This window comes from Streptomyces sp. NPDC046308 (assembly GCF_055588065.1).
Window position 1 is genome coordinate 132,680 of the sequence record NZ_JBVJFB010000008.1, and the last position, 57,671, is coordinate 190,350.

General features: G+C 73.7%; 27 protein-coding genes and 2 pseudogenes (2 of these 29 running past the window's edge). 14 read left to right on the plus strand and 15 right to left on the minus strand.

All coding sequences use genetic code 11. The features are described from left to right. The 7 genes from ACZ6JT_RS28695 to ACZ6JT_RS28725 all read right to left on the minus strand — a co-directional run. On the minus strand, positions 1-860 hold the 5' portion of the coding sequence (locus tag ACZ6JT_RS28695) for an FAD-dependent oxidoreductase (protein WP_469214097.1). The gene continues 730 nt to the left of window position 1, outside the view; the window shows 860 of its 1,590 coding nt (coding positions 1-860); its start codon is at positions 858-860; its stop codon lies beyond the left edge, outside the window. Further along, on the minus strand, positions 857-2,191 hold the full coding sequence (locus tag ACZ6JT_RS28700; RefSeq protein WP_365477219.1) for an LLM class flavin-dependent oxidoreductase: 1,335 nt from the start codon (positions 2,189-2,191) through the stop codon (positions 857-859). Before ACZ6JT_RS28700 ends, ACZ6JT_RS28695 begins: the two co-directional genes overlap by 4 nt. A gap of 120 nt (positions 2,192-2,311) precedes the next feature. Beyond that, positions 2,312-4,009 carry an ABC transporter permease gene (locus ACZ6JT_RS28705; protein ID WP_469214099.1) on the minus strand — a complete coding sequence of 566 codons (1,698 nt, stop codon included), beginning with the start codon at positions 4,007-4,009 and terminating at the stop codon, positions 2,312-2,314. Continuing rightward, the gene (locus ACZ6JT_RS28710) at positions 4,006-4,800 is read right to left on the minus strand and encodes an ABC transporter ATP-binding protein (protein ID WP_469214101.1); all 795 of its coding nucleotides are present in this window, start codon (positions 4,798-4,800) and stop codon (positions 4,006-4,008) included. The genes ACZ6JT_RS28705 and ACZ6JT_RS28710 overlap by 4 nt, the downstream gene beginning before the upstream one ends. Before the next feature lie 8 nt (positions 4,801-4,808). Beyond that, positions 4,809-5,843, minus strand: coding sequence for an ABC transporter substrate-binding protein (locus ACZ6JT_RS28715; RefSeq protein WP_469214103.1), 1,035 nt, complete (start codon positions 5,841-5,843; stop codon positions 4,809-4,811). A gap of 66 nt (positions 5,844-5,909) precedes the next feature. Beyond that, the gene (gene ssuE, locus ACZ6JT_RS28720; protein ID WP_469214105.1) at positions 5,910-6,470 is read right to left on the minus strand and encodes an NADPH-dependent FMN reductase; all 561 of its coding nucleotides are present in this window, start codon (positions 6,468-6,470) and stop codon (positions 5,910-5,912) included. 70 nt (positions 6,471-6,540) lie between these two features. Then, positions 6,541-7,491 (minus strand): TauD/TfdA dioxygenase family protein, encoded by a 951-nt coding sequence (locus tag ACZ6JT_RS28725; RefSeq protein ID WP_469214107.1) that lies wholly within the window; start codon positions 7,489-7,491, stop codon positions 6,541-6,543. 1,577 nt (positions 7,492-9,068) lie between these two features. Between ACZ6JT_RS28725 and ACZ6JT_RS28730 the strand changes: the two genes are divergently transcribed. Further along, the gene (locus ACZ6JT_RS28730; RefSeq protein WP_469214108.1) at positions 9,069-10,196 is read left to right on the plus strand and encodes a DNA polymerase III subunit beta family protein; all 1,128 of its coding nucleotides are present in this window, start codon (positions 9,069-9,071) and stop codon (positions 10,194-10,196) included. 30 nt (positions 10,197-10,226) lie between these two features. Here ACZ6JT_RS28730 and ACZ6JT_RS28735 read toward each other — a convergent pair whose 3' ends face one another. Next, complete coding sequence (locus ACZ6JT_RS28735) at positions 10,227-10,724, minus strand: hypothetical protein (protein WP_469214110.1); 498 nt, start codon at positions 10,722-10,724, stop codon at positions 10,227-10,229. 216 nt (positions 10,725-10,940) lie between these two features. Between ACZ6JT_RS28735 and ACZ6JT_RS28740 the strand changes: the two genes are divergently transcribed. The 4 genes from ACZ6JT_RS28740 to meaB all read left to right on the plus strand — a co-directional run bounded on the left by ACZ6JT_RS28740 (position 10,941) and on the right by meaB (position 16,940). Continuing rightward, the gene (locus ACZ6JT_RS28740; RefSeq protein ID WP_469214112.1) at positions 10,941-11,561 is read left to right on the plus strand and encodes a hypothetical protein; all 621 of its coding nucleotides are present in this window, start codon (positions 10,941-10,943) and stop codon (positions 11,559-11,561) included. Between the two features lie 339 nt (positions 11,562-11,900). Next, positions 11,901-13,766, plus strand: coding sequence for a methylmalonyl-CoA mutase family protein (locus ACZ6JT_RS28745; RefSeq protein WP_469214114.1), 1,866 nt, complete (start codon positions 11,901-11,903; stop codon positions 13,764-13,766). After that, positions 13,763-15,946 carry a methylmalonyl-CoA mutase gene (scpA, locus tag ACZ6JT_RS28750; RefSeq protein WP_469214115.1) on the plus strand — a complete coding sequence of 728 codons (2,184 nt, stop codon included), beginning with the start codon at positions 13,763-13,765 and terminating at the stop codon, positions 15,944-15,946. Before ACZ6JT_RS28745 ends, scpA begins: the two co-directional genes overlap by 4 nt. A 10-nt stretch (positions 15,947-15,956) precedes the next feature. Continuing rightward, positions 15,957-16,940 carry a methylmalonyl Co-A mutase-associated GTPase MeaB gene (gene meaB / locus ACZ6JT_RS28755; RefSeq protein WP_469214117.1) on the plus strand — a complete coding sequence of 328 codons (984 nt, stop codon included), beginning with the start codon at positions 15,957-15,959 and terminating at the stop codon, positions 16,938-16,940. 161 nt (positions 16,941-17,101) lie between these two features. Here meaB and ACZ6JT_RS28760 read toward each other — a convergent pair whose 3' ends face one another. Continuing rightward, positions 17,102-18,103: an asparaginase gene (locus ACZ6JT_RS28760; RefSeq protein WP_365477198.1), complete on the minus strand. Its 1,002-nt coding sequence runs from the start codon at positions 18,101-18,103 to the stop codon at positions 17,102-17,104. A 139-nt stretch (positions 18,104-18,242) separates the two neighbouring features. On the opposite strand from ACZ6JT_RS28760, the gene ACZ6JT_RS28765 reads away from it, so the two are divergent. Next, positions 18,243-18,701, plus strand: coding sequence for an Lrp/AsnC family transcriptional regulator (locus tag ACZ6JT_RS28765; RefSeq protein WP_469214119.1), 459 nt, complete (start codon positions 18,243-18,245; stop codon positions 18,699-18,701). 133 nt (positions 18,702-18,834) lie between these two features. Here the strand turns inward: ACZ6JT_RS28765 and ACZ6JT_RS28770 are convergent, their stop codons facing one another. Beyond that, positions 18,835-21,081: an MMPL family transporter gene (locus ACZ6JT_RS28770; protein ID WP_469214121.1), complete on the minus strand. Its 2,247-nt coding sequence runs from the start codon at positions 21,079-21,081 to the stop codon at positions 18,835-18,837. 419 nt (positions 21,082-21,500) lie between these two features. Beyond that, positions 21,501-22,409, minus strand: a complete 909-nt coding sequence (gene argB, locus ACZ6JT_RS28775; protein ID WP_469214123.1) for an acetylglutamate kinase — start codon at positions 22,407-22,409, stop codon at positions 21,501-21,503. Between the two features lie 418 nt (positions 22,410-22,827). Between argB and ACZ6JT_RS28780 the strand changes: the two genes are divergently transcribed. After that, the gene (locus tag ACZ6JT_RS28780; RefSeq protein ID WP_469214125.1) at positions 22,828-23,064 is read left to right on the plus strand and encodes an MbtH family protein; all 237 of its coding nucleotides are present in this window, start codon (positions 22,828-22,830) and stop codon (positions 23,062-23,064) included. A 110-nt stretch (positions 23,065-23,174) separates the two neighbouring features. Here ACZ6JT_RS28780 and ACZ6JT_RS28785 read toward each other — a convergent pair whose 3' ends face one another. Then, complete coding sequence (locus ACZ6JT_RS28785; RefSeq protein ID WP_469214127.1) at positions 23,175-24,533, minus strand: lysine N(6)-hydroxylase/L-ornithine N(5)-oxygenase family protein; 1,359 nt, start codon at positions 24,531-24,533, stop codon at positions 23,175-23,177. Positions 24,534-24,768: 235 nt separating this feature from the next. Between ACZ6JT_RS28785 and ACZ6JT_RS28790 the strand changes: the two genes are divergently transcribed. Continuing rightward, the gene (locus tag ACZ6JT_RS28790; protein ID WP_469214129.1) at positions 24,769-25,416 is read left to right on the plus strand and encodes an FMN-binding negative transcriptional regulator; all 648 of its coding nucleotides are present in this window, start codon (positions 24,769-24,771) and stop codon (positions 25,414-25,416) included. A gap of 81 nt (positions 25,417-25,497) precedes the next feature. Here ACZ6JT_RS28790 and ACZ6JT_RS28795 read toward each other — a convergent pair whose 3' ends face one another. After that, positions 25,498-26,283 (minus strand): LmbU family transcriptional regulator, encoded by a 786-nt coding sequence (locus ACZ6JT_RS28795; RefSeq protein WP_469214131.1) that lies wholly within the window; start codon positions 26,281-26,283, stop codon positions 25,498-25,500. A gap of 464 nt (positions 26,284-26,747) precedes the next feature. Here ACZ6JT_RS28795 and ACZ6JT_RS28800 point away from each other — a divergent pair, with 464 nt between their 5' ends. The 6 genes and pseudogenes from ACZ6JT_RS28800 (at position 26,748) to ACZ6JT_RS28825 (ending at position 56,089) form a co-directional block, all read left to right on the plus strand. Then, complete coding sequence (locus ACZ6JT_RS28800) at positions 26,748-27,938, plus strand: cytochrome P450 (RefSeq protein ID WP_469214133.1); 1,191 nt, start codon at positions 26,748-26,750, stop codon at positions 27,936-27,938. A 281-nt stretch (positions 27,939-28,219) separates the two neighbouring features. Then, a pseudogene (locus ACZ6JT_RS28805) lies at positions 28,220-30,070 on the plus strand (acyltransferase domain-containing protein); the annotation flags it as partial. A 228-nt stretch (positions 30,071-30,298) separates the two neighbouring features. Beyond that, positions 30,299-46,465: a type I polyketide synthase gene (locus ACZ6JT_RS28810; protein ID WP_469214441.1), complete on the plus strand. Its 16,167-nt coding sequence runs from the start codon at positions 30,299-30,301 to the stop codon at positions 46,463-46,465. A gap of 131 nt (positions 46,466-46,596) precedes the next feature. Then, positions 46,597-53,220, plus strand: a pseudogene (locus ACZ6JT_RS28815) (type I polyketide synthase); the annotation flags it as partial. Then, on the plus strand, positions 53,217-55,295 hold the full coding sequence (locus ACZ6JT_RS28820) for an alpha-hydroxy-acid oxidizing protein (RefSeq protein WP_469214443.1): 2,079 nt from the start codon (positions 53,217-53,219) through the stop codon (positions 55,293-55,295). The pseudogene ACZ6JT_RS28815 and the gene ACZ6JT_RS28820, both read left to right, overlap by 4 nt. Next, positions 55,292-56,089, plus strand: a complete 798-nt coding sequence (locus ACZ6JT_RS28825; RefSeq protein ID WP_469214135.1) for a thioesterase II family protein — start codon at positions 55,292-55,294, stop codon at positions 56,087-56,089. The genes ACZ6JT_RS28820 and ACZ6JT_RS28825 overlap by 4 nt, the downstream gene beginning before the upstream one ends. Before the next feature lie 76 nt (positions 56,090-56,165). Here the strand turns inward: ACZ6JT_RS28825 and ACZ6JT_RS28830 are convergent, their stop codons facing one another. Both ACZ6JT_RS28830 and ACZ6JT_RS28835 read right to left on the minus strand, forming a co-directional pair. Beyond that, a complete protein-coding gene (locus ACZ6JT_RS28830; protein WP_469214137.1) occupies positions 56,166-57,443 on the minus strand; it encodes a cytochrome P450 in 1,278 nt (425 codons plus the stop codon). Between the two features lie 78 nt (positions 57,444-57,521). After that, a protein-coding gene (locus ACZ6JT_RS28835; RefSeq protein ID WP_469214138.1) for a non-ribosomal peptide synthetase crosses the window boundary here: on the minus strand, positions 57,522-57,671 show its final stretch. It continues 3,012 nt past the right edge of the window; the window shows 150 of its 3,162 coding nt (coding positions 3,013-3,162); its start codon lies beyond the right edge, outside the window; it ends in the stop codon at positions 57,522-57,524.

Sequence of the window (57,671 nt, forward strand, 5' to 3'; positions counted from 1 at the left end):
TGGGCCAGGCGCATGGCGGCCCGTGCCTTCTCGTCGGCGCGGTCGAGGCGCGCGTACACGCGGGCGCCCGTGAGGAGTTCGCGGGCGATCGCCGAGCGGCCGCCCTGGCTGGCCGCGCCCTCCAGCACGCTGCCGTCCTCCTGGTAGAAGGTGGCGAAGGAGTAGAAGGCGGTCTTGGTGACCGAGGTGCCCTCGGGGGCGATGCCGTAGGCGTTGGAGAACTCCATGCCGGAGAGCTCCGCCCCGGCCTCGGCGGCGAAGAGCGCGCCGTCGCCGGTGTTCGTGTTGGTGCCGAGCGCCCCGCTGAGGAAGGCGCAGCCGCCGGTGGCGAGGACCACGGCGCCGGCCCGGACCCGGTAGTGCTCCCGGGCCTGGCGGCGGTACCCGGCGGCGCCCGCGACGGCGCCGTCCGCGTCGGTGAGCAGTTCGGTGACCGGGCTGTGGTCGAGGATCTCGACCCCCGCGCGGCGGATCCGGATGCGCATCCGCCGCATGTACTCGGGTCCTTGGAGGCCGTTGCGGAGCGGCCGGCCGTCGGGCCCGGTGGGGAAGGGGTAGCGGCCCTCGGTGGCCAGCTCGTTCATCCGGTCGTACGTCTCGTCGAGTACGCGGGCCATCCAGCGCCGGTCGGCCAGGTAGCCCCCGAGGCCCTCGCGGGAGGCCATGGCCGCCTCGCGGGCGGCCGGCTCGGGCGGCACGTACCAGACGCCGGTGCCGCCGGCGGCCGTGGCGCCGCTCGTCCCGCAGTAGCCCTTGTCCGCGAGGACGACCCGGGCCCCGGCCCGGGCCGCCTTGAGGGCGGCCCAGGTCGCGGCCGGTCCGCCGCCGACGACGAGGACGTCGGTCACGTGATCGGTCATGCGCTCCCCCTGGTGTGGCGGTTGGCCGGCCGGGCCAGGCCGTAGTTCTCGCGGAGGGTGCGGCCGGTGTACTCGGTGCGGAAGAGGCCGCGCCGCTGCAGGATCGGCACGACGTGGTCGACGAAGTCGGTCAGGCCCGTGGGCAGGACGGGCGCCATGATGTTGAAGCCGTCGGCGGCGCCCTGCGTGAACCACTCCTCCAGCTGGTCGGCGATCTGCTCGGGGGTGCCCGCGAAGGTGCGGTGGCCGCGGCCGGCGCCGAGGCGGGCGATCAGCTCGCGCAGGGTGAGGCCGTCACGGCGGGCGAGCTCGGCGACGAGGGTGAAGCGGCTCTTGTTGCCGTTGACGTCCCGCTCCTCGGGCAGGTCGGGCAGCGGGCCGTCGAGGGGCAGGCCGGTCAGGTCCACGTTGAGCATGCCGGAGAGCTGGGCGAGGCCGTACTCCGGCACCTGGAGGTCGGTGAGCTGCTGCTCCAGGGCCTTCGCCTCGGCCTCCGTGGAGCCGATGACCGGGGCGATGCCGGGCAGCACGAGCAGGTCGCCCTCGGTGCGGCCGTACTTGGCGAGGCGGGACTTGAGGTCCTTGTAGAAGGTCTGGCCGTCGGCGAGGGTCTGCTGCGCGGTGAAGACGGCCTCGGCGTACTGGGCGGCGAACTCCTTGCCGTCCTCGGAGGAGCCGGCCTGCACGAGGAGCGGGTGGCCCTGGGGCGAGCGCGGGACGTTGAGCGGTCCGGCGACACCGAAGTACTCGCCCCGGTGGGCGGCGGGGTGGAGCTTGTCGGTGTCGGCGTAGATGCCGGCTTCCTTGTCGAGGACGATCGCGTCGTCCTCCCAGCTGTCCCAGAGCTTGGTGGCGACGTCGAGGAACTCGCGGGCGCGGTCGTAGCGGAGGTTGTGGGCCAGGTGCTCGTCGCGGTTGAAGTTGCGGGCCTCGTCGACGGTGCCGGAGGTGACGATGTTCCAGCCGGCGCGGCCACCGCTGATGTGGTCGAGGGAGGCGAACTTCCGGGCGGTGTTGAAGGGCTCGTTGAAGGTGGTGGAGACGGTCGCGATCAGCCCGATGTGCTCGGTGACGGCCGCGATGGCGGACAGCAGGGTGAGGGGCTCGAAGCCGCCGAGGGCGTTGTAGCGGGCCTTGCCCCAGAGGGCGAGCCCGTCGGCGAAGAAGATGGAGTCGAGCCGTCCGCGCTCGGCGGTGCGGGCCAGTTCCTGGAAGTACCGCAGGTCGGTGACGCGTTCGGGGGTGCTGTCGGGGTGGCGCCAGGCGGCGTCGTGGTGCCCGGCGTTCATGAGGAAGGCGTTGAGGTGGAGGGTCCGGGGGGTGGTGGTCATGACTGTTCCTCGTGGGTCAGGTGGTGCGAAGCGGGGGCCGTCGGTTTCGGCACCGGGCGGCGGTTGGGCGGCGGGCGGTGGCGTCGGGCACCGGGCCGGGACGCGTCGGGCCGGGACGCGTCAGGCCGGGACGCGCCAGGTGCTGAGGCGGCGTTCGATGGTGACGAGCAGCTGGTTGAAGGCCACGCCGATGGCGGAGATGGTGACGATGCCCGCGTACATCTGCGGGATCGCGAAGTTGAACTGCGAGGCGTTGATCAGGTAGCCGAGGCCGGCCTTGGCGCCGATCATCTCGGCGGCGACGAGGACGAGGATGGAGACGGCGCCGGCGAGCCTGATCCCGGTGAAGACCGCCGGTACGGAGGCCGGGAGGATCACCTTCTGGAACAGCCGGGGCGTCGAGAGGTCCATCGACCGGGCGAGCCGGACCAGGGTGGGATCGGCGTTGCGGACGGCGCTGATGGTGTTGAGCAGGACGGGCCAGAGGCAGGCGTAGACGACGATCGACACCTTCGAGGTCTCGCCGATGCCGAGGAGCAGGACGAACACCGGGAGCAGCGCGAGGGCCGCGGTGTTGCGGAAGACCTCCAGCAGCGGCCCGAGGAAGTCGGCGAGCGGCCGGTACCAGCCAATGAGCAGGCCGAGCGGGACGGCGACGGCCACGGCGATGCCGAAGCCGCCGAAGGAGCGGATCAGGCTGGCCTGGGTGTGGTCGGCGAGCTGGCCGTCGCCGGCCAGCTCCCACCAGGCGACGGCCACCTCGCTGATGGGAGGCAGGAAGGTGGCGTCGACCAGGCCGGCGCGCGGGGCGAACTCCCAGAGGGCGACCAGCGCGAGGATCGCGGCGCTCCGCACGGCGACGGCCTTCAGGGCGCGCACGACGGCGAGCGCGGCGGTCCCCGCGCCGGCGGCGTCGATGTCGGCCTTGCGGGCCGGGGCCCCGCCGGGTGCGGGCTCGGCATGCCCGGCCCCGGGCACGGTCTCGGCCGTGCCGCGGGCGGTCCCCGGGTCCGGGACGGCAACGGGACCGCTCCCGCGCCGGGCCGAAGCCTGAGCCTCGACCGTGCCGGCGGCGGACTGCGCCGGGCCGCGGGCAGACCCCGGGCCCGGGACGGCAACGGGACCGCTCCCGCGCCCGGCCGAAGCCTCGGCCGTGCCGGCGGCGAACTCCGCCAGGCCACGGGCAGGCCCCGGGCCCGGGCCGGCCACGGGACCGCTCCCGCGCCGGGCCGAAGCCTGAGCCTCGGCCGTGCCGGCAGCGGACTCCGCCGGGCCACGGGCGTTCCCCGCCTCCGGGACGGCAACGGGACCGCTCCCGCGCCGGGCCGAAGCCTGAGCCTCGACCGTGCCGGCGGCGGACTGCGCCGGGCCGCGGGCAGGCCCCGGGTCCGGGACGGCGACAGGACCGCTCCCGCGCCCGGCCGAAGCCTCGGCCGTGCCGGCGGCGGACTCCGCCAGGCCACGGGCAGACCCCGGGCCCGGGACGGCAACGGGACCGCTCCCGCGCCCGGCCGAAGCCTCGGCCGTGCCGGCGGCGGACTCCGCCGGGCCACGGGCAGGCCCCGGGTCCGGGACGGCGACGGGACCGGTCCCGCGCCGGGCCGGAGCGGCCGGGGCCTTGGGCTCGGAGGCTCCGTCCGCGACGGCGTTCCCCGCCTCCGGGACGGACTCGGCCGGGCTGGAGGCGAGGGCGGACTCGGCCAGGGCGGAGTCCGCCGGGCCGCGGGCGGTCCCCGCGTCCGGGGCGGTCCCCGGGGCCGGGGCGGGACCCGCCGGGGCCGGGGTGGTCAGGGGCGTGGTGTCGGTTCCGGTGGTCATGCGGCTGCCGCCTCCTTCTCCAGTTGCTGGGCGCGGGCCACCTCGTCGTGGAGGAGGTTCCAGATCTCGTGCCGGTAGCGGGCGAACTCCGGGCTGGACCGCAAGGCCTCCCCCAGCAGTCCGTCGCGGTCGCCGAAGGAGACCGGGACGACCTCCTTGACCCGGCCGGGCCGGGAGGTCATGACGGCCACCCGCTGCCCGAGGTAGACCGCCTCCTCGATGCCGTGCGTGATGAAGACGACGGTCTTGCCGGTGCTCTGCCAGATGCGGCGCAGCTCGTCCTGGAGGGACTCGCGGGTCTGCGCGTCGAGCGCGGCGAACGGCTCGTCCATCAGCAGCACGTCCGGGTCGTACGCCAGTGCGCGGGCAATGGCGACGCGCTGGCGCATGCCTCCGGAGAGCTGGTGCGGGTGCCGGTCCTCGAAGCCGGTCAGCCCGACCAGGTCCAGGAACTCCTTCGCCCGGGCCGCGCGTTGGCGGCGCGGCACACCGGTGGCCTCCAGGCCGAACTCGACGTTGCCCTGGGCGGTGCGCCACGGCAGCAGTGCGTACTGCTGGAAGACGATGCCCCGGTCCAGGCCCGGCCCGGTGACCGGCTTGCCGTCGAGCAGGATCCGCCCGGCCGTCGGGGCCGCCAGGCCGCCGAGGAGGTCGAGGAGCGTGGACTTGCCGCAGCCGCTGGGGCCGACGACCACGAGGAACTCCCCGCTGCGGATCTCCAGGTCGATGCCGTCGAGGGCGGTGAAGTCCCCGAAGGTCTTGCGCACTCCCTCGAACACGATCTCCGTCATGGTGGCCGTCACCCCTTTCCGTATGCGTTGAACTCGTTGGTGTAGAGGTCGGACGGCTTGAACTGCCCCTGCTTGATGTCGCCGCGCTCGCCGAGCCAGTCGAGCCACAGCTGGAACTCCTTGTCGGGGATCCGGCCGCCCGTCTCGGCGATCCCGTACGAGCGCCAGTACTGCAGGGCGGTGGTGTCCTCGTTGCGGCCGCGCTTCTTGACGATCTCGGTCATCCGGGCGACGGCCTCCTCGCGCGGGGTGGTGCGGGACCACTCGATGGCCTTGGCCACGCCCGTCACGAAGGTCCGTACGGTGTCCGGGTTCTGCTTGATGAACCGCTCGGTCATGATGTAGGTGCCCGCGCTGAACGGGCCGAGCAGCTCCACGTCGCTGAACAGCGGGCGGATGCCGCCGCCGGCGACGGCCTTGTCGCGCAGGATGCCGGTGAGCACCCCGACCTCGATCTGCTTCGCGCGCAGCGCCTGTTCGGTGTTGACGGGCGGTATCACCAGGGCCTCGACCTTGGCCGCGTCCGCCTTCGAGAGGCCGTTGCGGCTGAGGTACGTGTCGAGCAGCGCCTGGTAGTGGGCGCCCAGGGTGTTCATGCCGACCTTCTTGCCGATCAGGTCCCGGGCGGAGCGGATCGGGCTGTCCTCCAGGACGAAGTAGCCGGCGTAGGAGTACTGGTCCGAGCCGTAGGAGGAGATGACCGCCTTGATCGGCGCCTTGCCGGCGGCGAGCTTGATGACCGCGCCGTTGAAGGCGCTGCCGAAGTGGGTCTGGCCGGTGGCGGCGGACTGGATGTCCTGCGGGCCGCTGATGGTGTTGCCGACCCATTCGAGCGTGACGTCCTCGAAGTAGCCGAGGTCGGCGGCGAGTTCGGGGAGCGTGACCGCACCGACCGAGCCCTGGTACTTCAGGGTCTTGACCTGCGAGCCCGATCCGCCGCCCGTGGCGGTGGCCGTGCCGCAGCTCACCGCGGCCGCCGAGATGCCGAGCAGGGTCAGGAACTGGCGTCGGGAGGTGCGGGTCGAGGTGAATCCTGCGGGCATGACGAGGTCCTTGTCGGTGCGGTTGCGTGGTGGCGTCGGGTTGCCGGGTTGTCGTGTCGTGTCGTGTTACGGAGCGGTGGTGAGCGCGGCGGTGGCGGGCGCGGCGCGCAGGGCCTCGGCGAACTCGTCGACCGCCTGGAAGAGGTCGAGCTCGGCCTCGGGCCGCAGCCGGTCCGGGCCGGAGCCGCGCTCGACGGAGGAGTCGAGGACGAACCGGCCGGCGGTGACGTGCCGGGCGCCGAGGGCGGCGAGCACGGGGCGCAGGGCGTAGTCGATGGTCAGGACGTGGGCGAGGCTGCCCCCGGTGGCCAGCGGGAGGATCGTTTTGCCGGCGAGGCCGTCCTGCGGGAGCAGGTCGAGGAAGGCCTTGAGCAGGCCGGTGTACGAGGCCTTGTAGACCGGGGTCGCGATGACCAGGCCGTCCGCCTCGGCCACGGCTTCGAGCGCCCGGCGGATCTCGGGCTCGCCGCGGCGGGCGGCGAGCAGGTCGGCGGCCGGGAGCTCGCGCACGGACAGGTGCGCGGTCCCGAAGCCGGAGTGGGACAGGCGGCGCAGCACGTGGTCGGCGACGACGGCGGTACGGGAGTGGGCGGAGGGGCTGCCGGTGATGGCGAGCAGGTGGGGCACGGGGGGCTCCTTGGGTGACGTACGGGGAGCGGGCGGGGCGGAGGGTGCGGGTGGTGCGGGTGGTGCGGGGTCAGGCGGTGGTGGAGGCGGTGGTGGAGGCGCCGGACGGGATGCCGAAGGCGGGGTCCGGGACGGTCTCCGGGCTGATCAGGCGGGAGGGCTCGCCGTCGGGACCGACCGGGACGTCGCCGTCGACGGTGACGCGGCGCAGGGTGCGCTCGTGGTCGTCGGAGTCGTCCACGCCGTAGTGCTGGGTGGCGCGGTTGTCCCAGATGGCGACGTCGCCCGCCTGCCACTGCCAGCGGACGGTGTTCTCGGGGCTCTCGATGTGCGACTGGAAGAGGTCCTGCAGGACGCGGGAGTCGCGGCCGGTGAGGCCCTTGATCCGCTGGACGAAGTTGCCGAGCAGCAGGGTGCGTTCGCCGGTCTCGGGGTGGACGCGGACCACCGGGTGCTCGGTGAGGAACTTGGTGGAGGTGAACACCTCGCGGTACTGGGCCAGGGCCTCGGGGAGGGCGTCGGGCTTGAGGGCGGCGTAGTCGTATTCGTTGGAGTGCACGGCGCGCAGGCTGTCGGCGAGGGTGCGGAGCGGTTCGGGGAGGTTGCTGTAGGCGGTGGCGGTGTTGGCCCAGAGGGTGTTGCCGCCGTACGGGGGGATGGTGACGGCGCGGAGGATGGAGAAGGCGGGGTAGGCGGGGACGAAGGTGACGTCGGTGTGCCACTGGTTGGCGCGGGCGCCGTGGTGGGAGTCGATGCCGAGGGCGTAACGGCCGTCCGCCGAGGGGACGGTGGGGTGCGCGACGGGTGCGCCGAGCAGCGCGGCGAAGGCCTCGTGGGAGGCCTCGTCGAGGTGGTCCTGGCCGCGGAAGAAGACGACCTTGTGGGCGAGGAGGGCGGCGCGGATCTCGGCGACGGCGGCGTCGGGCAGGTCGCCGCCGAGCCGTACGCCGCCGATCTCGGCGCCGATGCGGCCGCCGATCTTGGTGACGGTGACGGTGGGGGCGGGAAGGGTGGTGGCCATGGGAGCTCCCTGCTGAGGACTGGCTGCGGGCGGGCTGGTCGCCGCAGCGGCGGAACGATGTGACGTGACGTGACGTGGCGTGACGTGGCATGGCGTGGTGCGGTGCGGGTGGTACGGCTGCGGGCGCCGGCCCCCGAAGGCGCGGAGGCCCCTCGGGAGCCCGGCCGCCCCGCCGTCGGCCCCTCGGCAGGCTCCGGGCGAGCGGCCCCGCATACGGACCCCCGCCCGGCGGACGAACCCGGTAGGGCGAGCCGCCGGGGAGCCGTCCAAGCCGCACCGGCGAGGCACCCCGCCGGTGAAGCCGGACCGCCGGCGAGGCCCGTGGGACACCCCGGCGGGGTGACCGTCCCGGCCGAAGCCCCCTGGCGGGAGAGCCGTCGGGACCTCCGCGGCGAGGCGCACCGCGCCGGGGGTGGTGCCCACGGCGCCCCCCGCACCCCTAAGGCCCAGGCGGGCGGGGAACTCGCCGCGGTCACCCACGCCGGAACGGCACCCCTGAACGAGCACCGTCCCCGCGGGTTCCGGCGGAGCACCCCCACCTGAGCGGCCCCGCCGGAACGGCCGCCCCTGTTCGGGCACCATCCCGGCCGGACAACCCCGGCGCGAGCTCTCCCCCGACGGTCCCGGTGAAGCACCCACACCTGAGCGGCCCCGCCGGAACAGTGGCCCTGGTTCGGGTGCCGTTCGGGTCGGACAACTCCGGGGCGGGGCCCGGTGGGTTCCGGTGAGGTGTCCGCCAGGCGGCGCCGCGCGGGTTGCCCTGCCGGAACGGCGGCCCCTGGGTGGGGACCGTCCCGGTCGGACAACTCCAGTGCGATGGCGCCCCGTTGGGTGCCGGTGAGGCACCCGCCGGAGCCGTCCTGCCGGGAGGGCGGCCCCGGGTCGGGGAACCATCCCGGTGCGGTACCGGTCTGGCGTGGCGGGGTTTCGGTGAACAGCCGTTGGGGGCGTCCCCCGGCCTCGGCCCCTGTCGGGCGCCCCGGTCAGGGGGCCGAGTCGGGGTGGGGCGGCGGTGCGGGGCGTCCCCGGTCAGGGGAGCCGGGTCGGTGAGCCGCCTCGGGAAGGCAGCCCTCGGGCACCGGTCTGGTGACGTGTTCGTCCTGGGACGGCGGTCCTGGTGGACGCCGGCCCGGGAGAGCGCGCCCCGGGACCGGTCCGTCCGGGAGGACGCGTCACGGGGTGGGCCCGTGGGGCGGGGTCCGGGAGGGCGTGCGGGCGGGGGTCAGGCCGTGGGGGCCGGACAGCGGCCCGGACACTCGCCCGGCTCGGTACAGAGACAGAGGCCGGGGGTGTGGAGCCGCGTGGCGAGAAGTTCGGTCGCGGACATGGCTCGGAGACTGTCAGCGCCCCCGCCGCCGGTCAACCCCCTCCCGCGGCTCCCCCGGGTGGCTGGAACGAACCTTTCACCTGACTCCGTACACCTGCTGTGACCTGCGCGTTCCGTCGGGCAGACAGATCATCCACATGACCGTCGGCGGCCGAAAATCCATGGCTGGATTTCACGACCCCGCAACGCCGCCGCCACGGTTGACCCTCGACCTGGTGGAGGGCGCAGAGTTCGGGGTGTGGAGAGCGAGATGCGCAGCATTGGCGAGATGGCCCGGGACAGCGGGCTGAGTGTCGGCACCCTGCGGTTCTACGACGGGGCGGGCGTGCTGGTCCCGGCCTGGGTGGATCCGGTCAGCGGCTACCGCTGGTACGGCCCCGAACAGCTCGAAGAGGCCGGCCTGCTGGCCCGGCTGCGGCGGGCCGGCATGCCGTTGGCGGACATCCGGCTGGTGCTGGCCGGCTGGTCCGGTGCGGACACCGACCTGGTGCGGAAGCTGCTGGAGGCGCACCTGCGCCGTCTCGAACGGGGGCTGTCCGATGCCCGCAGCGCGTTCTCCGCCGTCCGAGCGCTCCTCGATCGCAGGGAGAAAGACCCGATGACCGCACCCCGCGCCGCCGCCACCGCCACCGCCACCGCCACCGGCACCGGCGCCACCGCCACCGTCCGGCCCGCCGTTTCCGCCCGCGAGCTGGCCGCCGCGCTGGACGCGGTCCGCTTCGCCGCCGGCACCGATCCGGAACTGCCGATGCTCGGCGGCGTCCTGTTCGACGTCGAGGGCGACGTGCTCCGCGTCGTGGCCACCGACCGGTACCGGATGGCCGTCGCGCAGGCCGCCACCACCGGCTACGGCGGCCCCCGCGTGCAGGCCATCGTGCCGGCCCCGCTCGCCGACGCGATGCGGGCGCTGCTGACCGGCGACGCCCCGGTCCGGCTGGCCGTGGACGGTGACCGCGTGACCCTGGAGGCGGGTGACCGTCAGACGGCCGGCCGGTGCGTCGACCACGAGTTCCCCGACTACCGTCGCCTCGTCCGCGTGCCGGCGGGGCGCCGCGTCCTTGTCGATGTCGCGGCTTTCCGGGAGGCGGTGGAGACCGGTGCGGTCCGTACGGGTGAGGCGCTCGGGCAGGACGGTGTGACCTGCGACCTCACCGTGCTCAAGGTGACCGCAGACGGTGGGGTGGGCGTCTGCGAGGACGGCGACGACGACCCGGCCCGCGTCGCCGTCAACCGTGACTTCCTGCTGGACGCCCTCGCCGCCGGAGCCCGGGACCAGCTGGTCCTGGAGATCGGCGCCCCCACCGCGCCGCTGGTGATCCGCCGGACCGACTCCGAGGACGACTTTTCGCTGCTGATGCCGGTCCGCCTGGAGGACTGACCCCCGGCCCGCCCGGGGGGGCCAGACACCTCAGGCCCGGGTCCAGGCGCGCAGGAGCGACTCCCGCTCGGCCGGCCCGGGCGTGCCCTCCCCCGCGTGGTCACGGCCCCAGGCCTCAAGGGTCCGGGGGTCCGCCGTTCCCGCGACGAAGCGGTCGAGCAGCTCCTGGGAGAGGGCCGCCTCCCCGGCGCCGTAGCCGGCGACCGCGGCGTGCACCGTCACCTCTTCCGGCCCGTTCTCCGTCTCCAGCCGCAGGGTCATCTCGGGCGGCTCCTCGCCGGTGAAGGCGCCGAGCGCGGCCGAGACCACCGCCCCGAGGAGCTTCGAGGCGCGGCCCGACGGGCCCTCGACGGGCACGTCCTCGACGACCGCGGAACGCAGTCCTTCCCATGTCCACGCAACGTTGCCGTCGGGGTCCACCGCTTCCGGCCCGTCGCCGGTCAGCCGCACGCAGCCGCCGAGGGCGTCGGGCGGAGACCCCACGTACACCCCGTCCGGAGTGATCCAGAACAGTCCGACCATCGCCACAACCGACTCCCGCCACTCGCCCCTCGCACCACGGGCGCCACCGGCCCGCCCCCCAGCCGTACCGCCCGGGCGAAACGGAGCACCGCAGACACGCCCGGGGCGGGCCCGTCCGGATGCCTTCGGACCCGTCGGGACGGACGCTGGAAGGGCGGGCCGGGAATCCACGCGTGATCGTCTGTCCCCGGCGCCGCCACCACGTCGGAGGAAGTGATCTGCATGACCGACCGTTCTCGGACGCACCGCCTCCTGCTGCTCTCCGCCTCGGCCGCCCTGGTGACCGCGGGCTTGCTCCCCGCCGCCCCCGCGCTCGCCGCCCCCACCCCCGCCGCCCCTCCGGCCGCGTACGTCGACGCCGTCACCGCGGCGCCCGCCGTGGAGTGGGTGAAGACCACCGATCCGCCCAGCGGGATCACGGCCGAGCTGCCCGGAAAGGCCAAGGTGCGCAAGGCCTCCGTGCCCACCGCCGGCGGCGAGTCGGTGGAGGCCCGCGGGTACGGACTGGACACCCCAGAGGGCACCGTCGGCTTCACCGTCCACGACGTGCCCGGCGACCAGCTCTCCCTCGACGAGGCCCTCAAGGGCTTCACCTCCATGTACGAGCAACTCGGCGGCGAGCCGCTCACCAGCACCGACGTCAAGAAGACGACGGTCGACGGCCGCCAGGCCATCGACGCACGCCTCACCACCGAGGAGGACGGCGAGCACCTGGTCGGGTGGGTGCGCGTGATCGGCGATGACGACCACCTCGTGCAGGTCCTGACCCTGGGTCCCGAGGCGGACGGGAAGTCCCTGAAGGAGACGCACGACCGGGTCGTCGACAGCCTCCGCATCCCCTGACCAGGGTCCCGGGCCCTGTGACCGTAGCCGGACCGGACCCGGAACCGGCGCTTCTGTCGGAAGTCTTCAATCCGGCGGCCGCCGACGTGAGCGGGCGGGGCGGGCGTCCCAGACGGGAGAGGTCCCCGGCGGAGCGGGGCGCCGCGACGGAGCGCTCGCCCGGCCGTGGAGATCTCCGGCGGGTCGTGGTAACGCGCGCGGGTCCGTCCCTACTCGCCAGTACCCCGGCAACGGTGCTGCTCAGCCCTAGAGTCAAGATCTTTGCCGGATCTCACGAGAGGGCGAGATCACACCGGACGGTATGGTGCGCCCCAAGCGCCCGCCCCTAGCATTCGAGCCATGACGGTCCTGCCTGACGACGGGCTCTCCCTGGCCGCCGAGTTCCCTGACGCGACGCATGAGCAGTGGCAGCGCCTTGTAGAAGGCGTACTGCGCAAGTCGGGCAAGGAAGCCTCCGGCGAGGCCGCAGAAGATGCGTTGTCCACCCCTCTCGAGGACGGGCTCACCACCCGCCCGCTGTACACCGCGCCGCCCGACGGGACGGCTCCCGACATCGGTTTGCCCGGCTTCGCCCCCTTCGTACGCGGAGGCAGGCCGGAGGGCACCACCGCGAACGGCTGGGACGTGCGCCAGCGCCTCGCGGGCACCGATCCGGTGCGCGTGAACGAAGCGGCCCTCGCCGACCTGGAGAACGGGGTCACCTCCCTCTGGTTCACCGTGGGCCGCGGCGGCCTCCCGGTCGACGGCCTCGCGCGGGCGCTGGAGGGGGTCTACCTCGACCTCGCCCCGGTCTCCCTCGACGCCGGAGCCCAATACGCCGAAGCCGCCCGCGAGTTGCTGCGCCTGTTCACCGAGAGCGCGGTGGCCCCCGAGGTCGCGCGGGCCTCGCTGGGCGCCGACCCGCTGGGCCACGAGGCCCGGACCGGGGAAGCCCTGGACCCGGCCGCCGCCGTGGAGCTGGCCCGGGAGGCCGCCGCCGGCTGGCCCGGGGTGCGCGCCCTGACCGTGGACGCCCTGCCGTACCACGAGGCCGGCGGCAGCGCCGCCGAGGAGCTCGGCCTGTCCCTGGCCACGGGCGTCGCCTACCTGCGCGCCCTCACCGAGGCCGGACTGGGCGTCGAAGCCGCCCTGGGGCAGCTGGAGTTCCGTTACGCCGCCACCGCGGACCAGTTCCTCACCATCGCCAAGCTGCGCGCCGCGCGCCGGCTGTGGGCCCGTATCGCCGAGGCCTCGGGGGCCCCGGAGGCGGGTGCCCAGCTCCAGCACGCGGTGACCTCGCCGGTGATGATGACCCGCCGCGACCCCTGGGTGAACATGCTGCGCACCACCGTGGCCTGCATGGCCGCGGGCGTGGGCGGCGCGGACTCGGTCACCGTGCTCCCCTTCGACCACGAGCTGGGCCTGCCGGACGCCTTCGCGCGCCGGATCGCCCGCAACACCTCCACCATCCTGCTGGAGGAGTCCCACCTGGCCCGGGTCATCGACCCGGCCGGCGGCTCGTACTACGTGGAGCGGCTCACGGACGAACTGGCCCACGCCGCGTGGGAGTTCTTCCGGACCGTCGAGAAGGCCGGCGGCCAGGCCGCCGCCCTCCGCTCGGGACTGGTCGCCGAGCGGCTGGCCGCCACCTGGGCGGAGCGCTCCAAGAAGCTGGCCAAGCGCCGCGAACCCATCACCGGCGTCAGCGAGTTCCCGCTGCTGTCGGAGAAGCCCGTCGTACGCGAGCCCGCGCCCGCCGGACCCACCGGCGGACTGCCACGCGTGCGGCGCGACGAGGCGTACGAGGCCCTGCGCGCCCGCAGCGACGCGTATCTGGCGGCGACCGGCGCCCGGCCGAGGATCTTCCTCGCCGCGCTGGGTCCGGCGGCCGCGCACACCGCGCGCGCCACCTTCGCCTCGAACCTGTTCCAGGCGGGCGGCATCGAACCGGTGCACGACCCGGTGTCCGTGGACCCGGCGACGGCCGCCGAGGCCTACGCCGCCAGCGGCGCCGACGGCATGGCCGTGATCTGCTCCAGCGACGCGCTGTACGAGGAGCAGGCCGCGGCGGTGGCCGGGGCGCTGCGCGCGGCGGGCGCCACGACCGTCTTCCTCGCCGGCCGGCCGGGCACCGCAGAGGCTTCCGTGGACGAGTACGTCTTCGCCGGCTGTGACGCCGTCGCCGTGCTGTCCTCCGTACTCGACCGGATGGGAGTGCCCGCATGAGCATCCCCGATTTCTCCGAGCTGGCGCTCGGCTCCTCCACCGCCGGGGTCTCCGAGGAGCAGTGGCGGGCCTCGGTGAAGGAGTCCACCGGCACCGCGGCCGCCGACCTGCTGTGGGAGACCCCCGAGGGCATCGGCGTCAAGCCGCTGTACACCGGGCGGGACCTGGAGGGCCTGGACTTCCTGCAGACGTACCCGGGCGTGGCGCCGTACCTGCGCGGCCCGTACCCGACGATGTACGTGAACCAGCCCTGGACGATCCGGCAGTACGCCGGCTTCTCCACGGCCGAGGAGTCGAACGCCTTCTACCGGCGCAACCTGGCGTCCGGCCAGAAGGGCCTGTCGGTGGCCTTCGACCTGCCGACGCACCGCGGCTACGACAGCGACCACCCGCGCGTCACGGGCGACGTCGGCATGGCGGGCGTGGCGATCGACTCGATCTACGACATGCGGCAGCTGTTCGACGGGATCCCGCTGGACAAGATGTCCGTGTCGATGACGATGAACGGCGCGGTGCTGCCCGTCCTCGCGCTGTACATCGTGGCGGCGGAGGAGCAGGGCGTCTCCCCCGACAAGCTCGCCGGGACCATCCAGAACGACATCCTCAAGGAGTTCATGGTCCGCAACACCTACATCTATCCGCCGAAGCCCTCGATGCGGATCATCTCCGACATCTTTTCGTTCACTTCGCAGAAGATGCCGCGGTACAACTCGATCTCGATCTCGGGCTACCACATCCAGGAGGCCGGGGCCACGGCCGACCTGGAGCTGGCGTACACCCTCGCCGACGGCGTGGAGTACCTGCGGGCGGGGCAGGCCGTCGGGCTGGACGTGGACGCGTTCGCGCCGCGCCTGTCGTTCTTCTGGGCGATCGGCATGAACTTCTTCATGGAGGTCGCGAAGCTGCGCGCCGCCCGCCTGCTGTGGGCGCGCCTGGTCAGGCAGTTCGACCCGAAGAACGCCAAGTCGCTGTCGCTGCGCACGCATTCGCAGACCTCGGGCTGGTCGCTGACCGCGCAGGACGTCTTCAACAACGTGACGCGCACGTGCATCGAGGCGATGGCGGCGACCCAGGGCCACACCCAGTCGCTGCACACCAACGCCCTCGACGAGGCGCTCGCGCTGCCGACGGACTTCTCGGCGCGCATCGCCCGCAACACCCAGCTGCTGCTCCAGCAGGAGTCGGGGACCTGCCGGTCCATCGACCCGTGGGGCGGCAGCGCGTACGTCGAGAAGCTGACGTACGACCTGGCGCGCCGGGCGTGGCAGCACATCGAGGAGGTCGAGGCGGCCGGCGGCATGGCGCAGGCCATCGACGCGGGCATCCCGAAGCTGCGCGTGGAGGAGGCCGCGGCCCGTACGCAGGCGCGCATCGACTCGGGCCGCCAGCCGGTGATCGGCGTGAACAAGTACCGCGTGGAGAACGACGAGGCGATCGAGGTCCTGAAGGTCGACAACTCCTCGGTGCGCGCCCAGCAGATCGCCAAGCTGCGGCGGCTGCGCGAGGAGCGCGACGAGGCGCTCACGCAGGACACCCTGCGGGCGCTGACCAACGCGGCGGAGCGCGGGGACGGGAACCTGCTGGCCCTCGCGGTGGACGCGGCACGCGCCAAGGCCACGGTGGGTGAGATCTCGGACGCACTGGAAAAGGTGTACGGGCGGCACGCGAGCCAGATCCGTACGATCTCGGGTGTGTACCGCACCGAGGCAGGCGAGTCCCCGTCCCTGGAGCGCACCCGTGCGCTCATCGACCGGTTCGAGGAGGCGGAGGGCCGCCGTCCGCGCATCCTGGTCTGCAAGATGGGCCAGGACGGGCACGACCGCGGCCAGAAGGTGATCGCGTCCGCCTTCGCCGACCTGGGCTTCGACGTGGACGTCGGCCCGCTGTTCCAGACGCCGGCGGAGGTGGCCCGCCAGGCCGTCGAGGCGGACGTCCACGTGGTGGGCGTCTCGTCGCTGGCGGCCGGCCACCTGACCCTCGTACCGGCGCTGCGCGAGCAGTTGGCGGAGGAGGGCCGCGACGACATCATGATCGTCGTGGGCGGCGTGATCCCGCCGGCCGATGTCCCGACGCTGCTGGAGATGGGCGCGACGGCCGTGTTCCCGCCCGGCACGGTGATCCCGGACGCGGCCCACGACCTGGTGACGCGGCTGGCCGCGGACCTGGGCCACGAGCTGTAGGCGGCCGCCGGTGCCGAAGATCGACATCGAGGCCTACGCGAAGGGGGTGCTCGACGGGAAACGCGCGTTCATCGCCCGCGCGATCACTCTCGTCGAGTCCACCCTGCCCGCTCACCGGGTGCTGGCGCAGGGGCTGTTGACGGAGCTGCTGCCGCACGCGGGCCGGGCCCGCCGGATCGGCATCAGCGGTGTCCCGGGGGTGGGCAAGTCCACCTTCATCGACGCGTTCGGAACCATGCTGACGGGTCTGGGCCACCGGGTCGCGGTCCTCGCGGTGGACCCGTCGTCCACGCGGACGGGCGGCTCCATCCTGGGTGACAAGACCCGGATGGAGCGGCTGTCGGTGGACCCGGCGGCGTTCGTCCGGCCGTCCCCGTCGGCGGGCACGCTGGGCGGGGTCGCCAAGGCCACCCGGGAGTCGATGATCGTGATGGAGGCGGCGGGCTACGACGTGGTCCTCGTCGAGACGGTCGGCGTGGGCCAGTCGGAGACCACGGTGGCGGGCATGGTCGACTCCTTCCTGCTGCTCTCGCTGGCCCGTACGGGCGACCAGTTGCAGGGCATCAAGAAGGGCGTCCTGGAACTGGCGGACGTCCTGGCGGTCAACAAGGCGGACGGCCCGCACGAGCGCGACGCGAAGGCGGCGGCGCGGGAACTGTCGGGCGCGCTGCGGCTGATGCACCCCGTGGACGCGGCCTGGACGCCGCCGGTCCTGACGTGCAGCGCGCGGGAGTCGGCCGGGCTGGACGAGGTGTGGAACCGCCTCGAACAGCACCGGACCCTGCTGGACGCGGGGGGTCGGCTGGCGGCGAAGCGGGCTGCGCAGCAGGTGGAGTGGACGTGGTCGATGGTGCGGGAGGAGCTGCTGGAGCGGTTGCGGGCGGATCCTGCCGTACGGGACGTCGCCCCGGACCTCGAGGCCTCGGTCCGGGCGGGCACCGTCACGGCCACGTCTGCGGCGGACCAGATCCTGGCGGCGTTCGGCCGCGGCTGACGGGGCGCGTGCGGCGCCGTTGCGGGGCTCCGCCCCCGAACCCCCGCGCCTCAAACGCCGGCGGGGCTGAAAGACCGGGGCTCCGCCCCGAACCCCGCTCCTCAAACGCCGGAGGGGCTGGATTTGACCGGCGTTTGCGAGCGGGGTCCGGGGCGGGCGGGTCAGACCTCGGCCAGGATCGGGCTCGTCGCGTTGAGGGTGAGGCGCAGGATGCGGGTCTGTTCCACCGGGTTGTCGGTGGCGAGGAGCGCGGAGAGGACCGCGATGCGGGCCTGTCCGGCGCGGAGGGTGCCTGTCGGGACGGCTCCGGCGGCCACCAGGTCCACCGCGCCGCCGTGCGTGTAGATCTCGGTGACCGGCCCGGCCATGACCCGCGTGCTCAGCGCGACCAGCACCCCGCGGGCGACGGCGGCCTCGACCGCGGTCACGATCTCCGGGGTGGCGTTGCCCGCGCCGGTGCCGACGAGGACGATGCCGCGCGCGCCCGCCTCGACGGCGGCGTTCAGCAGGAGCGGGTCGCCGTCGGCGTGGTGGACCACGACGTCCACGCGCGGCGGGAGTTCCGGCATCGCCGGGAGCGGGAGCGGGGCCGGGCGCTGCGGGGTGCGCAGGATGGTGACCTTGCCGAAGCCGATCTTCCCGAGCAGTTCCTTGGACGGGTCCGCGAACGCGTCCAGCTCCACGGCCTGGGTCTTCACCGTGCCCCGCGCGGCGTGGACCCGCCCGGCGAAGGCGATGAGGACGCCGAGGCCGCGGGTGTTCGCGGCGGTGAGCAGGGCGTCGTAGAGGTTGCCCGGCCCGTCCCCGTCGGCGGTGCCCATGGGCCGCTGCGATCCGGTGAACACGACGGAGCGCGGGTCGTGGTGGTGGAGGTCGACGAGGAACGCCGACTCCTCCAGGGTGTCGGTGCCGTGCGTGACGACGATGCCGTCCACGTCGGGGTCAGCGAGCACCTCGTGGACGGTGCGCAGCAGGGTGAGCTGGTGGGCGGTGGTGAGCCGGGGGCTGTTCACGCTGAACAGGTCCACGACCTCGACCGTGACGCCCTCGGGCAGCGGCGCGGTCGCGATGACCTCGCTGCCGTCGGCGTCCGCGGCGAAGCCGGAGCCCTGCCAGCGGCTGGCTATCGTTCCGCCGGTGCTGATGACGACGATCCGTCCCATTGGCCGTGGCCGCCCTTCTCGTACTCACCCATGGTCACTCGCACATATGTGCTCAAAGCAGCAATGATAGAGCGATCTACGCGCAATGTGATTGCGTCTTCCGCCGGTCCTGTAATACAGCGTGGGTGATAATTGCGTCATGGACGCGATTGACAGGGATATCTTGCGTGAGCTCCAAGCCGATGGCCGTCTCAGCAACCAGGAACTCGCCCAGCGCGTGGGCCTGACCCCTTCCCCCTGCATGCGCCGGGTGCGCCAGCTGGAACAGGACGGGGTGATCCAGGGCTACCGCGCCGTCATCTCCCCCGAGGCGGTGGGCCGGGGCTTCGAGGTGCTCGTCTCGATCGAGGTGCGCCGCGACCGCGAGGCGGTCGAGGCCTTCGAGGCGGCCCTCCAGGAGATTCCCGACGTCATCGAGGCCTACCGCCTCTTCGGCAGCCCCGGCTGCCTGCTGCGCATCGCCGTCGCGGACCTGCGGGCGTACGAGCGGCTGTGGATCGAGAAGCTGACGGCCCTCTCCGGTATCACCGAGGTCAACTCGCAGATCATCATGAAGCGCGTCAAGGAACCGAACGGCCTGCCCGTCGACTTCCGCTGACACCCGTGAACGACAGGGGGAAACCCCTCGGCGCCGGTGACCCCGTCCGGCTCGGTCCAGCGCTGACGCGAACGCCCGTACGCCGACGGCTCCCAGAGCCGTCGGCGTACGGGGTGTTCGGGTCGGCTGGTCGTCAGCCGGGGATGTGGGCCTCCTGCTCCCGGCGCTGGGCCGGGATCGCGGCGCCGAGCACGTGGTTCAGCTTCTCCCCCTCGACGTCCATGTTCGGCAGCAGCCTGTCGAGCCAGCGGGGCAGCCACCAGGCCGACCTGCCGAGCAGGGCGAACAGGGCGGGCACGAGGGCCATGCGGACGACGAAGGCGTCGAAGAGGACGGCGATGGCGAGGCTGAAGCCGACCATCTTGACGAAGACGTTGTCCTCCATGATGAAGCCGGAGAAGACGCTGACCATGATGATCGCGGCGGCGCCGACCACCCGTCCGCCGTAGCGGAATCCGGTGACCACGGCCTCGGAGGGCTGCGCCCCGTGGACGTAGGCCTCCCGCATGCGGGTCACGAGGAAGACCTCGTAGTCCATCGCGAGACCGAAGACCACACCGATCATGAAGATCGGCAGGGTGCTCATGATCGGGCCGGGCTGCTCGACTCCGAAGAAGTCACCGAGCCAGCCCCACTGGAAGACGGCCACGACAGCGCCGAGGGCCGCGCTCACGGAGAGCAGGAAGCCGAGCGCCGCCTTGAGCGGGACGAGCAGCGACCGGAAGACGAGCACCAGCAGCAGGAAGGCGAGGCCGACGACCAGGCCCAGGTAGGGCAGCATCGCGTCGTCGAGGGTCTGGGAGAAGTCGATGAACAGGGCGGTCTGACCGGTCACCAGGATCTCGGCGCCGCCGTTGGCCGCCCCGAGGGTGCCGGCGATGTCCCGGATGTGCGCGACCAGTTCCTCGGTCTCGGTCTCGGTGGGACCGGTCTTCGGGATGACGGTGAGGACCGCGGTGTCGCCCTTGTCGTTGGGGGTCGCGGGGGTCACCGTGGCGACGCCCTCGACGGTACCGAGCTGCTTGCCCACCCCCGCGGCGGCGCTCGCCGCGTCCTTGGCCTGGACGGTGACCATCAGCGGTCCGTTGAAGCCGGCCCCGAAGGACTCGGACAGCATGTCGTAGGCCTTGCGCTGGGTGGTGTCCGGCGCCATGGTGCCCTCGCCGGGCAGGCCGAGCTGCAGGCTGGCGGCGGGCACCGCGATGGCACCGAGGCCCACGACGCCGAAGAGGAGGACGACGAGGGGACGGCGTACGACGAACCGTGCCCAGCGGGTGCCCAGGTTCTGCTTCTGACGGCCGGCCCGCTTGTCGGCCTTGCGCTGCTGGCGCTCGGAGAGCGGCTTGCCGTAGTACTTCCTGCGCTCCTTGCGGGGCATGACCTTGATCGGGGCGAAGCCGAGGAGCGCCGGGACGAAGGTGGTGGCGATCAGTACGGCGACGGCGACGGTGCCGGCCGCGGCGAGGCCCATCTTGGTGAGCATCGGGATGTTCACCACGCTGAGGCCGGCGAGGGCGACGATGACGGTGAGACCGGCGAAGACGACGGCCGAGCCGGCCGTGCCGACGGCCCGTCCCGCGGCGTCCTGGCGCTCGCGGCCCTCGGCCATCTCGGAGCGGTAGCGGGAGACGATGAACAGGGCGTAGTCGATGCCGACGGCGAGGCCGATCATCAGCGCGAGGGTGGACGTGGTGCTGGAGAGGCCGAAGGTGGTGCCGAGCGCGGTGATGGCCGCACCACCGATGGCGACGCCGAAGATGGCCGTGAGCAGGGGCATGCCGGCCGCGATCATCGAGCCGAAGGTGAGGACCAGGACGATCGCCGAGACCAGGATGCCGATGCCCTCGGCGCCACCGCCCGGGGCCCCGTCCACCTTGACGGCGTCACCGCCGGCCTCGACGGTCAGGCCGGCGGCCCGGCCGTCCTCGAGTGCCTTCTCGAGGCCGTCGTGCGCCTCGTCGGTCACCTTGAGGGCCGTGACGCTGTACGTGGCCACGGCGTAGGCCGTGGTGCCGTCCTGGCTGACGGTGTTGGTCTTGAAGGGGTCGGAGGCCGAGACGACGTCGGGCGCCTTGGCGAGCGCGCCGACCAGGCTCTCGACCTTGGCCTTCTGGGCCGGATCGGTGAGCTTCTCGCCGGCGGGGGCACGGACCACCACGCGGGCGGTCGCGCCGTCCACGCTCATGGCCGGGAACTTCTCCTTCAGCAGGTCGAAGGCCTTCTGCGACTCCGTACCCGGCATCGAGAACGTGTCGGTCGGCGGCGGCGGAGCGACGGAGGCCGCGAAACCGGCCCCGACGACGACGGCGAGCCACAGCAGTGTCACCAGGCCTCGTCGCCTGAAGGCGAATCGGCCCACTTTGTAAAGGAAGGTGGCCATAGCGAAAAGAACTCCTGTTTGAATCGGTACCGCGGGCTGCGGCGGGTGTTTCCGTGGGGGACGGACGGCCGATCAGTACGAAAGAAGGCGAAGAGGCGAGGCGTCAGCGGCGCGTTTCCAGCGCCGCCGAGCCGATGACGCCATGATGGCACACACATGGCGCCATTGTCGCGCCATATCTGAGCCACAGCGGCAGCCTGGCTGAAAGGCGCCGCCCGTTCGGGCGGGTCGCGGGCTCTCCGGCGCGACCGCGCACACCGCGCCCACCTGGGCCGCGACGGCCGCGGCCGACGGCACATCCCGGTCCCGGCACGGCCGTACGAACCATCGCGTTCCGGCCGGTGCCCATCAGGGCCGCCCGTCCGCGACGGCGGCACCGACCCGGTCGGCGTGGCGCCACGATGGCGCCATCGATCGGCTCACAGCGGCGCCTCCGCCTCGTCCGGGTCCGGCACGATCACCGTGCCGACCCCTTCGTCCGCGAACATCTCCAGCAGGACCGCGTGCGGGACCCGCCCGTCGATCACCCGGGCCATCTCGACGCCGCCGCGCACCGCGTGCAGGCAGCCGGTCATCTTGGGGACCATGCCGTCGGCCAGTTCCGGCAGCAGCTTCTCCAGCTCGCGGGCGGTGAGCCGGTCGATGACCTCGTCGCTGAGCGGCCAGCCCGCGTACAGGCCCTCGACGTCGGTGAGCATGATCAGCTCCTGGGCGCCCAGCGCGGTGGCGAGCGCCGCGGCCGCGGTGTCGGCGTTGACGTTGTAGACGTGACCGTCCTCCGCACTGCGCGCGACGGGCGAAACCACCGGGATGCGACCGTCCGCCAGCAGTGCCTCGATGGCTCCGGTGTCCACGCGGGAGATGTCGCCGACCCTGCCGATGTCCACCGGTTCGCCGTCGATCCACGGCACGTGCCGGGTCGCGGTGAGGGTGTCCGCGTCCTCGCCGGTGATGCCGACGGCGAGCGGGCCGTACGCGTTGATCAGCCCGACCAGTTCGCGCTGCACCTGTCCCGCGAGCACCATCCGGACCACGTCCATGGCGGGTGTGGAGGTGACCCTGAGCCCTGCCTTGAACTCGCTGGCCAGGCCGCGCCGTTCGAGTTCGGCGCCGATCTGCGGACCGCCTCCGTGGACGACCACGGGCTTCAGCCCGGCGAAGCGCAGGAAGACCACGTCGCGGGCGAAGGCGGCGGTCAGCGCATCGTCGACCATGGCGTGCCCGCCCAGCTTGATGACGACGGTCCGGTCCTGACGACTGGTCAGCCAGGGCAGCGCGTCGCCCACCGACTGCGCCTTGGCCAGGGCGGGATGCAGACGGGTCGTCATGAGAACCTCGGGCGCAGGGTGAAGAGAACGCCGGCCGCGCTGGTGACGCTCATCGGCACAACTCCTTCTGTGGAGGACTCAGAGCTCCCGGGAAACGTGAATTCCCGCGGCCGGGGGCCGCGGTCACCGGTCCAGCATCGCGCGGTGGAATGGCCCACCGGAAGCCCATTCCGGGGAACTCGGTGCAGAACGACGAAGATTCAGGGCAGGGTGTCGGCGCTGTCCCGTCAACAGGACAGCGGGGGGAAGAGCGTCGGCGACCGGTGGAGCGCTTCATGGCCACACCGGTCTCCACGCGGCGCCCGAAAGGTGCCATGATCAGGCGTGGCGGTCTCGCCAACTCCATCCCCACTAACGGATGACGGTCCGTTTCCCGGCCGGGAAACGGACCGTGAACGGCTTGAATTGGAGTGCATTCATGAGCAGCAACCCGTTCGACGACGCCGACGGCCGGTTCTACGTCTTGGTCAACGACGAGGAGCAGCACTCGCTGTGGCCTTCGTTCGCCGAGATCCCGGCCGGCTGGCGCATCGTATTCGGCGAGGAAAGCCGCCAGCAGTGCCTGGAGCACGTCGAGGCGAACTGGACCGATCTGCGCCCGAAGAGCCTGCGCGACGCGATGGCCGCGGACTCGGTTTCCGTCGACGCCGCGTGAGGTGAATGCGGCATTCCACGGAATGACCGAGGACAGACGAAGGGTGGGCCCCGGTGCTGCACGAACAGCACCGGGGCCCACCCTTCGGCGTGGTGGCGAGGAACGCGGGGTCAGGCCCGGCCGCCCGCGCCCGCGACCTCGACGGTACGGGTCACGGCCTGCTCCTGTTCGGCCCGCCGCAGGACGATGGAGTCGGCGATCTCGCCGCTGCGCACCGCGATGTTCGACAGCAGGGACGAGGACAGCCCGTGGGTGTGCTCGGTGCCGCCCTGGAGGTAGATCCCGCAGGACGGTCCGGTCGCGGTGACGAGCCGGTAGTCGCGCTCCACCCGGTGGCGGCCGCTGACGTCCCGCAGGAAGTGGCGGTCGAAGTCGCCGAGCAGGCGGGCCGGGTCCATGCCCTCGTAACCGGTGGCGAAGACGAGCGCGTCGACGTGCAGCTCCTGGGGCTCGCTGTCGAGCAGCGAGTTCAGGGTGATCCGCGTGTCGCTGCCGGCCCGGGCGACCTCCGCGACCCGGGTGAGGTTGAGGAAGTACAGCCGCTTGCTGCCGCGCACCTCCTCCTCGTACGAGCGCTGGTGCAGGTCGCGGATGACCTCGTCGTCGACCACCGAGTAGTTCGTGTTCCGGTGGTAGTGCCAGAAGGCCTCCCGCGCCTGGTCGGTGCCGAAGTAGTACTCGTCGACCGCGGCCGGGTCGAACACCTGGTTGGCGAAGGGCGTGTCGTCCGCGACGGAGTACCCGTAGGACGGGATGACCGCCGAGACGCGCGCGTGGGGCAGCTTGTCGTACAGGAACCTGGTGATCTCGGCCGCGCTCTGGCCGGCGCCGACGACCGCCACGCTCTTCAGCCCCTGCGGGTCGAGGCCGTGGAACTTCTCCAGGAACTCGGAGCTGTGCCACACCCGCTCGTCGCGGGCGACGCCGGCGGGCATCCGCGGCACGAGGCCCGTCGAGATGGTCACGTTGCGCGCGCGGACGTGGCGGACGCCACCGGCCGCGTCGCGGACCTCGAGCCGCAGGTGCTCGGGGGTCCCGGACCCGGTGTCCTGCACGGGCCGGATCGCGGTGACCTCGGACCCGTAGGAGACGCGGTCGGAAAGGCCCGACGCGGCCCATTCCAGGTACTGGTGGAATTCCTGCCGGGTCGGGAAGAAGTCCTGGTTGTTCACGAACTGAACCAGCCGGCCCGCGGCGTGCAGATACGACACGAAGCTGAACCGGGACACCGGATTGCGGAAGGTGGCCAGGTCCTTCAGGAACGAGATCTGCATCGTCGTCGACGGGAGCAGCATGTTGCGGTGCCAGCCGAAGGCGGCCTGCCGCTCGAAGAACGCGGCCTTGACCGGGTGTTCCGGAACATTGGCCCGGTGCTCTTCCAGAGCGATCGCGAGCGACAGGTTCGACGGGCCGAAGCCGATGCCGACCACGTCGTATATATCGTGGTTATGCGTACCTGTTGTACCCATAGACAATTCTCCCGCTAGCGTCTTCGGAATCTCGACCGGTGATCCGGGAGACCTCTGATCAGTATTGCGCCGGAGAACGCCCCGGCGCCAACCTGTAGACGTCAAGAAGAGGGTCCCGGCGGCCCCGTTGCGGGTCGAATACCGAATGCCCCTGTCCGGCCGACAGGACAGCGGTATGGTCGGTCCGGATTTCCATGTCCTCATACATTGCGCCGACCGAAAGGCTGAATTCCGGATGTTCGTCCCCAGTAACTATCGCGAACCGGACGGTTCGTGGATGACCGATCTGATACGAGACAATCCGCTGGCCCTGGCGGTGACCAACGGGACGCCGGAAGACGGCCCCTTCGCCACGCACCTGCCCGTTATCGCGGACCCCCAGGCGAACGAGGAATGGGCGGACGACCTGTCCGGCGGCATTCTGCTCGGGCACATGAACAGGGCCAATCCGCACTGGGCGGCGCTGGAATCCGGCAGCCTCGTCCTGCTGACCTTCACCGGCCCGCACTCCTATGTCTCGCCGACGGTGTACGAGAAGTCGCCGGCCGCCCCGACGTGGAACTTCACCTCGGTGCACGTGCGCGGTGTGGTGGAGAAGATCGACTCGATCGAGGAGACGATGGGAGTCGTGCAGTCGACCGTGCGCGCCTTCGAGGAGTCGAAGTTCGGCACCGGCTGGGACATGTCCGATTCCCTCGGCTACTTCCGGCGGATCGTGCCCGCCGTCGGCGCCTTCCGGGTCGTCGTCTCGGGGGCCGAGGGCATGTTCAAGCTCAGCCAGGAACAGCCCTCCGAGGTCCGCGGCCGGGTACTGGACTCGTTCACGCACAGCCCGTGCACCCGGCAGCGCGACACGGCCGACCTGATGCGCCAGCTGCCCTGAGCGGCCAGGCCGCCGGTCCCAGCCGTCAGGGCCCGCCCTCCCGGTGGAGTGCGGGCCCTGCGGCGCGCGCCGCCGAAGCGGTCAGGCGGTGATGGCCGGCCGCTCGGAGCGCGCCGGTCCGCCGGGCTCCGCCGTCCCTTCGCGCTCCGCGGACCCATGGCCGTCCTCCAGCTCCTCGAGCTCCTCCAGGGCCTCCAAGGCTTCCAAGGCCTCCAGGGCCTCCTTGGCCGCGCTGTCCAAGGTCACCAGCACCCAGCGCTCGAAGTCGACGCCCGCCTGCTCCGCGGCCTTGTGCCACCACTGGAGCCGGCTGCCGGGCACCTCGAGCCGCCGCGTCGGCTCGGCGGGCATCTTGACCTGCGCCTCGTCCTCGCGCGCGGCCCGGATGGCGCTGCGCAGCTGCTTGGTGGTCCACTTCCGCTGCTCGGCCCGGTCCAGCCAGGCCTCCTGCTCGTCGTACGGCAGGGAGGCCAGTTCGGCGTGGTGCTGGAAGCTGAGGGCGCCGCGCCGCCGGGTGAAGTCGAACCGGCGGGAGACCCAGGCGTAGTTGCGCAGGGTCTGGTACTGCAGCCCGGCGGCCCGAATGCCGCGCTGGTAGCGGTCGGTGTAGTGGTCCTTGCCGTACACGAGCCAGTCGCCCAGCCACCATGAGGAGGAATCGACGATTCCGGACAGCTGTCGGCCGGCCTTCTCCCAGTCGTCGAAGGACATCCCCGCCGGCATCTGCAGGCCCACCTTCGTGGTCAGCACCTGGCCACGACGCGGATCCTCGCCCATGGCCCGCCGCTGCCTCGGCGCCGGCTCGGGGCTCGTCCGGATCTGCCCGATTCTCGATCCCTCGATGTCGCCGGCCTGAATCACCATCATGCCTCCATGTGAAGGGTCCACAGCACAGGTGTGGAGGCTCCCAGCCCGTGCTAAAGGCAGGCCAAAGCGGCCGGACGCGGGCCCCGTCCCGCCGGCGCGGACCCTGCGGGCCGTCCCGTCGACAGGACGGCGTCACGGAGCTCGTCGAACAATCGAACAGCCGTCGGCCGTTGTCGGCGACTTTCTGTTCTCCGCCTCCCCGGCGGAGGGTATGTTCATTCTCGGCCAGAGTTTCTTCGCTGCGGCACATCGGAATTCCCATCGCCGCCGGCTCGGCTTGTTCGCGAGGCATCAGAGGTAAAAGCGGGCGGTCTTTGTCCTTTCACCACGCGCCCGCACCGCACCTCCCCCATTCAGCTCGTCCAGTCAATTCAGCAGGAGCAGGAGGATCGGAAATGACGCAGCGCGGGGCCGGGCACCGGCTTCCGATCACCTGACCGCCGAACACAACGGGGAGGACACGCATGAAGCACCGCAGCGCCGGCCCGCTGGGCCCGCTTCCGGAGTTCCTTGGGCAGTACGTGGCCGGGGAGGGGCAGGTCCCGGACGGCATCGACGTCGTCCCGTTCTTCACGCCCGCCGGGGACAAGATGTGGCTGGTGTGCGACTACGCGCTGGCCCGCAAGGTCCTGACGGACAAGCGGTTCAGCCGGGCCGAGGCCCTCGCGCCGCACGCCCCCAAACTCAACGACGCCCAGCCCGTGCCGAATTCGATGATGAGCATGGACGGAGCCGACCACTCCAGGCTGCGGCGCGTCGTCACCCGGGCGTTCACCACCGGCCGGACCGGCGCGATGGCCCCGGCCGTCGAGGAGCTCGCCGACCGGTACCTCGACGCCATGGCCGCGTCGGGCCCGGGCACCGACCTGATCGAGGCGCTCGCGGCGCCCCTGCCGCTGGCCGTCCTGTGCTCGCTGCTGGGCGTTCCGCCCGAGGACAGCACCCGGTTCCGCGACTGGGTCGAGGTGCTCTTCGACATCTCCGCCAGCACCCCGCAGGAGAAGGCCCGCCGCCGGCTCGAACTCATCGACTACATGGCCGACCTGATCGACCGCAAGCGCCGCCGTCCCGAGGACGACCTGCTCACCTCCATGATCGGCGCGCACGAGCAGGGCGACCTGTCCATGGGCGAACTGCTCACCATGGGACTGACCCTCCTGATGGCCGGCTACGAGACCGTCGTCGGGCAGATCGGCACCTCGGCGCACGCCCTGCTCCACGACCCGGCCGCGTACGCGGAGCTGTGCGAGCAGCCCGACCGGCTGGCCCCCACGGTCGAGGAGCTGCTGCGGCTGACCCCCTCCACCCCCATCAGCTTCCCCCGCGTCGCGGTGGAGCCGGTACCGCTCGGCAGCGTCACGGTCCAGGCCGGGGAGGGCGTCATCGTCTCCCTGCTGCACGGCAACCGTGACGGCAGGACGTTCGCGGACCCCGAACTGATGGACCCGCGGGGGCACGACGCCGCGCACCTGACGTTCGGTCACGGGGTGCACCGCTGTCTCGGCGCGCCGCTGGCCAGGCTCCAGCTGCAGATCGTCCTGGAGCGCCTGGTGCGGAGGTTCCCCACCCTGCGCCTGGCTCCCGGCCCCGACGCCGTCGTCTGGAAGGACGGCCTCGGCACGCGCGGGCTGTCCCGGCTGCGGGTGGAGTGGTAGCCGCTCCGCGCAGGCCGGTCGTACAGGCGGGTCGCCTCCCGGGTGTTCCGGGCGTCCCCCCCTCAAGTGCTGCTCCCTGGAACACCTTTGGACTTGGAGTGAGGATCCGCATGTCTGTCGAGACCACCCGCCGCGATGCCGAGCCCGTCGGGGACGCCGGGAATGCCGGGGAGCCCGTTGCCGTCATCGGGCTGTCCTGTCACTACCCGGACGCGCACTCCGGCGACTCCGAGGGCTTCGCCGCGGACGTCTTCGGCATCGCGCCGGACGCGGCCGCGTCGATGGACCCCGGGCAGCGGCTCCTGCTGGAACTGGGCTGGGAGGCGCTGGAGGGGGCCGGGATCGTGCCGGGCTCCCTGCGCGGCGCCCGCACGGGCGTCTTCCTGGGCGCGCCCGGCCCGGGACGGGCCGCGGATCCCGGCGAGGACAGCGCCGACAGCGCCGACAACGCTGACAACGCCCCGGACGCGGACCGCGCCGAGGGCGTGCGCGCCGTACTCGGTCTGAGCGGACCGGGCCGGACCGTGACCGGCGGCGCCCCGTCCACCCTGAGGGCGGTGCACCTGGCGTGCGAGAGCCTGCGCGCCGGTGAGTGCGGGATCGCGCTCGCGGGCGGTCTGGACGCCGAACCCGCGGGCGGGGCCGTTCTCGTACTCAAGCCCCTGGCGCGGGCCCTGGCCGACGGCGACCGGGTGCGCGGGGTCCTGCACGGCACCGGGCCGGCCGCCGGACCGGCCGAGGGCGGGAACACGCCCGCCGGCGGTACCGCCGGGCTGGTCGAGGCCCTGCGCTCCGCCGTCTCCCCTGCGGGCTCCGGGCAGCCGGTGGCCGTCTCCGACGTCGACGCCGACGGCACGGCCTGGGCCGTCGAGGTCGCCGGGGCGCCCCGTACCGAGCGGGCGCCGTCCGCCGTTCCGGCCGCCTTCCGGGGCGGCGCACTGCCGTGGATCCTCTCCGGAGCGGACGCCGCGGCCGAACGCGCTCAGGCCGCACGCCTCCTGGCCCACCTCACGGCGAACGCCACGGGCGTCGAGGCCGTGGCGGGCACCGCGAGCTCCGCGGCCACCGCACGCCCCGGCATCGCCGACATCGGTCGTTCCCTGGCCGTCTCGCGCACCGCGTTCGCCCACCGCTCGGTCCTGCTGGCCGGCACCGAGGCGGAGTTCGCCGAGGAGCTGGCGGCGCTCGCCGAGGGCCGCCGCGGCTCCGCGCGCGTGAGCGGCGCGGCCACGGGGCGCGAGCGGACCGTCTTCGTCTTCCCCGGCCACGGTTCGCAGTGGCCCGGCATGACCGCCGACCTGCTCGACACCTCCGACGTCTTCCTGGCCGTCATCCGGGCCACCGCCGAAGCGCTCGCCCCGTACGTCGACTGGTCGCTGGAGGACGTCCTGCGCGAGGTGCCCGGCGCGCCCGCGCTGGACCGCATCGACGTCATCCAGCCCGCCCTGTTCGCGACCGCGCTCGGCCTCGCCGCCCTGTGGCGCTCCTTCGGCATCGAGCCCGCCGCCGTCGTCGGGCACAGCATCGGCGAGCTCGCCGCGGCGGTCGTCGCGGGCGGGCTCACCCTGGAGGACGGCGCCCGCGCCGCCGCGCTGTGGGGCAAGGCGCAGGCCCGGCTCGCGGGCCGGGGCTCCATGCTCTCGGTGCTGCTGCCCCTGGAGGAGGTGCGGGCGCGCCTGGCGCCGTGGGGCGGGAAGCTGGCCGTCGCGGGCGTCAACGGGCCGCGGTCCATCGCCGTGGCCGGCGACATCGACGCCATCGAGCGCCTTCAGGAGGAGTTCACCGCGGAGGGCGTGCGGGCCCGGCGGGTCGCCATCGACTACGCGCCGCACTGCGCGCACATGGACGAGATCCACGAGGAGCTGCTCACCGTCCTGGCCCCACTGCGGCCTCGGAAGGGGAACATCCCCTTCTATTCCGCGCTGACCGGCGCCCTGCTGGACACCCGCTCGCTGGACGCCTCGTACTGGTTCCGCAGCCTGCGCGAGCCCGTGCTGTTCGAGAGCTCGATCCGCTGCCTCACCGATCACGACCTCTTCGTCGAGATCAGCCCCCACCCGGTGATGACCCTGCCCGTCGAGCAGACCCTGGAGACCACCGACTCCACGGCGCTCGTGGTCGGCTCGCTGCGCCGCGGTGCGGACGGGCCGCAGCGCTTCCTGTCCGCCGTGGCCGAGGCGTACGCGCACGGCGCTCCCGTGGACTGGAGCCCCGTCTTCCCGGCGGACGCCGCCGTCGTCGCCCTGCCCACGTACCCCTTCCGGCACGGTGCCCCCGACGCGCCGGCCGCCGACCCCTTCGGAACCGGCGGGGACCCCGAGCGGACGGCCGGGTTCCTGATGGATCTGGTGCGCTCCGAGGTGGCCCTGGTCCTCGGCCGCGGCAAGGGCGGGGACATCGACCCGACCCGCTCCTTCCAGGAACTCGGCTTCGACTCGGCGACCGCCGTGGAACTGCGCAACCGGCTCGCCGCCGCCACCGGGCTGAAGCTGCCGACGACCCTCCTCTTCGACCGGCCCACGCCCGAGAAGCTGGTCGCGCGGCTGGCCGAGCTCTCGGGCGTCGTCTCCGCGCACGAGCCCGTGTCCCGGGCGGTCGCGCGCCGGACTCCCGGCTCCGACGAGCCCATCGCCATCGTCTCCATGGCCTGCCGCTTCCCCGGCGGCGTGGCCTCCCCGGAGGACCTGTGGCGGCTGCTCGTGGAGGAGCGGGACGCCGTCACCGAGTTCCCCGGCAACCGCGGCTGGGCGCTGGAGACCCTCTTCGACGGCGACCCGGACCGCGCGGGCCGCTCGTACACCCGGCAGGGCGGCTTCCTGCACGACGTCGACCAGTTCGACGCCGAGTTCTTCGGGATCAGCCCGCGCGAGGCCACCGCCATGGACCCGCAGCAGCGCATGGTGCTGGAGACCGTGTGGGAGGCCGTGGAGCGGGCCGGGATCGATCCGGCCGCGCTGCGCGGCAGCGGCACCGGCGTGTACGTCGGCGCCATGGCGCAGGACTACGGCCCGCGCCTGCACGAGGCGGGCGAGGGCGTCGGCGGGTACCTGCTGACCGGCACCTATACGAGCGTGGTCTCCGGCCGCGCCTCCTACACCCTGGGCCTGGAGGGTCCCGCCGTCACCGTCGACACCGCGTGCTCGGCCTCGCTGGTGGCGCTGCACATGGCGGCGCAGGCGCTGCGGGCCGGCGAGTGCGAACTGGCCCTGGCCGGCGGTGTGACGGTGATGGCGACCCCCGGCATGTTCGTGGAGTTCAGCCGCCAGCGCGGCCTGTCCGTCGACGGGCGCTGCAAGTCCTTCGCGGAGGCCGCGGACGGCACCGGCTGGGGCGAGGGCGTCGGCATGCTGCTCCTGGAGCGGCTTTCCGACGCCCGCCGCAACGGCCACGAGGTCCTCGCGGTCATCCGGGGATCGGCCGTCAACCAGGACGGCGCGAGCAACGGGCTCAGCGCCCCCAACGGCCCCTCGCAGGAACGGGTGATCCGCGAGGCCCTGGCCGCCTCCGGGCTGTCCGCCGCCGACGTCGACGCCGTCGAGGCGCACGGTACGGGCACCCGGCTCGGCGACCCCATCGAGGCGCAGGCCCTGCTCGCCACCTACGGTCAGGGCCGCGCGGCCGACCGCCCGCTGTTCCTCGGCTCCCTCAAGTCGAACATCGGGCACACCCAGGCCGCCGCCGGCGCGGGCGGCGTCATCAAGATGGTCATGGCGATCCGCAACGGCCTGCTGCCGCGCACCCTGCACGTCGACGCCCCGACCTCCCACGTGGACTGGGCCGGCGGCGCGGTCTCGCTGCTCACCGAGGCCACCCCGTGGCCGGAGACCGACCGGCCCCGCCGGGCCGGCGTCTCCTCCTTCGGTGTCAGCGGCACCAACGCCCACCTCGTCCTCGAGCAGGCCGTCGAGCCCGCGCCCGCCGTGGACGGCCCCGCCACGCCCGAACCCGCCGGGGCACAGGAGCCCGTCCCCTTCCTCCTCTCCGCCAAGAGCGACCAGGCACTGCGGGCCCAGGCCGGCAAGCTGCTCGACCACCTCCGGGACCACCCGGGCGACCGCCTCGCGGACATCGGCTGCTCCCTCGCCGTCGGCCGCGCCCACTTCGACCGGCGGGCCACCGTGGTCGCGGACGACCTCGCCGGCCTGGAGCAGGGTCTGCGGGCCCTGGCCGACGGCGCCACGGACCGCACCCTGGTCACCGGGCAGAGCCGGCCCGCGGCCCGTCCCGTGTTCGTCTTCCCCGGTCAGGGCGCGCAGTGGGTGGGCATGGCGGCCGGCCTGCTGGAGTCCTCCCCGGTGTTCGCCCGCCGGATGGCCGAGTGCGCGGCGGCCCTGGAGCCGCTGGTGGACTGGTCGCTCCTCGACGTCGTGCGCGGCGCCCCGGGTGCTCCCGGCTTCGAGCGGGTGGACGTCGTCCAGCCCGTGCTGTGGTCGGTGATGGTGTCCCTGGCCGAGGTCTGGCGCTCGCTGGGCGTCGAACCGGCCGCGGTCGTCGGCCACTCGCAGGGCGAGATCGCCGCGGCCTGCGTGGCGGGCGTGCTCAGCGTCGAGGACGCGGCCCGGGTGGTGGCGCTGCGCAGCCGCGCGCTGACCGTGCTGTCGGGCCGCGGCGGCATGATGTCCGTGGCCCAGCCCGCCGCATGGGTACGGGAGCGGATCGGCGCCTGGGAGGGCCGGATCTCGGTCGCCGCGGTCAACGGCCCCTCCCAGACGGTGGTCTCCGGCGATCCGCAGGCCCTCGCCGAGTTCCTCGCCCAGGCCAAGGGGGAGGGGGCGCGGGCCCGTCTCGTCGACGTGGACTACGCCTCCCACTCGGCCCATGTCGAGGAACTTGAAGGCGAGTTGGCGCGGATCCTCGACGGAATCGAGGCGCGCCCCGGCCAGGTCCCGGTCTACTCCTCGCTGACCGGCGCGCTGCTGGCCGACACCGGCCTGATGGGCGCGGGGTACTGGTACCAGAACCTGCGCGAGACGGTGCAGTTCGAGCAGGCGGTCGGCGAGCTGCTCGCCGCCGGCCACCACACCTTCATCGAGGTCAGCCCGCACCCGGTGCTCACCATCGGCGTGCAGGCGGCCCTCGACGAGGCCGGCGCGCGGGGCACCGCCCTGGGCACCCTGCGCCGTGACGAGAACGAGGCCGAGCGGCTGCTGCTCTCGCTCGGCGAGGCCCACTGCCACGGCGTCCGCGTCGACTGGTCAGCCGTGTTCGCCGCCACGGGCGCCCGGCGGGTCCAGGTGCCGACGTACGCCTTCCAGCGGAGCCGGTTCTGGCTCGACACCCCGGTCACGGCGGAGGACCCGGCGGGCCTCGGCCTCGCCTCCGCGGAGCACCCGCTGCTCGGCGCGATGACCAGCCTCGCCGACCGCGAGGGCGTGCTGTTCACGGGCCGCGTCTCCCGTCGCACCCATCCGTGGGTCGTCGACCACGCGGTCGTCGGTACGCTCCTGCTGCCCGGCACCGCCCTCGTCGACATGGCCGTCGCCGCGGGCGACCGCTTCGGCTACGACCAGCTCCGGGAACTCGTCCTGGAGGCGCCGCTGCTCGTCCCCGAGGAAGGCGGCATCCACCTCCAGGTCGCCCTCGGCCCCGCCGAGGAGTCGGGCACCCGCTCCGTCACCGTCCACTCGCGCCCCGAGGGCGCGGCGGAGGAGGAGTGGACCCGGCACGCCTCGGGCCTGCTGGCCACCGGTGAACACCCGGTGCCCGACGCCGTGCGGACCTGGCCGCCGGAGGGCGCCCGGTCCGTCACCCGCGAGGACACCTACGACCGGCTCGCGGACCGCGGGTACGAGTACGGGCCGGCCTTCCAGGGCCTCGGCCGGGTCTGGCAGTCGGGCGACGAGCGGTTCGCGGAGGTCTCCCTCCCCGAGGAGCAGCACGCCGACGCCACCGCCTTCGCCATCCACCCGGCGCTCCTCGACGCGGCCCTGCACGCCATGCTGCTCGGTGACGGCACCGAGCTGGCCATCCCGTTCTCCTTCAACGGAGTCACCCTGCACGCCACGGGGGCGACCGCGCTGCGGGTGCACGTGGTCCCCACCGACGCCAACAGCGCCTCGCTGACGGCCACCGACCCTGACGGACAGCCCGTCATCACGGTCGACTCCATCACCCTGCGCCCGGCGGGCGACCTCCGCGCGGCCACGAGCGCGGGCCGGCACTCCGGGCTGCACCGGCTGGGCTGGAAGCCCCTGCAGCAGGCGGCCGCGGAGACCACGCCCGGACTCTGGGCCGTACTGGGCTCGGACCCGCACGCTCTGGCCGCGGCCGTCGCCGGCGACACGTACGCCGACGTCGCCGAACTGCGGACCGCGCTGGGTGACGGCGCCCAACTGCCCTCGTTCATAGCCCTCTCAGAGGCACTGACCGAGGTGCATGCGGCGGTTCAGGGGACCCTGGCCACCCTCCAGGAACTCCTCGCCGACACCACCCTCGACTCCACCCGCATCCTCGTCCTCACCCGGGGCGCCACCGCCCTGACCACCGACGAGGACATCCACAACCTCCCCGCCGCCGCCCTCACCGGACTCATCCGCACCGCGCAGAACGAATACCCCGGCCGCCTCACCCACCTCGACATCGACACCACAGACCACCTCGCCACCGCCGCCCACACCGCAGCCACCACCCCCGACACCCAACTCACCCTCCGCAACGGCCAACTCCACACCCCCCGCCTCGAAAACACCCCCACCACCACCGACAACACCCCCACACCCCTCGACCCCGAAGGCACCATCCTCATCACCGGCGGCACCGGCGGACTCGGCCACATCCTCGCCCGCCACCTCGTCACCCACCACGGCGCCAAACACCTCCTCCTCACCAGCCGCACCGGACCCAACGCCCCCGGCGCCACCCAACTCCACGACGAACTCACCGCAGCCGGCGCCCACATCACCATCACCGCCTGCGACACCGCCAACCGAGACGCACTCACCCAACTCCTCGCAGACATCCCCACCGAACACCCCCTCACCACCGTCATCCACGCCGCCGGCACCCTCAACGACGCCACCCTCGACAACCTCACCCCCCACCACGTCACCCACGTCCTCCACCCCAAAACCGACGCAGCCTGGAACCTCCACCAACTCACCACCCACCTCCCCCTCACCCACTTCATCCTCTTCTCCTCCATCGCCGGACTCATCGGAAACCCCGGCCAAGCCAACTACGCCGCCGCCAACACCTACCTCGACGCCCTCGCCCACCACCGCCACCACCACAACCTCCCCGCCACCAGCCTCGCCTGGGGACTCTGGGACACCGCGAGCACGATGACGAGCGGGCTCAGCGAGCTCGACGTCAAGCGGTGGGCCCGCAAGGGCGTGCCGCCGATCTCCGCCGAGCGCGGCATGGAGATCTTCGACGCGGCCCTCGTCTCGCCGGAGCCGCTGCTCGCCGCGGCGGATCTGGACCTGCCGACCCTGCGCTCCCCCGACCAGTCCGCGCCCGCCCTGCTGCGCACCCTGGTCCGCGCCCCGCGCCGCCGCGCCGCCGCCGCCGCCCTCTCCGGTACGGGCGGTTCCTCGTGGGCCGAGCGCACCGCCGCGCTCCCCGCTGCCGACCGCCGGCGTACCGTCGGTGAGCTGGTACGGACGACGGTCGCCGCCGTGCTGGGCCTCGCCGGCCCCGACGCCGTCGACGAGGACACGGCGTTCAAGACCCTCGGCATGGACTCGCTGACCGGCCTGGAGCTGCGCCGCCGGGTCGTGGCGGTCACCGGGGTCACGCTGCCGGCGACGGCCGTGTTCGACCACCCCACCCCGGCCGCGCTCGCCGAGTTCCTGACGGGCGAGCTGTCCAAGCTGGCCGGCGAGACCGAGGTGGTCCGTCCCGGCGGGCAGATCGCGGTGCGCAGCACCTCCGATCACGCGGACCCGATCGTGATCGTCGGCATGGCCTGCCGCTACCCGGGCGAGACCCGCTCCCCCGAGGACCTGTGGCGGCTCGTCGCCGACGGCACCGACGCCATCGGCCCCTTCCCCACCAACCGCGGCTGGGCCCTGGACCGGCTCTTCGACGGCGACCCGGACCGCGCGGGCCACTCGTACGCCCGCAACGGCGGGTTCCTCTACGACGCCGACCGGTTCGACGCCGAGTTCTTCGGGATCAGCCCGCGCGAGGCCGCGGCCATGGACCCGCAGCAGCGCCTGCTGCTGGAGGCGAGCTGGGAGGCGGTGGAGAACGCGGGGATCGCCCCGGCGACCCTGCGGGGCACCCGTACCGGTGTGTTCAGCGGTGCCATGTACAGCGAGTACGCCTCCCACCTGCGCAACGCGCCGGAGGCCGTGGAGGCCTACCGTACGACCGGCAACACGCTCAGCGTGGCCTCCGGCCGGGTCTCGTACACGCTGGGCCTCCAGGGCCCGGCGATCACCGTCGACACGGCCTGCTCCTCCTCCCTCGTGGCCCTGCACCTGGCCTCGCAGGCCCTGCGCCAGGGCGAGTGCACCCTCGCCCTCGCGGGCGGCGTGACCGTGATGGCGGTGCCCGATCTGTTCGTGGAGTTCAGCCGTCAGCGCGGGCTGGCGACGGACGGGCGCTGCAAGTCCTTCGCGGACGCGGCGGACGGCACCGCCTGGAGTGAGGGCGTCGGCGTCCTGCTCCTGGAGCGGCTCTCCGACGCCCGCCGCAACGGACACCAGGTCCTCGCCGTGGTCCGCGGTTCGGCCGTCAACCAGGACGGCGCGAGCAACGGACTCACCGCCCCCAACGGCCCGTCCCAGGAGCGGGTGATCCGCGAGGCACTGGCGGCGTCCGGGCTCTCACCCGCCGACGTCGACGCCGTCGAGGCGCACGGCACCGGCACCACCCTCGGCGACCCGATCGAGGCCCAGGCCATCCTCGCCACCTACGGCCAGGACCGCGACGCGGAGCGTCCGCTGCACCTCGGCTCGCTCAAGTCCAACATCGGCCACTCCCAGGCCGCCGCCGGCGTCGGCGGCGTCATCAAGATGGTCATGGCCATGCGCCACGGGGTGCTTCCCCGCACCCTGCACGTGGACCGCCCGACCTCGCACGTGGACTGGTCGAGCGGCGCGGTGTCCCTGCTCACCGAGGCGACGCCGTGGCCCGAGAGCGACCGGCCGCGCCGTGCCGGTGTCTCCTCCTTCGGGATCAGCGGCACCAACGCCCACGTCGTCCTCGAACAGGCCCCCGTCGCCGAGCCGAAGCCCGTCACCGAGACCCCGGCCGCCCTGCCCTGTGCGCCCTGGCTGCTGTCGGGACACACTGTGGACGCGCTGCGGGCCCAGGCGGGCCGGCTGCTGGCCTTCGTCTCCGAGCGCGCGGAGCAGCCGGATCCGGCCGGCCGGCCGCAGGTCTCCCTGGCCGACATCGGCCGCTCGCTGGCGGACGGGCCCGCGCTGCTGGCGCACTCCGCGGCCGTCGTCGCGGAGGACCGGGACGGCGTGCTGCGGGCGCTCGCCGCGCTGGCCGCCGGTGAGGGAGCGCCGGAGCTGATCGCGGGTCCGCCGGCGGGTCTGGGCGGTGGCAAGACCGCGTTCCTCTTCACGGGGCAGGGCAGTCAGCGTCCCGGCATGGGCCGCGAACTGTACGAGACCCACCCCGTCTACGCCCACGCCCTCGACGAGGTCTGCGCCCACCTCGACGAGCACCTCCAGCAGAACGTCTCCCTCAAGTCGCTCCTCTTCAGCGACGAGGACCCCACCACCTCGCCGCTGCACCAGACGATGTGGACGCAGGCGGCGCTCTTCGCCACGGAGGTCGCCCTCTACCGCACCCTCGAACACCACGGCCTCACCCCCGACTACCTGCTCGGCCACTCGCTCGGGGAGCTCACCGCCGCGCACGTCTCCGGGGTCCTCACCCTGGGTGACGCGGCCCTCCTCGTCGCCACCCGTGGCCGTCTGATGCAGTCCGCGCCCACCGGCGGTGCCATGATCGCCATCGAGGCCACCGAAACCGAAATCCGCGACACCCTCCCCACCCACCACGGCCACCTCGACATCGCCGCCATCAACGGACCCCGCTCCACCGTCATCACCGGCGACCACGACGCAGCCCACCAACTCGCCACCACCTGGCGCAACAACGGCCGACGCACCACACAACTCAACGTCAGCCACGCCTTCCACTCACCCCACATGGACGGCATCCTCCACCAATTCCGCACCACCGCCGCCACCCTCACCTACCACACCCCCACCATCCCCATCATCTCCAACCTCACCGGACAACCCGCCACCACCGAACAACTCACCAACCCCGACTACTGGGTCCAACACCTCCGCCACACCGTCCGCTTCAACGACGCCATCCACTACCTCCACCACCACAACGTCACCACCTACCTCGAACTCGGCCCCGACCCCATCCTCACCGCCATGACCCGAGGTTGCCTGGGCGAGGAGGCCGCCCAGGGCGCGGTGTCGACCGTCGGCGTCCTGCGCAAGGGCCGCCCCGAGGCGCGGACCCTCGCGGTCGCCCTCGGCCACGCGGCCGTACGGGGTGCGGCGCTGGACGTCGAGAGCCTCTTCCCCGGTACGCGGCGAGTGCTGCTGCCGACGTACGCCTTCCAGGGCGCCCGGTTCTGGCTGAACAGTCCCGCCACGCGCGAGGACGTGGCGAGTCTGGGCCTGACGTCGGCGGAACACCCGCTGCTCGGCGCGGTGACCAGTCTCGCCGGCGGGGAGGGCCTGCTGTTCACGGGCCGCGTCTCGCGGAGCACCCACCCGTGGATCGCCGACCACGCCGTCTCCGGAACGGTTCTGCTGCCGGGCACCGCCCTGGTCGAGATGGCCGTCTCCGCGGGCGAGCGCTTCGGCTACGACCAGCTCCGGGAGCTCGTCCTGGAGGCACCGCTGATCGTTCCCGAGGACGGCCGCATCCACCTCCAGGTGGCGCTGGGCGCCGAGGAGTCGGGGGCCCGTTCCGTCTCCGTGCACTCGCGGGCCGAGGGCGCGGCGGAGGAGGAGTGGATCCGACACGCCTCCGGTGTGCTCGCCGAGGCGGGCCCCGGCCCGGTTCCCGCGGCCGGCTCGGCCGTCTGGCCGCCGGAGGGAGCCACCGCGATACCCGTCGACGACTTCTACGCCGGCCTCGCCGAGCGCGGATACGCGTACGGCCCCATGTTCCGGGGCCTGCGGAACGCGTGGAGACGGGGCAAGGAGCTGTACGCGGAGATCGCGCTCCCGGACGGCATCGACGGGGACGGGTTCGCCCTGCACCCCGCCGCACTGGACGCCGCTCTCCACGCGCTGCTGATCGAGGACTCCGACGAGCTGACCATCCCGTTCTCGTTCAACGGGGTCACCCTGCACGCCGCCGGTGCGAGCGCGCTGCGGGTGCACCTTGTTCCGAGCGGTACGAACGCTGCCTCGCTCACGGCCACGGACGCCGACGGCCGGCCCGTCCTGAGCGTAGACGAGATCGCCCTGCGCCCGGCCGGTGACCTACAGGACCGCGGTGGTCGTGTCGACGGGCTCTACCGCCTGGTGTGGAAGCCCGTCCCGCACGCCACCGAGCCGGCCGCCGGGCCGTGGGCCGTGCTGGGCTCGGACCCGCACGCTCTGGCCGCGGCCGTCTCCGGGGAGACGTACGCGGACGCGGCGGCGCTGCGGAGCGCGCTCGCCTCGGGCGGGCCGGTCCCCGGTGTCATCGCGCTCACCGAGCAGAGCTCGGAGGTGCATGCGGCGGTTCAGGGGACCCTGGCCACCCTCCAGGAACTCCTCGCCGACACCACCCTCGACTCCACCCGCATCCTCGTCCTCACCCAGGGCGCCACCGCCCTGACCACCGACGAGGACATCCACGACCTCCCCGCCGCCGCCCTCACCGGACTCATCCGCACCGCACAGAACGAATACCCCGGCCGCCTCACCCACCTCGACATCGACACCACAGACGACCTGGCTGCCGCCGCCCACACCGCAGCCACCACCCCCGACACCCAACTCACCCTCCGCAACGGCCAACTCCACACCCCCCGCCTCGAAAACAGCCCCACCACAACCGGTAGCACCCCCAAGCCCCTCGACCCTGAAGGCACCATCCTCATCACCGGCGGCACCGGCGGACTCGGCCACATCCTCGCCCGCCACCTCGTCACCCACCACGGCGCAAAACACCTCCTCCTCACCAGCCGCACCGGACCCAACGCCCCCGGCGCCACCCAACTCCACGACGAACTCACCGCAGCCGGCGCCCACATCACCATCACCGCCTGCGACACCGCGGACCGAGACGCACTCACCCAACTCCTCGCAGACATCCCCACCGAACACCCCCTCACCACCGTCATCCACGCCGCCGGCACCCTCAACGACGCCACCCTCGACAACCTCACCCCCCACCACGTCACCCACGTCCTCCACCCCAAAACCGACGCAGCCTGGAACCTCCACCAACTCACCACCCACCTCCCCCTCACCCACTTCATCCTCTTCTCCTCCATCGCCGGACTCATCGGAAACCCCGGCCAAGCCAACTACGCCGCCGCCAACACCTACCTCGACGCCCTCGCCCACCACCGCCACCACCACAACCTCCCCGCCACCAGCCTCGCCTGGGGACTCTGGGACACGAGTACCGGCAGCATGGCCGCGCAGTTCTCGGAGGCTGACATCAAGCGGTGGGCCGCCAAGGGCATCCTTCCGCTGACGCCGGAACGCGGCATGGAGCTCTTCGACGCCGCGCTCGCGGCCGGTCAGCCGGAGCTGGTGCCGATCGAGCTGGACCTGAAGGCGCTGCGCTCCCCCGACCAGTCCGCGCCCGCCCTGCTGCGCACCCTGGTCCGCGCCCCGCGCCGCCGCGCCGCCGCGGCCACCGGATCCTCCTGGGCCGAGCGCACCGCCGCGCTGCCCCCGGCCGACCGCCGGCGCGCCGCCGGTGAGCTGGTACGGACGACGGTCGCCGCCGTGCTCGGCCTGGCGGGCCCCGCCGCCGTCAACGACAGCGGTCCCTTCTTCCAGCTGGGCATGGATTCCCTCACCGGTATGGAGCTGCGCCGCCGGCTCGCCGCGGACAGCGGGATCGCGGTTCCCGCGACCGCCGTCTTCGACCACCCCACACCCGGTGCGCTCACCGACTTCGTCGTCGCCGAGCTCGCCAAGATCGCCGGCGAGGCCGCCGCCCGGCCGGTCCGGCAGGCCGCGGCCGGTGCGGGGGTCGGCCAGGACGACCCGATCGTGATCGTCGGCATGGCCTGCCGGTACCCGGGCGAGACCCGCTCCCCCGAGGACCTGTGGCGGCTCGTCGCCGACGGCACCGACGCCATCGGCCCCTTCCCCACCAACCGCGACTGGGACGTCGACCACCTCTACGACCCGGACCCCACCCGGGCCGGCAAGAGCTACACGCGGCACGGCGGGTTCCTCTACGACGCCGACCGGTTCGACGCCGAGTTCTTCGGCGTCTCACCCCGCGAGGCGTTCGCGATCGACCCGCAGCAGCGCCTGCTGCTGGAGACCACCTGGGAGAGCTTCGAGCAGGCGGGCATCGACCCGACGACCCTGCGCGGCAGCCGCACCGGCGTGTTCGTCGGCACGATGTACGACGACTACGCGTCCAGGCTGTCCGACGTTCCGGTCGAGTACGAGGGCTACCTGAGCACGGGCAGCGCCGGCAGCGTGGCCTCCGGGCGGCTGTCCTACACCTTCGGGCTGGAGGGTCCGGCGATCACCGTCGACACGGCCTGCTCCTCCTCCCTCGTCGCCCTGCACCTGGCCTCGCAGGCCCTGCGCCAGGGCGAGTGCACGCTCGCCGTGGCGGGCGGCGCCACCGTCATGGCCACTCCGCGACCCTTCGTGGAGTTCAGCCGCCAGCGCGGGCTGGCGCCCGACGGGCGGGTCAAGTCGTTCGCGGCTTCGGCGGACGGTACGACGTGGAGTGAGGGCGTCGGCGTCCTGCTCCTGGAGCGGCTCTCCGACGCCCGCCGCAACGGACACCAGGTCCTCGCCGTGGTCCGTGGTTCGGCCGTGAACCAGGACGGCGCGAGCAACGGACTCACCGCGCCGAACGGTCCTTCGCAGGAGCGGGTGATCCGCGAGGCACTGGCGGCGTCCGGGCTCTCACCCGCCGACGTCGACGCCGTCGAGGCGCACGGCACCGGCACCACCCTCGGCGACCCGATCGAGGCCCAGGCCATCCTCGCCACCTACGGCCAGGACCGCGACGCCGACCGACCCCTCCACCTCGGGTCCCTCAAGTCCAACATCGGCCACTCCCAGGCCGCCGCCGGCGTCGGCGGCGTCATCAAGATGGTCATGGCCATGCGCCACGGAACGCTCCCCCGCACCCTGCACGTGGACGCGCCGAGCCCGCACGTGGACTGGTCGAGCGGCGCGGTGTCCCTGCTCACCGAGGCGACGCCGTGGCCCGAGAGCGACCGGCCGCGCCGTGCCGGTGTCTCCTCCTTCGGGATCAGCGGCACCAACGCCCACGTCGTCCTCGAACAGGCCCCCACCGCCGAGGCCGCGGAGTCCCGCGATCCGGCGACTCCCACCCCGCTGCCCTGGGTGGTCTCCGGCCGCGGTACGCAGGGCCTGCGCGCCCGGGCCGCCCAGTTGCGGCGGCTGGCCGCCGAGGCCGGCACGGAGGGCGGCTTCGGCCTCGCGCACCTGGACGTCGGCCACGCGCTGGCCACCACGCGGGCGGCGCTCCCGGACCGTGCGGTCGTCCTCGCCGACGACCCGGCGGGTCTGCTGGCGGGCCTGGACGCGCTGGCCCGGGGCGAGTCCGCGCCGCAGCTGGTGACCGGGGACTCCGGCCCGGCCGACGGGGCCTGCGGGATCGCGTTCCTGTTCACGGGTCAGGGCAGTCAGCGACCCGGCATGGGCCGCGAACTGTACGAGACCCACCCCGTCTACGCCCGCGCCTTCGACGAAGTCTGCGCGCGGATGGACTCCCACCTGGGGCTGTCGCTCAAGGAGCTGGTCCTCGCGGCCGAGGGGAGCGAGCAGGCGGCTCTCCTCAACAGGACGCAGTACACGCAGCCCGCGCTGTTCGCCGTCGAGGTCGCGCTGTTCCGGCTGGTGGAGCACTACGGGTTGGTCCCCGACCACCTCCTCGGCCATTCGGTGGGCGAGCTGGCGGCCGCGCACGTCGCGGGGGTCCTGTCCCTGGACGACGCCTGCACGCTGGTGGCCGTCCGTGGCCGTCTGATGCAGTCCGCGCCCACCGGCGGCGCCATGATCGCCATCGAGGCCACCGAAACCGAAATCCGCGACACCCTCCCCACCCACCACGGCCACCTCGACATCGCCGCCATCAACGGCCCCCGCTCCACCGTCATCACCGGCGACCACGACGCAGCCCACCAACTCGCCACCACCTGGCGCAACAACGGCCGACGCACCACACAACTCAACGTCAGCCACGCCTTCCACTCACCCCACATGGACGGCATCCTCCACCAATTCCGCACCACCGCCGCCACCCTCACCTACCACACCCCCACCATCCCCATCATCTCCAACCTCACCGGACAACCCGCCACCACCGAACAACTCACCAACCCCGACTACTGGGTCCAACACCTCCGCCACACCGTCCGCTACAACGACGCCATCCACTACCTCCACCACCACAACGTCACCACCTACCTCGAACTCGGCCCCGACCCCATCCTCACCGCCATGACCCGGACGATCCTGGCCTCCGAGGAGGCCGAGGCCCGGCCGCCGGTCACCGCGGCCCCGCTGCTGCGCAAGGGCCGTCCCGAGGGCGGGACCCTGGCGGCCGCGCTCGCCCAGGCCTACGTCCGCGGCGCGGACGTCGAGTGGGGCGGGTTCCTGCCCGGTGGCCGGGCCGTCGCCCTGCCCACGTACCCCTACCAGCGCGACAGCTACTGGTTGAGCGTTCCCGCAGCCCCCCTGGCGCCGAAGCCGGCCGGCGGGCACCCGCTGCTGGACCAGGCGGTCGAACTCGCGGCGGGCCAGGGGTGGTTGTTCACCGGCACGCTCGACGTGGAGGCCGATCCGTGGCTGGCGGAGCACGCCATCCTGGGCCGGCCGCTGCTGCCGGGCGCGGCCGTCGCGGAGCTCGCCCTGTACGCGGCCCGGCGGACGGGCGCGGCGCAGGTCGCCGAGCTCACCCTCGAACAGCCGCTGCCGCTGGACGAGCGCGTCGCCGTCCAGTTGATGGTGGGCGCCCCCGGGGCCGACGGGACGCGGACCCTCGCGCTCCACTCGCGGCCCGAGGGGTCGCCGGGCGCGGTATGGGTCCGGCACGCCTCCGGGCTGCTGGCCGACGAGGCTTCCGCAGCGCCGGGCGACACGGCCGGCGATGCGGCCGACCTGGCCGTCTGGCCGCCCCAGGGCGCCACCGAGATACCCGTCGGAGACCTCTACGCCCGCCTCGCCGAGCGCGGATACACGTACGGCCCCGCCTTCCAGGGCCTGCGGACCGTGTGGAGCCGCGGGAGCGACCTCTACGCGGAGGTGGTGCTCCCCGACAGTGCCACCGGCCCGCAGGGGGACGGCTTCGGTCTGCACCCGGCCGCCCTGGACGCGGCCCTGCACACCGCCCTCGTCGGGGCCGGCGCCGGGGACCGGCTGCTGGTGCCCTTCGCGTGGAGCGGTCTGACCCTGCGGACGCCCGGCGCCACCGAACTGCTGGTCCGCCTGCGCCGGGGCGCGGGCGACAGCTATTCGCTGCTGATTGCCGACCTGTCCGGCGCCCCGGTGTTCACCGCCGAGACGCTCGCCGTGCGCGAGCTGCGGGCGGACCCGGCGGCCACCGCCGGACCGGTGCACGGGGCCGGGCTGTTCGGCCTGCACTGGTCCCCGCTGCGCGGGACCGCTCCCGTTCCGGCCGGCCCGTGGGCCGTCCTGGGCGACGCGGACTCCGCCGTCGTCGACGCCGTACGGGCCGCCGGCGTGACCGTCCGGGCCTACCCCGGCCTGGACGGGCTGCAGGAGGCGGTCGACGGGGGCGCCCCGGTGCCGTCCGTGGTCGTGGCCCCGGTGCCCGCCGTCCCCGCCGGGTCCGGCCGGGCCGTGCTCACGGCCCTGGCGCCGGCCCAGCGGTGGCTGGCCGACGAGCGGTTCGCGGACTCCCGGCTCGCCTTCCTCACCGAGGGCGCGGTCGCGGTCGCGGACACCGAGTACCCGGATCCCGCCCTGGCGGCGGTCTGGGGCCTGGTCCGCTCCGCCCAGTCGGAGCAGCCCGGCCGGTTCGCGCTCGTCGACGCCGACGGGCGGCCCGAGTCCGTACGCGCCCTGGTGCCGGCCCTGGCCTCCCAGGAGCCGCAGCTCGCGGTGCGGGCGGGGCGGATCTCGTCGCCGGCCCTGCGCGGTCACCGGCCCGCCGCCACCGAGGACGCCCCGGCGGCCTTCGGAGCGGACAGCCACGTCCTGGTCACCGGTGGCCTGGGCACGCTGGGCCGGCTGCTGGCCCGGCACCTGGTGCAGCGGCACGGGGTGCGGCGGCTGCTGTTGACCGGCCGCCGCGGTGCGGCGACCCCGGGCGCGGCGGAGTTCACGGCCGAACTGGCCGCGCTGGGCGCCGAGGTGACCGTGGCCGCCTGCGACACCGGCGACCGCACGGCCGTGGCCGCCCTGCTGGCCTCCGTACCGGCCGGCCGGCCGCTGACGGCGGTGGTCCACGCCGCGGGCGTGAGCGACGACTCGGTCCTCGCGGGACTCACCCCGGAGCGAATGGAAGGGGTGTTGCGGCCCAAGGCCGACGCCGCCCTCCACCTGCACGAGCTGACCCGGGACCTGGAGCTGTCGGCCTTCGTCCTCTTCTCCTCGCTCGCGGGCACCCTGGGCTCCGCGGGCCAGGGCAACTACGCGGCGGCCAACGCCTTCCTGGACGCCCTGGCCCAGCGGCGCCGCGCCGCCGGGCTGCCGGCCCTGTCCCTGGTCTGGGGTCTGTGGGCGCAGGAGAGCACGCTGACCGGCGACCTCGGCGCGGCGGACCTGAAGCGCCTGGCCCGCTCCGGAATCGGGGCGCTGTCCGCCGAGGAGGGCCTGGCCCTGTTCGACGCGGGCGTGGCATCCGGCGCCGCGGTCCTGACCGCCGCCCACCTCGACCTGCGGACGGTGGAACCGGAGGCGGTCGCGGTGCTGCTGCGGGGGCTGGCTCCGGCCCGCCCCGGCGGCACGGGCGGTGCCCCGGCGGCCCCGGACCCGGCGGCCGACCTGCGCGAGCGGCTGGCCCGGGCGCCCCGGCGCGAGCACCGTCACCTCCTGCTGGAGGCGGTACGGGCCGAAGTAGCGGCCGTACTGGGCCATGCGAGCCGGGACAGGGTGCCGGCCGACGGCCGGTTCCAGGACCTGGGCTTCGACTCCCTGACCGCGGTCGAGCTGCGCAACCGCCTGACGGCCGCGACCGGCGTCAAGCTGCCGCCGACGCTCGTCTTCGACCACCCGACCCCGGGCGCCCTCGCGGACCGGCTGCGGGCCGCGCTCGTACCCGACGCGGCGACGCGGGACACCCCCGAGGAAGCCGTGAACGGCGCCGCCGGTACCGACGGCGCCGGCCTGCCGGACGGCGGGAGCGCGCTCGACACGATGAGCGCCGACGACCTGGTCCGCCTGGCCCTGGGCGAGGGCTGACCCCCCGCCCGGGCCCCGGCCCCCGGACCCGTTCCGGACCCCGACCCAGACACCAGACCCACACCCAGCCCCCCACGGGGCCCCCAACAGGGAAGTACGGAGAGAACAGGATGGCTTCCACAACCCAACAGCAGGTCGTCGAGGCGTTGCGGGCCGCGCTGAAGGAGAACGAGCGGCTCAAGGCCGACCACGCCCACCTCGTGGAACGCGAGCACGAGCCGATCGCGATCGTGGGCATGGCCTGCCGCTACCCGGGTGGCGTCCGTTCCCCACAGGACCTGTGGCGACTGGCCGCCGACGAGGTGGACGCCGTCGGGCCGTTCCCCACCGACCGCGGCTGGGACCTGGCGGGCCTGTACGACCCCGACCCGGCCCGGCCGCACACCTCGTACGCCCGGGAGGGCGGATTCCTTTACGAGGCGGCGCAGTTCGACGCCGAGTTCTTCGGGGTCTCGCCGCGCGAGGCGCACAGCATCGACCCGCAGCAGCGTCTGCTGCTGGAGACGGCGTGGGAGGCCTTCGAGGACGCGGGCATCGATCCGGCCGCGCTGCGGGGCAGCCGCACAGGCGTGTTCGTCGGCACCATGTACGCCGACTACATGAACCGCTTCTCCCCCGCCCCGGAGGAGTACGAGGGCTTCCTGAGCGTGGGCGGCGCCGGCAGCGTGGCCTCCGGGCGGCTGTCCTACACCTTCGGGCTGGAGGGTCCGGCCCTCACCGTCGACACGGCCTGCTCCTCCTCCCTCGTGGCGCTCCACCTGGCCTGTGCCTCGCTGCGCCGCGGGGAGTCCACGATGGCGCTGGTCGGCGGTGCCACGGTGATGGCGACGCCGATGCCGTTCGTGGAGTTCAGCCGGCAGCGCGGGCTCGCCGCCGACGGCCGCTGCAAGGCGTTCTCGGCCGCCGCGGACGGCACGGGCTGGGCCGAGGGCGCCGGTCTGCTGCTGGTCGAGCGGCTCTCCGACGCCCGCCGCAACGGACACCGCGTCCTGGCCGTGGTCCGTGGTTCGGCCGTCAACCAGGACGGCGCCAGCAACGGGCTGACCGCACCCAGCGGGCCCGCGCAGGAGCAGCTGATCCGCCAGGCCCTGGCCGCCGCCGGGCTCACCGCCGCCGACGTCGACGCGGTGGAGGCGCACGGGACGGGCACTTCGCTGGGCGACCCGATCGAGGCGCAGGCGCTGCTGGCCACCTACGGCAGCGGGCGTCCGGCGGACCGGCCGCTCCACCTGGGCTCCCTGAAGTCGAACATCGGGCACACCCAGGCGGCGGCCGGGGTCGGCGGCGTGATCAAGATGGCGATGGCGCTGCGCGAGGGGCTGCTGCCGCGGACCCTGCACGTGGACGAGGCCACTCCGCACGTGGACTGGTCGAGCGGCGCCGTCTCCCTGCTGACCGAGACGATCCCGTGGCCCGAGCGGGGCGGGCGGCCGCGCCGGGCCGCGGTGTCCTCCTTCGGCATCAGCGGTACCAACGCGCACGTCATCCTGGAGCAGGCGCCCGCGCCGGAGCCGGCCGCCGCCGGGGAGCCGGTCGCGCTGCCGGCCGTACCGGTGGTGCTGTCGGCGGCCGCCGAGCCCGCGCTGCGCGCGCAGGCCGACCGGCTGTACCGGCACCTGACCGAGTCCGACGGCGACGCGCTGGCGGACGTGGGCTTCTCCCTGGCCACCACCCGCGGCCACCTCCCGCACCGGGCGGTGCTGCTCGCCGAGGACCGCGACGAACTGCTCGACGGCCTGCGCGCGCTGGCGGACGGGGTGCCGGGGCCGGACGTGGTCCGCGCGACGGCCGCCGAGGGCCGCACCGCCTTCCTCTTCGCCGGTCAGGGCTCCCAGCGCGCCCGGATGGGCCAGGAACTGTACGAGGCCTTCCCGGTGTTCGCGGCGGCCTTCGACGCGGTGTGCGCCGCCCTGGAACCGCACCTGGAGCAGCCGCTGCGGGACGTGGTCCTCGCGGCCGAGGACAGCCCCGAGGGCGGCCTGCTGAACCGCACGCGGTACACGCAGCCGGCGCTCTTCGCCTTCGAGGTGGCCCTGTTCCGCCTCCTGGAGTCGTGGGGCGTCCGCCCCGACGCCGTCCTCGGGCACTCCGTCGGCGCCCTCGCGGCGGTCCACACCTCGGGCGCCCTGTCGCTGGCGGACGCCGCCGAGCTGGCCGCCGTACGCGGCCGGATCATGCAGCAACTCCCCTCCGGCGGGGCGATGGTGGCCCTGCGCGCCTCCGAGGAGCAGGCGACGGCCCTGCTCGCGGGGCACGAGGAGCTCGTCTCGCTCGCCGCGGTGAACGGCCCGGCCGCCACGGTGCTCTCGGGTGACCGTGAGGCCCTGGCCACCGTGGTCGCCGACTTCGAGTCGGCCGGCGGCAAGGCGACCTGGCTGCGCGTCAGCCACGCCTTCCACTCGCCGCTGATGGAGCCGGCGATGGCGGAGCTGCGGGCCGTGGTCGCCCGTCTGGACTTCCACGAGCCGCAGCTCTCCTTCGTCTCCGACCTGACGGGCCGGCCCGTGGGCGCGGACGAGCTCGCCGACCCGGAGTACTGGGTCCGGCACGCGCGCCGCGCCGTCCGCTTCCAGGACGGCGTCGGCGCCCTCGCGGAGCTGGGCTGCACCCGTTTCGTGGAGGTGGGGCCGGGCACCGACCTCACCTCGATGGCCGCCGACTGCCTGGAGGAGGCGGACCGGGACCGCTCCGCCGCCCGGACGCTGATCCCCTCGCTGCGGCGTCGCCTGCCGGAGGTGACCGCGCTGCTCACGGCGCTCGCGCGGATGCACGCGTGCGGCGGTGACGTCGACTGGGCCGCCGTGTTCGCGGGCCGCGGGGCGCGCCGGGTGGAGCTGCCCACGTACGCCTTCCAGCACCGGCCGTACTGGATCGACCGGCCGGCCGGGCCCGGGGACGTGAGCTCCGCCGGGCTCACCGCCGTCGGCCACCCGCTGCTGACGGCCTCCACCGAACTGCCCGACAGCGGCGGCCTGCTGCTGACCGGCCGGCTCTCGCTGGCCCGCCACCCGTGGCTGGCCGACCACCGCGTCGGCGGCCGGGTGCTGCTGCCGGGCACCGCGCTGCTGGACCTGGTGACGTGCGCCGCCCGCGAGGCGGGCTGCGGCCTGGTCGAGGAACTCGTCCTGGAGGCGCCGCTGGTGGTCCCGGAGGAGGGGGAGGTCCGGCTGCGGGTGTCCCTGGCCGCCGCGGACGGCTCCGGCAGCCGGGCCGTCGCCGTCCACTCCCGGCCCGAGGGCGACGCCGACGGGCAGGGCTGGTCCCGCAACGCCCAGGGCTCGGTCCTCGCCGACGGCTCCGTACCGGCCCCGGAGCAGGCCGCGGACCTGGCCGCGCAGTGGCCGCCGCGGGGGGCCGAGCCGGTCTCCGTACCGGTGGCCGAGCTGTACGCCGCCCTCGGTGCCAAGGGCCTCGACTACGGGCCCGTCTTCCGCGGCGTGCGCGCCGTGTGGCGGCGCGGGCGGGAAGTCTTCGCCGAGGTCGCGCTCCCGGGCGAACGGTCCGGCGACGCCGACGCGTACGGGCTGCACCCGGCGCTGCTCGACGCGGCCCTGCACCCGATCGCGCTGGGCGGCCTGATCGACGGGGCCGAAGGCGGCGGCGCCGACGCCGACGAGGGGACGTTCCTTCCGTACGCCTGGTCCGGTGTCCGCACGCTCGGCCCGGCCGGCACGGTCCTGCGGGTCCGGCTCGCACCGTCCGGCGCGAACGCGGTGGGCATCGACGTCGCGGACGGCTCGGGCCGCCCGGTCGCCTCGATCGGCTCGCTGGCCCTGCGTCCGCTCCCGGCGCAGGCCGTGACCGCCCACGACGCACCGGGCGACGGCCTGCTGCTGCCGACGTGGGAGGAGCTGGCCGAACTGCCGCCCGCCCCCGCGACGCACCGCTGGACGCTGATCGGTGCGTACGACGGCGACGGCGCGGGCTCCCCGCTGCCCTTCGGCGCGGCCCTGCCCGGCCTGCCGGCCCTGACCGACGCGCTCTCCGCCGGCGCCGAGGCCCCCGCGCTGCTCGTCCTGCCCTGCCCGCCCTCCGCGGGCGGCGGCGCGCCGGGCACCGGCGCCGGGGCGGCCGTCCGCACGGCCCTGCACCGGGTCCTCGACGCGGTACGGCTCCTCGCGGAGGACGAGCGCCTGGCGGGTACCCGTCTGGCGGTCCTCACCCGGGGCGCCGTCACCCTGGGCGGCGAGCAGCACCCCGGTGAGCTCGCCCACCGTGCGGTGTGGGGCCTGCTGCGCTCCGCACAGGCCGAACACCCCGACCGGTTCACGGTCGTCGACGAGGACGGCACCCCCGCCTCCCGGCGGGCCGTGGCGGCCGCGCTCGCCACGGGTGAGCCGCAGCTCGCCCTGCGCGGCGGCACCGCCTACCGTCCCTCGCTCGCCGAGCAGGACGCGGACACGGAGCTGCGGCCGCCCGCCGACACCCCGCACTGGCACCTCGACTACGTGGCCAAGGGCACCTTCGCGAACCTCGCCCTCAAGCCCTGGCCGGAGGCGGCCGCCCCGCTGGAGGAGGGCCAGGTGCGGATCCGGATGCGGGTCGCCGGCCTGAACTTCCGCGACGTCCTGCTCTCCCTCGGGGTGATCCCGCCGTCCGTGGACGGGCACGCGGGCGGTTCGGGGCAGGGCGGCGAGGGCGCGGGCACCGTCCTCGAAGTGGGTCCCGGGGTCACCGACCTGCGGCCCGGCGACCGGGTGATGGGCCTGTTCTACGGCATCGGACCGACCTCGGTCACCGACCGCCGTTTCGTCTGCCGGATCCCGCAGGGCTGGTCCTTCCGGCAGGCCGCGGCGGTTCCCGTCACCTACCTGACCGCCTACTACGGCCTGGTGGACCTGGCCGGCCTGCGCGCGGGCGAATCGGTGCTCGTGCACGCGGGCGCCGGCGGCGTCGGCACGGCGGCGATCCAGATCGCCCGCCACCTCGGCGCCGAGGTGTACTCCACGGCGAGCCCCGCCAAGTGGGACGCGCTGCGTGCGGCGGGGGTCGCGGACGGGCGCATCGCCTCCTCGCGCACCCTGGACTTCGAGAAGGAGTTCCTCGCTGCCACCGGCGGCGACGGCGTGGACGTGGTGCTCAACTCCCTCGCCGGGGAGTTCGCGGACGCCTCGCTGCGGCTGCTGCCGCGCGGCGGACGGTTCCTGGAGATGGGCAAGACCGACCGGCGCGACGCCGCCGAGGTGGCCGGAACGCACCCCGGGGTGACGTACCGGACGTACGACGTCCGCGATCCCGGTCCGGACCGGATCCAGGAAATCCTCACCGAGCTCCTCGGGCTGTTCGAGCGGGGCGCGCTCCAGGCACCGCCGGTGGCGGCCTGGAACCTGCGCCGGGCTCCCGACGCCTTCCGCCACCTGAGCGAGGCCCAGCACATCGGCAAGGTGGTGCTGGACCTCGCCGACGGGAACGAACGCTGGGACACCGCCCGCGCCGTCCTCATCACGGGCGGTCTGGGCTGGCTGGGCCGGCTCGCCGCCCGCCACCTGGTGGCGGAGCACGGGATACGGCAGCTGGTCCTGATGGGCCGCGGGCTGCCCGGCGAGGACGCGGCCCGGGACATCGCCGAGCTGCGCGCGCTGGGCGCGGATGTCCGTACGGTGCCCTGCGACGCGGCCGATCGGGCCGCGCTGGCCTCGGCCCTCGACGGGCTGGCCGGCGACGGCGTCCGCATCGGCGGGGTGGTGCACGCGGCGGGGGTGCTGGACGACGGCCTGCTCACCTCGATGACCGCCGAGAACCTGGAGCGGACCCTGCGTCCGAAGGTGGACGCGGCGCTCCACCTGCACGAGCTCACCGAGCCGCTCGGCCTCGACGCGTTCGTCGTCTTCTCCTCCCTCGCGGGCACGCTCAGCTCTCCGGGGCAGGCCGGCTACGCGGCCGGCAACGCGTTCCTCGACGGGCTGATGGAGTACCGGCGTTCGGTGGGCCGCCCCGGCGTCTCCGTCGTGTGGGGCCTGTGGGAGGGGGCCGGCGGCATGGGCGCCGGTCTGACCGACGCGGACGTCGCCCGCATGGCGCGGGTGGGCGTGGCTCCGCTCACCTCGGAGCTCGGGCTGGACCTGCTGGACGCCGCGGTGCGCCGGGACCGTCCGGTGGCGGTGGCGGCGCGGTGGGACCTCGAGGGGCTGCGGGCCCGGATCGCGGAAGGCGCGGCGGTGCCGGCCCTGCTGCGGAGCCTGGTGCCCGCCCCGGCGCCCGGCGCAGGGGTGCGGTCCGCGCCCGGGGCGGCGGTGGAGGCGGAGGCCGAGGCCTCGCTGACCGGTGACCGGCTGCTGGACCGCGTGCTCCACGAGGTCGCGGCCGTCCTGGGGCACGCCTCGGGTGCGGCGGTGGACCGGGACGGGGCGTTCGAACGGCTGGGCTTCGACTCGCTCACCGCGGTGGAGCTGCGCAACCGGCTCGCCGTCGCCACGGGCGTCAAACTGCCCGCCACGTTCGTCTACGACTGGCCGACCCCGGCCGAACTGGTGGTCCACCTGCGGGAACTGCTCCCGGAGACGGCCGCCGAACCGGCCGCGGAAGCCACCGTCGCACCGGCGGCGCAGCCCGCCGCGGGCGCGCCCGCCCCGGCGGACACGGCCGGCACCGGCACCGGCGTCACCGTGGCGCTGCTCGCCGACATCGCCCGGCTGGAGGCCGCGGTCGCCGACCGGCCGCTGAGCGAGGCGCAGAGCGCCGTGGTCAGCGAGCGGCTGCGCGAGCTGCTGACCGAACTGGGTTCTATGAAGGAGGATCACTCCGCGTGGGCATGACCAACACCCCGACGGCCGCGCCGGCTCCGCCGACCGGCCGTGCCACCCGGTCGACCGGGCCCGCGAACGGGCCCTTCGACCCCTCCCGGTGGATCCGTACCTACCACGACCGGCCGTCCGCGACCGCCCGCCTCGTGTGCTTCCCGCACGCGGGCGGGGCCGCGAACGCCTTCGTGGCGCTGTCGGCCGCGCTGCCCGAGGACATCGAGCTGCTCGCCGTCCAGTACCCCGGCCGCCAGGACCGGCGCGCCGAGCCCTGCGCCGAGGAGATCGGCGAGCTCGCCGCGGGCGTGGCCGGGGCCCTCGCCTCCCGCTCCGATCTGCCGGTGTTCCTCCTCGGTCACAGCATGGGGGCCCTCGTGGCCTTCGAGACGACCCGGCTCCTGGAGCAACGCCACACCGTGGCCCGGCTGTTCGTCTCGGCGGCCCGGCCCCCCGCGCAGGACTGGGAGGAGCCCGACCTGACCGGCGTCGGCGACGAGGAACTGGTCGCCGGCCTGCGGCGGCTCGGGGGCATTCCCGAACCGCTGCTGCGGGACCCGGAGATCGTGGGCGAGGTGCTGCGCCTGCTGCGCGCCGACCACCGGGCGCTGCTGCGCTACCGCTGTGCCGACGGGGCCGCCGTGACGGCCCCCCTCACCGTGCTCCTGGCGGCGTCCGACCCGAAGAACTCCCCGGAGCAGATGGCCGACTGGGCCCGGCACGGCAGGAACGGACACACCCTCGTGACGCTGTCCGGCGGGCACTTCTCGCTCGTCGAACGGCCCGGGGAGACCGGGCCACTGCTCACCCACCACGTCCGCGAGGACCTGGCATGGCTCGCCGCGGCGCCCCCGGCCGCAAAGGCGCAGGCGCCCGCCGCGCCGGCCGGGGAGCCCCTCGCCGACCTCGTACGGGAGATCCTGCTGGGCGGCCTCGAAGGCCGCGTCCCGGCGCTGCCGACGGACCCGACGGCGCTGGAGGAAGCGGCCCGCGCGGTGATGTCCCCCGAGGGCTTCGCGTACGTGGCGGGCACGGCGGGCTCGGGGGCGACCGGCCGGGCCAACCGCGCGGCCTTCGAGCGCCACCGGCTGGTGCCGCGGATGCTGCGCGGCACCCGCCCGACCGACACCTCGGTGACGCTGTTCGGGCAGCGGCTGCCCGTACCGGTCCTGCTGGCACCGCTGGCCGCGCAGCAAGTGGCGCACCCCGAGGGCGAGTCGGCCACGGCGCGGGCCGCCGCGGCGGCCGGTGTGCCGCTGGTGCTGTCGACCTTCGCCTCCCGCACGCTGGAGGAGGTGGCCGAGCAGGCGGGTGAGCACCCGCGTTGGTTCCAGCTGTACCTGCCCTCGGACCGGGCGGTGGGCGAGTCGCTGGTGCGGCGTGCCGAGGCCGCGGGCTACACGGCCATCGTGGTCACGGTCGACGCCACCCACCTGGGCTTCCGCCCGGCCGAACTCGACCGTGGGTACTCGCCGTTCCTGCGCGGCACCGGCATCGCCAACTTCACGGGCGATCCGGCGTTCCTGGCCGGGCTGCCGGCCGGGGCGGACGCCACCGCGGCCGTGCTGCGCTGGGCGCAGATCTCCACCGACCCCACCCTGACCTGGGCCGACCTGGCCTGGCTGCGCGGTCTGACCCGGCTGCCGCTGCTCGTCAAGGGCATCCTGCACCCGGACGACGCCCGGCTGGCGCTGGAGCACGGCGCGGACGGCGTGGTCGTCTCCACGCACGGCGGCCGTCAGCTCGACGGCAGCGTGTCCGCCCTGGACGCACTGCCCGCGGTGCGGGCGGCCGTCGGCCCGGACGTACCGGTGCTGATGGACTCCGGGATCCGGACCGGCAGTGACGTGGTCAAGGCCCTGGGCCTGGGCGCGGACGCCGTCCTCTACGGCAGGCCCTACGTGTACGGGCTCGGGCTCGGCGGCCGGGGCGGCGTCGAGCACGTGCTGCGGTGCCTGCTGACCGACCTCGGCCTGGCCCTGGCACTCACCGGCTGTGCCCGCCTCGCGGACGTCGGGCCGCACCTGCTCGCGGGCACCACCTCGGACACCTCCGGGCCGCACGGGCCCGCGGAGAACGGAGATCGGCGATGAAGCGACCCTACGGCTCCGGCTCGGACCCGACGGGCTGGCTGCGCAGTTACCACCGAGCACCGGCCGGAGCGCCGACGCTGGTCGTCTTCCCGCACGCGGGCGGCTCCGCGACGGGATACCACGGCCTGTCCGCGGCCCTGTCCGACAGCGCCGAGGTGCTCAACGTGCAGTACCCGGGCCGCCAGGACCGGCTGGGCGAGCGCTGCGTCGAGGACATCGGGGAGATGGCCGACCAGGTGGTCGAGGCCCTGCTCCCCCGTACGCACCGGCCGCTCGCCCTGTTCGGGCACAGCCTGGGCTCGCTCGTCGCGTACGAGGTGGCCCTGCGGCTGGAGCGCCTGCACCCGGACCGCGCGCCGATCGGGGTGATCGTCTCGGGCCGGCCGGCGGCCGCCATCCACCTGAGCCGGGGCCTGTCCCTCATGGCGGACGAGGACCTCGCCTCGTCCATCTTCGACCTGGCCGGCACCCCGCCGGAGCTGCTGGCCGACAAGGACCTGATGGCGGCGGTCCTGCCCTCCCTGCGGGCCGATTTCAAGGCCGCGGAGAGCTACCGGGGCGCCGTGGGCACCCGGCTCGCCTGCCCGCTGCACGCGTACTCCGGGGCGCAGGACTTCAACGTGCCGCGCGAGGGACTGATGCGGTGGAGCGAGCACACGACGGCCGCCTTCACGGCGCGGTTCTTCGAGGGCGGCCACTTCTACCTGCAGTCCTCCGAGCACGAGGTGGTACGGGCGATCGCGGACGATCTCCGCTCGTTCGCCGCCGCCTCCCTGGTGGGCAGCGGCCGCTGACCCGGCGGCCCGCTCACCACGGCGAAGGCCCTCCCGATCGGCTGATCGGGAGGGCCTTCGCCGTGTGTACGGTGGGCTATGCGGCGCGTTCGCCGGTGAGGCGGACCTTCAGGGTGGCGTGTCCGTTGGCGAAGTTGGAGAAGAGCCGGGTGGGCGGGGCGAGCAGTTCGATGTCGGCCACCCGGGTGCGCAGCGACTCCAGCATGGAGATCATGTGGACCCGGCCCAGGTACGCGCCGAGGCAGAAGTGCGGTCCGTGGCCGAAGCTGACGTGCTTGTTGGGGGTGCGTCCCAGGTCGAAGGTGTAGGGATCGGCGAAGGCGTCCTCGTCGAAGTTGGCCGAGCTGTTCCACAGGGTGACGATCTCACCGGCCTTGACGACGTGGTCGCGGATCGGGACGTCCACGAGGGCGTGCCGGCCGAAGTGCATGGTCGGCGTGGTCCACCGCATGACCTCCTCGGTGGCGCTTTCCAGGGTGACCTCCGCGTTCTTCAGCCGGCGCCACTGGTCCTCGTACTGGCTGAAGGCGTGGACGATGCCGGAGGCGGTGGCCCGGCTGGACTCGTCGCCGCCCAGGATGAGGCTGTACGCGTTGTAGATGATCTCCTCCTCGCTGAGCGGTTCGCCGTCGATCGTGGCGGTGGCCAGCGTGCTGAGGACGTCCTCACCGGGGTTGCGGCGGCGCTCGGCCATCAGTCCGGAGATGTAGAGCACGATCTCGTTGCGCGCCATCAGCGAGACCTCTTCCCCGTCGTCGGCGCTGTACCGGGAGAGGGTCTGGGCGTTCCAGTCCACGAGCTGCTCGCGGTCCTCGGCGGGGATGCCCATGAGGTCGCCGATGCTGTGGATGGGGATCCGGTCGGCGACCGCGGTGACGAAGTCGACCTCGCCCGCCTCGACGGCCTCGGAGATCAGCTGGTCGGTGAGCTGCTGGACGTTCTGCACGACCGGGGCCAGGACGCGCGGCGAGAAGGACTTCATCATCAGGTTGCGGATCTCGCGGTGGCGCGGGCCGTCGGTGACGGCGAGCATCTTGCCCGCGGCGGAGTCCTCGCCGAGCAGCAGCGTGCTCAGCACGTTGCCCTGCTCCGAGGTGTACCGCTTGTTGTCGCGGTAGGCGGTCATGATGTCGTCGTACTTGGTGAGGACCCAGAATCCGGGCTTGCCGTCCCGTGCCGGGTGCCAGAAGACCGGGTTGTGGGTGCGGAAGGGCCGCCACAGCAGGTGCGGGTCGTTGTCCTCGAAGGTCTGCGGGTCGGTGAGGTCGTAGGCGGCCGGATCGGCCAGCTCCGCCAGGTCCGCGAGGTCCGCGAGGTCCGTGAGCTCGGTCGCCGGCAGGGTGGGGGCAGTCATGGGTGTGTGTCTCCTCCAGGGCCGCGGACCCGGAGGTCCGCGGCGCGGTAGGGGTGGTCTGAGAGGGGGGCGGGGGCCTCAGGCGGCTTCCGCCGCCACCGCGGTGGTGGCGAGTTCGGCGATGGTCTGCTTGCGGAACACGTCCTTGGCGGAGATCACCAGCCCGGCCTTCTTCGCCCGGGCGACCACCCTGATGCCGAGGATGGAGTCCCCGCCCAGCTCGTAGAA

Coding starts and splice junctions, on each gene's coding strand:
- ACZ6JT_RS28700 (WP_365477219.1), bottom strand. CDS start 2,191: ATGACCACCACCCCCCGGACCCTCCACCTCAACGCCTTCCTCATGAAC.
- ACZ6JT_RS28705 (WP_469214099.1), bottom strand. CDS start 4,009: ATGACCACCGGAACCGACACCACGCCCCTGACCACCCCGGCCCCGGCG.
- ACZ6JT_RS28710 (WP_469214101.1), bottom strand. CDS start 4,800: ATGACGGAGATCGTGTTCGAGGGAGTGCGCAAGACCTTCGGGGACTTC.
- ACZ6JT_RS28715 (WP_469214103.1), bottom strand. CDS start 5,843: ATGCCCGCAGGATTCACCTCGACCCGCACCTCCCGACGCCAGTTCCTG.
- ACZ6JT_RS28725 (WP_469214107.1), bottom strand. CDS start 7,491: ATGGCCACCACCCTTCCCGCCCCCACCGTCACCGTCACCAAGATCGGC.
- ACZ6JT_RS28730 (WP_469214108.1), top strand. CDS start 9,069: ATGCGCAGCATTGGCGAGATGGCCCGGGACAGCGGGCTGAGTGTCGGC.
- ACZ6JT_RS28740 (WP_469214112.1), top strand. CDS start 10,941: ATGACCGACCGTTCTCGGACGCACCGCCTCCTGCTGCTCTCCGCCTCG.
- ACZ6JT_RS28745 (WP_469214114.1), top strand. CDS start 11,901: ATGACGGTCCTGCCTGACGACGGGCTCTCCCTGGCCGCCGAGTTCCCT.
- scpA (WP_469214115.1), top strand. CDS start 13,763: ATGAGCATCCCCGATTTCTCCGAGCTGGCGCTCGGCTCCTCCACCGCC.
- ACZ6JT_RS28760 (WP_365477198.1), bottom strand. CDS start 18,103: ATGGGACGGATCGTCGTCATCAGCACCGGCGGAACGATAGCCAGCCGC.
- ACZ6JT_RS28765 (WP_469214119.1), top strand. CDS start 18,243: ATGGACGCGATTGACAGGGATATCTTGCGTGAGCTCCAAGCCGATGGC.
- ACZ6JT_RS28770 (WP_469214121.1), bottom strand. CDS start 21,081: ATGGCCACCTTCCTTTACAAAGTGGGCCGATTCGCCTTCAGGCGACGA.
- argB (WP_469214123.1), bottom strand. CDS start 22,409: ATGACGACCCGTCTGCATCCCGCCCTGGCCAAGGCGCAGTCGGTGGGC.
- ACZ6JT_RS28780 (WP_469214125.1), top strand. CDS start 22,828: ATGAGCAGCAACCCGTTCGACGACGCCGACGGCCGGTTCTACGTCTTG.
- ACZ6JT_RS28785 (WP_469214127.1), bottom strand. CDS start 24,533: ATGGGTACAACAGGTACGCATAACCACGATATATACGACGTGGTCGGC.
- ACZ6JT_RS28790 (WP_469214129.1), top strand. CDS start 24,769: ATGTTCGTCCCCAGTAACTATCGCGAACCGGACGGTTCGTGGATGACC.
- ACZ6JT_RS28795 (WP_469214131.1), bottom strand. CDS start 26,283: ATGATGGTGATTCAGGCCGGCGACATCGAGGGATCGAGAATCGGGCAG.
- ACZ6JT_RS28800 (WP_469214133.1), top strand. CDS start 26,748: ATGAAGCACCGCAGCGCCGGCCCGCTGGGCCCGCTTCCGGAGTTCCTT.
- ACZ6JT_RS28820 (WP_469214443.1), top strand. CDS start 53,217: ATGACCAACACCCCGACGGCCGCGCCGGCTCCGCCGACCGGCCGTGCC.
- ACZ6JT_RS28825 (WP_469214135.1), top strand. CDS start 55,292: ATGAAGCGACCCTACGGCTCCGGCTCGGACCCGACGGGCTGGCTGCGC.
- ACZ6JT_RS28830 (WP_469214137.1), bottom strand. CDS start 57,443: ATGACTGCCCCCACCCTGCCGGCGACCGAGCTCACGGACCTCGCGGAC.